This is a genomic window from Anaerovibrio lipolyticus DSM 3074 (assembly GCF_900141865.1).
In the GTDB taxonomy this organism is placed as follows: Bacteria; Bacillota; Negativicutes; order Selenomonadales; family Selenomonadaceae; genus Anaerovibrio; species Anaerovibrio lipolyticus.
Genome location: NZ_FQYW01000009.1, coordinates 1 through 57,671, shown reverse-complemented (window position 1 = coordinate 57,671; position 57,671 = coordinate 1). Strand labels below are relative to the sequence as shown.

At 43.1% G+C, this 57,671-nt stretch carries 24 protein-coding genes and 2 pseudogenes (1 of these 26 running past the window's edge); all 26 read left to right on the top strand.

What is annotated here, in order from left to right:
• A protein-coding gene (dapF, locus tag B6K08_RS05945; protein ID WP_039206979.1) for a diaminopimelate epimerase crosses the window boundary here: on the top strand, positions 1-799 show its 3' portion. Its footprint begins 41 nt before the window's first position; the window shows 799 of its 840 coding nt (coding positions 42-840); its start codon lies off the left edge, out of view; its stop codon occupies positions 797-799.
• A gap of 38 nt (positions 800-837) precedes the next feature.
• The gene (locus B6K08_RS05940) at positions 838-1,716 is read left to right on the top strand and encodes a YicC/YloC family endoribonuclease (RefSeq protein WP_039206981.1); all 879 of its coding nucleotides are present in this window, start codon (positions 838-840) and stop codon (positions 1,714-1,716) included.
• A gap of 14 nt (positions 1,717-1,730) precedes the next feature.
• Positions 1,731-1,982, top strand: coding sequence for an extracellular matrix/biofilm regulator RemA (gene remA / locus B6K08_RS05935; RefSeq protein WP_027397171.1), 252 nt, complete (start codon positions 1,731-1,733; stop codon positions 1,980-1,982).
• Positions 1,982-2,599: a guanylate kinase gene (gene gmk / locus B6K08_RS05930; protein WP_039206984.1), complete on the top strand. Its 618-nt coding sequence runs from the start codon at positions 1,982-1,984 to the stop codon at positions 2,597-2,599. The genes remA and gmk overlap by 1 nt, the downstream gene beginning before the upstream one ends.
• Positions 2,599-2,814, top strand: a complete 216-nt coding sequence (gene rpoZ, locus B6K08_RS05925; RefSeq protein ID WP_039206986.1) for a DNA-directed RNA polymerase subunit omega — start codon at positions 2,599-2,601, stop codon at positions 2,812-2,814. The genes gmk and rpoZ overlap by 1 nt, the downstream gene beginning before the upstream one ends.
• A gap of 44 nt (positions 2,815-2,858) precedes the next feature.
• Positions 2,859-4,055: a bifunctional phosphopantothenoylcysteine decarboxylase/phosphopantothenate--cysteine ligase CoaBC gene (gene coaBC / locus B6K08_RS05920; RefSeq protein ID WP_039206988.1), complete on the top strand. Its 1,197-nt coding sequence runs from the start codon at positions 2,859-2,861 to the stop codon at positions 4,053-4,055.
• A gap of 118 nt (positions 4,056-4,173) precedes the next feature.
• Positions 4,174-4,476 (top strand): STAS domain-containing protein, encoded by a 303-nt coding sequence (locus tag B6K08_RS05915; RefSeq protein WP_080325684.1) that lies wholly within the window; start codon positions 4,174-4,176, stop codon positions 4,474-4,476.
• A gap of 33 nt (positions 4,477-4,509) precedes the next feature.
• Positions 4,510-10,626 (top strand): non-ribosomal peptide synthetase, encoded by a 6,117-nt coding sequence (locus tag B6K08_RS05910; protein ID WP_080325683.1) that lies wholly within the window; start codon positions 4,510-4,512, stop codon positions 10,624-10,626.
• Positions 10,623-11,951, top strand: a complete 1,329-nt coding sequence (locus B6K08_RS05905) for an MATE family efflux transporter (protein ID WP_080325682.1) — start codon at positions 10,623-10,625, stop codon at positions 11,949-11,951. Before B6K08_RS05910 ends, B6K08_RS05905 begins: the two co-directional genes overlap by 4 nt.
• Positions 11,952-11,984: 33 nt before the next feature.
• On the top strand, positions 11,985-13,796 hold the full coding sequence (locus B6K08_RS05900) for a SpoIIE family protein phosphatase (protein ID WP_052211969.1): 1,812 nt from the start codon (positions 11,985-11,987) through the stop codon (positions 13,794-13,796).
• 84 nt (positions 13,797-13,880) lie between these two features.
• Positions 13,881-15,563, top strand: a complete 1,683-nt coding sequence (locus B6K08_RS05895; RefSeq protein WP_039206997.1) for a phospho-sugar mutase — start codon at positions 13,881-13,883, stop codon at positions 15,561-15,563.
• Between the two features lie 76 nt (positions 15,564-15,639).
• Complete coding sequence (locus B6K08_RS05890; RefSeq protein ID WP_051555449.1) at positions 15,640-16,230, top strand: gamma carbonic anhydrase family protein; 591 nt, start codon at positions 15,640-15,642, stop codon at positions 16,228-16,230.
• Positions 16,231-16,260: 30 nt separating this feature from the next.
• Positions 16,261-17,172, top strand: coding sequence for a serine O-acetyltransferase (locus tag B6K08_RS05885; RefSeq protein WP_143254849.1), 912 nt, complete (start codon positions 16,261-16,263; stop codon positions 17,170-17,172).
• A 210-nt stretch (positions 17,173-17,382) separates the two neighbouring features.
• Positions 17,383-18,549 carry an efflux RND transporter periplasmic adaptor subunit gene (locus B6K08_RS05880; protein ID WP_039206999.1) on the top strand — a complete coding sequence of 389 codons (1,167 nt, stop codon included), beginning with the start codon at positions 17,383-17,385 and terminating at the stop codon, positions 18,547-18,549.
• 1 nt (position 18,550) lies between these two features.
• Entirely contained in the window at positions 18,551-19,528 is a 978-nt protein-coding gene (locus tag B6K08_RS05875) for an HlyD family efflux transporter periplasmic adaptor subunit (RefSeq protein WP_080325681.1), read from the top strand.
• Positions 19,529-19,538: 10 nt separating this feature from the next.
• Positions 19,539-21,767: an NHLP family bacteriocin export ABC transporter peptidase/permease/ATPase subunit gene (locus B6K08_RS05870; RefSeq protein WP_200810393.1), complete on the top strand. Its 2,229-nt coding sequence runs from the start codon at positions 19,539-19,541 to the stop codon at positions 21,765-21,767.
• Positions 21,768-21,780: 13 nt separating this feature from the next.
• Positions 21,781-24,549, top strand: a complete 2,769-nt coding sequence (locus tag B6K08_RS05865; protein ID WP_052211741.1) for an NHLP bacteriocin export ABC transporter permease/ATPase subunit — start codon at positions 21,781-21,783, stop codon at positions 24,547-24,549.
• A gap of 22 nt (positions 24,550-24,571) precedes the next feature.
• On the top strand, positions 24,572-25,954 hold the full coding sequence (locus B6K08_RS05860; RefSeq protein ID WP_039205997.1) for a TolC family protein: 1,383 nt from the start codon (positions 24,572-24,574) through the stop codon (positions 25,952-25,954).
• Between the two features lie 230 nt (positions 25,955-26,184).
• Positions 26,185-26,472: pseudogene (locus B6K08_RS05855) on the top strand (STAS domain-containing protein); the annotation flags it as partial.
• A 45-nt stretch (positions 26,473-26,517) separates the two neighbouring features.
• A complete protein-coding gene (locus B6K08_RS05850) occupies positions 26,518-28,665 on the top strand; it encodes a SpoIIE family protein phosphatase (protein WP_052211737.1) in 2,148 nt (715 codons plus the stop codon).
• Complete coding sequence (locus B6K08_RS05845; RefSeq protein WP_080325677.1) at positions 28,665-31,205, top strand: SpoIIE family protein phosphatase; 2,541 nt, start codon at positions 28,665-28,667, stop codon at positions 31,203-31,205. Before B6K08_RS05850 ends, B6K08_RS05845 begins: the two co-directional genes overlap by 1 nt.
• Positions 31,202-31,771: an RNA polymerase sigma factor gene (locus tag B6K08_RS05840; protein ID WP_143254848.1), complete on the top strand. Its 570-nt coding sequence runs from the start codon at positions 31,202-31,204 to the stop codon at positions 31,769-31,771. The genes B6K08_RS05845 and B6K08_RS05840 overlap by 4 nt, the downstream gene beginning before the upstream one ends.
• A gap of 274 nt (positions 31,772-32,045) precedes the next feature.
• Positions 32,046-35,750, top strand: a complete 3,705-nt coding sequence (locus tag B6K08_RS05835; protein WP_143254847.1) for an autotransporter domain-containing protein — start codon at positions 32,046-32,048, stop codon at positions 35,748-35,750.
• Between the two features lie 112 nt (positions 35,751-35,862).
• A complete protein-coding gene (locus tag B6K08_RS05830; RefSeq protein WP_080325675.1) occupies positions 35,863-56,763 on the top strand; it encodes a hypothetical protein in 20,901 nt (6,966 codons plus the stop codon).
• A gap of 105 nt (positions 56,764-56,868) precedes the next feature.
• Positions 56,869-57,300, top strand: a complete 432-nt coding sequence (locus B6K08_RS05825) for a hypothetical protein (RefSeq protein WP_080325674.1) — start codon at positions 56,869-56,871, stop codon at positions 57,298-57,300.
• Between the two features lie 156 nt (positions 57,301-57,456).
• Positions 57,457-57,671 (top strand): annotated as a pseudogene (locus B6K08_RS05820) (hypothetical protein); the annotation flags it as partial.

The following is a 57,671-nucleotide window of genomic DNA, read 5'->3' as shown; positions in this document are numbered from 1 at the left end:
TTTTGTTTTAATTGATTGTTTAAAGGAACCAAAGCTGGATTATATCGGTGCTGCCAAGGCACTGTGTGACCGCCATTATGGCATTGGCGCCGATGGTATTTTGCTTGTGCTTCCTTCTGATAAGGCCGATATCTGCATGCGTATTATTAACGCAGATGGCAGTGAGGCTGAGATGTGCGGCAATGGTATCCGTTGCTTTGCCCGTTATGTTTATGAAAAGGGCATTGTGGCCAAAGAGGAATTCACCGTGGAAACCGGTGCTGGAATTTTGGTTCCGAAGATGATTCTGGAAAATGGCCGTGTAAGCCAGGTCCAGGTGGACATGGGTGAACCAATTCTTGAGGGGGATACTATCCCGGTTAAGGGCTTTGGCATGAACCGTGTTATTAGTGAGTCCATTACTGTAAAGGACAGGGAATTTAAGATGACCTGTGTATCCATGGGCAATCCTCATTGTGTGGTATTCGTTGAGGATGCAGAGGGCTTCCCAATTTATGAATATGGTCCCCTTTTTGAGTGCCATGAGAAGTTCCCAAGAAAGACCAACACTGAATTCGTAGAGGTAAAGGATGAGTCCCACCTTCGTATGAGGGTTTGGGAGCGTGGCGCTGCTGTAACTTTGGCCTGTGGTACTGGTTCCTGTGCAACCCTTACGGCTGCTGTTTTAAACGGTCTTGCTGACCGTAAGGCAGAAATTCAGCTGGATGGTGGCAAACTCCAGGTGGAGTGGGCTGACAATAATCATCTTTATATGACTGGCCCTGCAGAAGAGGTCTTTACCGGGGTTGCAGATATTTAAGGCTGGGTTAAAACCATTTTAAAATTTAGGAGTATACAATGATAAAGAGTATGACTGGCTTTGGTGCCGGCGATTTTGAAAATGATTCCTTCAAGGCTCATGTTGAAATAAAAACCGTTAATCAGCGGTATCTGGAAATAAATTTCCACATGCATCACACCTTGGCCCGTTTCGAGGGCGATATTACAAAGAAAATTAAGGAATATGCCTCCCGTGGTAAGCTGGATATCAATGTCAGCTTCCATGATTTGCGGGAAAGAGCAGTTTCTATTACTGTGGACAAAGGTCTTGTTTATGCGTACAGTGAAGCGTTGACCGCCATAAATAAGCAAATTGGTACTGACAGACCATATTCTGCCATGGATATTGCCCGTTTTCCTGATGTACTGAAGGTGGATGACGATGCCAATGAATTGGAGGAAGCTGGTCCTGCTATTCTTTCTGCTGTTGAGGAGGCAATGAAAAATCTTGTTGCCATGCGTGAGCATGAGGGTGAGAATATCCAGGCTGATTTGTTGACCCGTATCGATACTTTGGAGGACTATGTTTCTCAGCTGGAGAAGCTGGCTCCTGAGATTGTGGCTGCATATCGTCAAAAGCTGGAGACCCTTTTGGAGCAGTATCTGGCAAAAGAGGATATTGACGAAAACCGCATTATTCAGGAAACTGCACTATATACAGACAAGGTGAATTACACCGAGGAGGTTGTGCGCCTTCACAGTCATTTTGACCAGTTCAGAACCATCATTAAGTCCAATGAGCCAGTGGGCCGTAAGCTGGATTTCTTGATACAGGAGATGAACCGGGAAATCAACACGGTGGCTTCAAAGGCCAATTCTACTGGTGCTGCCCAGATAGCTGTTGATGTAAAATGCGAAATCGAGAAGATTCGTGAACAGATTCAGAACATTGAGTAAGGTTGTGGCTTTTTATGAATATAAAGCTTATAAATATTGGATTTGGTAATATCGTATCTGCCAATAGGGTGATAGCCATGGTAAGTCCCGAATCTGCGCCTATTAAGCGGGTTATGCAGGAAGCCAGGGACAGGGGGCAGCTTGTGGACGCCACTTATGGCCGCAGAACCAGAGCTGTTATTATTATGGACAGCGGTCATGTGATATTGTCTGCTGTACAGCCGGATACCATGTCACACCGATTTGACGAGGAGGATAAAAGCTAATGCGTAAAGGTCTGCTGATTGTTATTTCAGGACCATCCGGAACAGGCAAGGGCACAGTGTGCGAGGTAGTTCGCAGGAAGAATCCCGATATCGCCTATTCCGTATCAGCCACCACCAGAGCTGCCCGCCCCGGGGAGCAGGATGGTGTAAATTATTACTTCCACACCAAGGAAGAATTCGTTGCCATGATAAACAACGGGGAGCTTCTGGAATGGGCCAATGTGTATGGCAATTATTACGGAACTCCGCTGAAGCATATAGAGGAACAGAGATCCAAGGGCATTGATATTATTTTGGAAATAGATACCCAGGGGGCTATGAATGTTAAGGAGAAATGTCCAGACGGGCTGTTTATTTTCCTTGTGCCTCCATCTCTGGATGAACTGAAAAAACGCCTTTGCGGTCGAGGGACCGAAGACGATGAAAGCTTGAAACGACGCCTTGGTTCAGCTATTGCTGAAATTGAGATTGGTCGTCAATACAGATATGTGGTAGTTAATAAAACAGTGGATATTGCTGCTGAGGAAATCACTAATATAATCGAGGCAGAAAGACATCGCACTGATTTAAATATTGAAATTTTGGATAAGTTAAAGAACCGGAAGGAGATTTTATAATGGATATTGTAACCCCATCTTTAGATCAGGTATTACCAAAGGTTGACAGTCGTTACACACTTGTTTCCCTGGCTGCAAAGCGCGCCCGCGATATTATGGATGGTTCCCACGCGGTGACTGCTGAGCGTACCTCCATCAGAGATGTAACCAATGCTTTGGAGGAAATTTACGAGGGCAAAATTACCTACAAGCGTCTGCGCAATACTACTAAGTAATATTTAACAAGTACGTCATTTTGTGTTGTCATAAGGAATAGACTATGCTAAAAGACAAGAATGTTATACTGGGAGTTACTGGTGGTATAGCAGCTTATAAATCTGTGGATCTTGCCAGCAGGCTCCGTAAAGCTGGTGCCAATGTTCATGTTATTATGACCAAGGGTGCCCAGAATTTTGTTACTCCTCTGACGTTCAGGGAGATTACGGGGAATCCTGTAACCACAACCATGTGGGGCGAAGTAACCAATCATAATGTGGAGCATATTGCTTTGGCAAATTTGGCAGATTTGGTAATTGTGGCTCCTGCCACTGCTAATTTTATTGCCAAATGTGCAATAGGGATGGCTGACGATATGTTGACCACCACCCTGCTGGCCACCAAGGCACCTATATTCTTTGCTCCCGCCATGAACAGCAATATGTATGAAAACCAGCTTACTCAAAAAAACATTGATGTTTTGATTGAAAGTGGCTGGAATTTCATTCCCCCTGAGTCCGGGCACCTGGCCTGTGGTACAGACGGTGTGGGGCGTATGCCCGAACCAGCTGATATTGTGGATTTTGTTCGCTTTACCATGGCCTTTGCAGCAGATATGCTGGGCATAAAGGTTTTGGTTACTGCTGCAGGTACTTATGAGCCGATTGACCCTGTACGTTATATTGGCAACCGTTCCAGCGGTAAGATGGGCTATGCTATTGCCGAGGCCGCCAAAAAAAGGGGAGCCGAGGTTATTTTGGTATCTGGTCCGTCTGCACTTACACCGCCGGATGGCGTGGAGTTTATTGGCGTGGAATCGGCAGCTGAGATGCGTGATGCTGTAATGGAGCATTTCTCTGAAGCAGATATGGTCATAAAGGCTGCAGCTGTGGCGGATTATCGCGTTCGCAATGTGTCCGACCAAAAGATAAAGAAGAATGATGAGGAGCTAAACCTTGTCCTTGAAAAGAATCCTGATATTTTAAAGGAGCTGGGGGAGAAAAAGCGAGCTGGCCAGATTTTGGTGGGCTTTGCTGCTGAAACCCAGAATCTTTTGGAATATGCCAAGGCCAAGCTGGAAAAGAAAAATCTTGATATGATTGTGGCCAATGATGTGTCCCGTAAGGATGCAGGATTTAATACCGATACAAATGTGGTTAAGCTGCTGTATAGGAATGGCGCCATTGAAGAGCTTCCAATCATGACTAAGCACAAGCTGGCAGATGAGTTACTTAACCGAGTATTAAAAATAAAATATTAATTTATTAATAAGCAATATACGAATTTAGGTTTGTATATTGCTTTTTCTTTTGCAGGAATAAAGGAAAAGGTGACGAAATATTAAATAGAATACTTATTTTGAAAGGATGGAATGCATTATGGAGATAAAAAAAGAAAAAAATGGGTCCGCCCTTACTTTGACTCTTATAGGAAAGCTGTCGGTACTGGAAGCTAAGGAATTGAGTAAGGTCGTTGATGAGGAGTTGTCAGATGTCAATGATTTAACCCTGGACCTTAAAGAGTTGACCTATGTGTCCTCTGCCGGACTTAGAGTGTTGCTAACAGCTCAGAACATAATGGATGATGCCGGCGGCACTATGAAACTGTTAAATGTTTCACCGTTTATTATGGATGTACTTAAGCTGACTGGATTTAATAAGTTTATGAATATAGAGAATTGATAAACATTTGGTGTCAATCAGGGAGAAAAGCAAATGAAATTGTTAGTTAATGAATTCTTAGCTCAAGCAACAGCCCATCCGAACAAGCCAGCGGTGATGGATTGCTATGGTTCCGATACTTACGGCCGTCTCAACCGTCGTTCCGCTATTTTGGCCAGCCATGTGCTGGATAATTGTGGTGCAAAATCTGATGATTCCAAGGAACAGAGCGGAATGCGTGTTGGTGTGTTGCTGCCTCGTACCCGGGTTTACTTAACGGCCGTATTGGGCATACTTCGGGCCGGAGGTGCAGTAGTACCTTTAGAGGAGGATTATCCAGCAGAGAGGGTACATTCGGTGTTGGAGGATGCAGGCTGCGTGTCCTGTGTTTCAACAAAACACTTATCTGAGAAGGTCACTAATATTCCTGTTTTGACAATTGAGGATATATTTGCTGAGGAAAGTTCCCTTGAGGTAGATGAGACAATAAATTTATCTGCTGCCGACAAGGAAGGATTAGTTCTCTTTACTTCCGGTTCTACTGGTAAGCCAAAAGGTGTTGTACATCGGCAGACCTTTTTTTCCATGTGGTTCCATACTGTGGAGGGGTACCATGTTTTTTCTGACAAAGATGTGACCTGTTGTATGGCAGGAATGACCTTTATTGCCTCCTTTGTAGATCTTTATCCTCCGCTCATGGTAGGAGGCTGCGTGTACATTGCCAGCTCAACGGAGCGGATGAATGCGGAAATGCTGTATAAAATTATTCAAAAGCGCCATATTACCGGTATGTTTTTGCCACCTCAGATGTTCTATGTAATGAGGGAGCTGTATGGTCGTTTGCCACTAGATTACGTTGTCTTGGGAGGAGAAAAGGCTAAGGCGAAGTATACCATGGATGGCAATATACTTGAGGTATATGGCTCCAGTGAATGTGCAGCCATTCTTCTTCATAGAATATCTCAGGAGGATTCCCGTATGCTGGGAAAACCTGGCAATGGTGTCAAGGCATATCTGTTATCTGATGATGGTGAGCTGATTCAGAAGCCGGGGGTTCTGGGAGAGCTTTGTGTGGAAAGTCCTTGGATGGCACTGGGATATAACAATATGCCACAGGAAACGGCTGCCAAGTTTACGGATAATCCATTTGGTGCTGGTCGCCTGTTTCACACAGGGGATTACATGGCCTATGATGAGTCGGGAAACCTTTTGTTCCATGGGAGAAAGGATCACATGGTAAAGCTGAGGGGGTACCGTGTAGAGCTTGGTGAAGTTGAATTAACAGTACAAAGGGCCAATGGAGTCAAGGAGGCCGCTTGCATTACCCTGCGGGTTCATGGTGGCGACAAATTGGCATGCTATTATATGGGCAACAAGGTGGAAAGCAATGAGCTACGGAATCATGTCAAGGCCATTTTGCCAGAATATATGGTACCGGATTATTTTGTACACCTGGATGAGCTTCCACGCAATGAACGTAATAAGGTGGATTATTTGGCCCTGAAAAAAATGGAGCCACCAGTGGAGGAGGAGGTATATGAGCCTCCACAGAATGAGCTGGAGGAAAGAATTGGTACCGCCTTTGCCGAGGTTTTGGAGTTACCACGTGTCAGTGTGCTTGCAGATTTCTTTAATATGGGTGGAACCTCTCTTTCTGTGGCCATGTTGGTAGCTAAGCTGGATGATGCCAGCTTGTCCTTCAACGATGTGGCCTCTTATCCAACCCCACGGGCTCTTGCTGCTTACATACAGGAAAATTCTGATAATAATAATCTGGAAAAGCCACAAATGGACCGGGATTTTTATCCTTTGACCAAAACCCAGATGGGTATTTATCTGGAAGGCTTAACAGGTGGTAATAATTCCACTTACACCTTATCCTATTTGATGGTGGCAGATGCCAGGGTGACGGCTGAGCAGCTGGTAACGGCCGTAAACGACGTTGTGGCGGCCCATCCTTCTATGAAATACATAATTCGGGCGGGGAAGGATGGTATTCCCCACATGTATATGGTCCCTGAGGCCTTAGTTAAGGTTCCTGTAATAGACGGTAGTGAGGATAAACGCCTTGAGTTTATTCAGGAATTTATGCCAGTGGTACCTATGACAGATGAACTGCTATTTTATTTTGCTGTTTATCGTACTCCCGAAAGATGTTATTTGGCCTTAAAGAGTCATCTTATTTTCTTTGATGCCACCTCCCTAAGTCTGCTTATTAGTGAATTGAATCGTGCCCTTGCTTCCTCCAGTGATATAGAATTTTTACAGGAGGATTACACTATACAGCAGGTGGGGATGTACGAGGAAGCCCTTATGCAGGGCGGTGCTCATGAAAAGGCTGAGGCTTATTATCAAAATCTGTTTGCTAAAATGGATGAAGTGCCATCGTTGGCGGGAGATCGGGAGGGTACCCTTACCCCGGGAGTAAGCGAGAATATTCGTTATATACCGGAAACAATTACAACAGAACGAGTTAAGGACTTTTGTAATCGTTACCAGCTTTCCGAAGGCAGCTTCTTCATGGGGGCCATGGCATTACTTTTGTCCAAATACCTTACGTGTAAACAGGTTTCTTTTTCCAGTGTATATAATGGCCGGGCCCGGGCTGGAATGGATACAACTATTGGTACTCTCATAAAACGAATTCCTGTTTATGGTGATTTTACAGAAAATATTTCCGTAGTTGATTATTTAAAAAATATTGGACGGCAAATCGTCACCAGTATGGGTAACGATATTTATTCCTTTGATGAGGTGCTGAAGCATTGTCCTGTAAATGAGGATGTGGAGTTCATTTATCAAGGGGATTTGTTTACTGATAACATGGGCGGTGGACAGGGTAACAGTGATGCTGATGGTGGTAATCTCATTTGCGGTGATTCCTACTTCCTGGAGCATTACCATACCGGAATGGTAACTGGGTGCTTTTCTATTCAGTTCTTCTCTACCGATGGTCGTTATAACATGACCATTGAATATCGTAATGAGCGGTTTTCACCAGCCTTTGTGAAGCGGTTTGCCCAGGATTTATTCACTGTGGCTGAGGGGCTTTTAAAAGAGGAATTTATTGGTGATATTTCCCTTCTTACAGATGAGGACGAGAAAAAATTAGCAGTCTTTAATGATAAAGATGTGGCTATGGATTTTGTTCCTGTGCAGGAGCAGATTCGTCGTCAGGCCCAAAAAACGCCGGATAAAGTAGCGGTTATTGCTGCTGGGAAGACCTTGACCTATAAAGAATTGGATGAGCTTTCGGACAAGGTGGCCTATTCCCTTTTACAGGAAGGGGTGGCTATGGAAACTCTGGTAGGTGTTCTCTTTGATCGTGAGGTTTGGACCTATGTGGCTGAAATCGGTATATTAAAAGCTGGAGGGGCATTTGTGCCATTTATTCCAGAGTATCCAGACGAACGAATTGAGTTTTGTCTGGAAGATGGCAGTATTCCTATTTTGCTTACATCAAAGGAGCTGCTGGCTGAGCGGTCTGCCCTGCAGGAGCATTGTAAGGTTTTGTCCTTGGAGAGACTCATTAATCAAGAGAGGACAGAAAACACTCTGCCAGAGGTTAGCGCTGATAATTTGGCATATTGTATTTATACATCTGGTACCACTGGCAAGCCAAAGGGCGTAATGATTGAACATAAAAATATTGCAAACTACGTTCATTGCAATGAAAAATCTCCGGAAATAATGCATTATACAAAGCCGGGACGTATTGCCTTAGCTTTGGCTTCCTTCTCCTTCGATGTGTCCATTGTGGAGGAGTTCGTTCCATTGTGTAATGGCTGTTCTGTAGTTATTGCCACCGAGGAGGAAATTCATACCCCAAGCCTGTTGGCACAGCTGATTTCGGATAATAGGGTAAATGGTATTACCTGTACACCAACCTATTTGTTGGGACTTTTGGCAATACCGGAAACAATGGAAGCATTGAAGCAGATAACCTTTTATGATGTTGGTGCTGAAGCCTTCCCAGCTGGGCTTTACCAGAAATTACGTGATTTACGGCAGGACAGCGTGATTTTAAACGTATATGGACCTACAGAGGCCACCATGGGCTGTGCCGCCGAGGAAATGGTGGAAAGCAAGGTGGTTACTGTTGGTACGCCTATAGCCAATACCCAGTTCTATATAGCTGATTCCTTTGGCAATCCATTGCCAGTTGGCATACGTGGCGAGCTGATGATTTGCGGTCAGCAGGTTGGCCGCGGCTATATTAATTTGCCTGACAAGACGGCGGCGTCCTTCTTTACACATGATGGGGTACGGGCATATCGTAGCGGTGATTTGGCGGCATGGACCGATGAAGGAAAAATCCGGGTCTTTGGCCGTATTGATAATCAGATAAAGTTGCGTGGCTTCCGAATTGAACTGGATGAAATAGAAAAGGTATTGATGGAATATCCTGCCATTAATTCAGGGGCTGTTTCTGTCCTGAAAAAGGGAACGGGTGAATATCTGGTGGGCTATTATACTGCGGTTAAGGACGTGGATGATAATGACCTTAAGAACCATCTTGCTGCTAAACTCCCTGAATACATGGTACCTAATCTGTTTGTCCATTTGGAGGCTATGCCGTTGACACCAAATGGAAAGGTGAACAGGAGAGCACTGCCAGAGCCGGATTTATCAGCCTTCAGGGCCCAATATGAGCCACCTGCCACAGATGTGGAACAGGCTCTTTGCCATGCCTTTGCTTTGGCTCTTAAATTGCCGGAGGACAAGGTAGGTGCTTTGGATGATTTCTTTGATTTGGGTGGCGATTCCCTTAGTGCCATGGTGGCTTTGGCCAACGCGGATATTTCAGGACTGATTGCTGCAGATATTTTCCAGAAGCGAACTCCTAGACAAATTGCTGCTATTGCCATGGAACGCATGAAAATGGGCAGTATTGAGGATCGGGAAATGGAGGCAAGGAAACGGCCATTGGCATTAACACCGTTGCAAACCCAGATTTTGGATGTACAGCTTTTCCGTCCGGATGCCACCATGTGGAGCAATATGCATTTTCTTGTTCAATTTGAGCCGGATGAGGTTGATATTCATCGATTATGTAAAGCAGTTAATCGGGCAATTAACAATCATCCTGCCCTTTCCTCGGTATTCCGTTTTGACGAGAACCGGGAGCTGGTGCAGCAGTACGTGCCAGGTCTTTTGGAGGAGATTGAGGTTCAGAACATTAACGAAGAAACTGTACCAATGCTGCCGGATGTATTGGTGATGCCATTTGATAAAATATTAGATGCCTGTCTGTGTCGCGTGAAGGTATTCCGTTCGCCGTCCCATGGATATCTGTTTATGGATATTCACCACATGTTGATGGACGGTGATTCCCTTGGTGTGCTACTGGCGGATATTGTAAATGCATACTTTGATCGTGAGCTGCCTCCTGATTATTACTTTGCCCTTCGCAGTGAAGAAATACATCGGATGAAGCAGGGGAGTTTTGAAGAGGATAGGGCTTGGTTTGAGTCCCGATATGGAGATGAGGTTTGGTGTAATATGCCTGATGAATCGGTGGAGGCCCAGATGCTGGTAGATCGTGACCATATCGATCAGGCTGATATGGATAAAAGACTTGAGTTTGCAGCAGATGATGTGAAAAAAGCTGAGAGCTTCTGGGGTGTAAGCCACTCAGTTATGGCCATTGGAGCGGCTCTTTTGACCCTGTCCCGCTTTACGGGCAAACAGCATGTTATGGTAAACTGGATTTTCAATAATCGTTTGGCTGTGGAGGCCCAAAATGCCGTGGGTATGATGATAAAGAATTTACCGGCGGCTGCCCGGATGGAAGAATATACATCCATGTCTGACTTCCTTCTTTCAGTAAAGGAGCAGGTGGCGGAAGGAATTGCCCATAGCTCCTATGATTTTATGGCTGGGAACTATGAAGCATTTGTCAATGATTGTATTGAGGTAAATCTTCAGCTGGGAATCAATGGTGATGAACTGGATGTGTTAAAGCCAACCCTGATTGAACTTAATAATGATTTTTCCGCTGCCGGTGCCCGTTTGGAGCTGGAGCTTTTGGAAAATGAGCATGGGGATGGAAGCTTTGATTCTGAAATGGAATATGCAAAGGGGCTGTTTGACCCGACGCAAATGGAAGACTTCCACAATCTCTACGTTAAAATACTGGAAGAGATTGTTCGTTGTGAGGATAATTTATGAATATAAAACTGTCAGATCATTTTACATGTGGCAAACTTGTTTTGTTTGCGTTGCCCACCATTGGTATGATTCTGGTTTCTACAACCTATGATCTTATTGATGGCTATTTCGTGTCCAATTATATTGGTAAGACAGCTTTTGCTGCCATAAATATTATTTATCCATATTTGCTGGCGATTATGGCCGTGGGGATGATGTTTGGCGTTGGTGGCAGCGCCCTTATTGCCGCCGAGTTGGGCAAGGGGGATAGAGATCGGGCCAACCGCTACTTTACCATGATTATCAAGGCAGCCTTTGGTGCTGGAATTTTTCTTGGAGCTGTTGGCTTGTTTGCATTACCTACAGTGTCTGGTTTGCTAGGGGCTACAGAGGATATGATGGCCTATGGATTGCCTTACGGTCGTGTCTTGTTAGTATTTATGCCGATAGCAATTCTTAGCTATGCCTTTCAAAGCCTATTAATTACTGCTGAAAAGCCCCAGTTTGGCTTGTATTTTCCCCTGATAAATATGTTTTCAAATATATTTTTCGACTGGCTGTTTATCGTGATTTTCGGCTGGGGCATGACTGGAGCAGCACTGGCTACAGCCATAGGTATGTGCCTTAACGGTATTTTGCCTCTTATCTATTTTATGCGGGAAAATACCAGTCCGTTGCGGCTGGTTAAGAGTGGCTGGGAGATTGGACCATTGCTGGGGGCCATGGGGAATGGTTCCTCAGAAATGGTGACCAACGTTTCCACTGCATTAATTTTTATCTTTTACAATATGCAGCTTATGCGATTTATTGGTGAAGATGGTGTTGCTGCCTACGGAACGGTTCTTTTTGTTGAGGGTATTTTTGCCGCTATCTTCTATGGACTGGCCATGGAGGCCGCCTCTGTAGTGGGCTATCATGCAGGTGCACAAAATTATGAGGAGCTACAGAGCCTGTTGAAAAATGGCATTAAGCTTAATTTGGGCTGTGGTATAGTGATGTTTGGTGCAGCTCAATGCTTTGCCCCCCTTGTGGCAGAAATATATTTGGGCTATGATGCTGAGCTATGTGCTTTGGGGATATATGCCCTTAGGATGTTTGCTTTTGCCTTTATATTACAAGGCTTCAATGAATATGCGTCGGCATACTTTACAGGCCTTGGTAATGGCAAGGTTTCAGCAGCCATAGCTTTTATGCGTACATTTGTGTTGCAATCCGTTGCCATTTTTGGGCTGCCACTTCTTTTCGGTGTTGATGGACTGTGGTTTTCCCAGACATTTGCTGAGGTGGTTTCTACAGTGGTGGCCATCGTTTTCTTAATCAAATTTCGTCATGAATACATGGGGTAAAATGATAAATTATTTAGATGGAGTATCATCGATATGAAAGATATTTTTAGCTATTTGTCAGGTGGAAAAGAGAATAGTATTTTGCATAAGCTAATACGCATTCTCCTTGGCAGTAATCTGATTATTATTTTTGTTCTGGGTATCATAGCATTTTACGGCCTTGTTTCTGCTTTGCATCAGGCTGAGGAAATGGGCCAGAGCATTGGAAATACCTCTTATCAGGACAGCTCTCAACTCCTGGTAAGGCAACGGGGGGAGGAGCTTTTATATATTGCCCGTTATAATGCCAAAATTATCCAACTTATCATTGATGGTGAAGGTCATGGTTCCATTAATAATTCTATGGAAAAGCTCCGGGATGTAATTGACGACATTCACCTATCAAATTCAGGCTTTTGTTTTGCGCTGAATAAACAGGGAAAGGTTGTTTTGTCATCTCAAGCCAGGGCCTATGAAGCAGGGGATGCACTGGAGCTTGCGGTGGATATGAAGGATGATATCCGTGAATCTGATAGTGCAAGTCTTGCCCATATCGCCCAAGAAATGTGCCTGGGACATAGTGGCGTTCAGTTGGTCTTTATCGATAAAAAGGATTATTATGTTGCTTATACGCCAATTGAAAATACAGGATGGAGCGTTGCCACTGTTTTCGAAAAGAATCAAGTCATAGCTCCCATAGAGGAAAATAGGGATAATATTTATGCCCTTACCAAGGATAAATTGGCCGACATGAAGGGACATATAATTTTGATCAGCATTTTTATGGTGGCCGTCCTTCTTATGCTTCTTTTCTTTGTAATATATGAGGGAAAAAAATTGTCAAAAAGATTTGTGGCATCCATCCTAAAGCTGGCTGACAGTGTCCGAGAAATATCTAAAAAGGCTGTAATTGGTTCATTATCGGCTTCAGGGGAATTGCCTGAAGGAGATAAAAAATTATTTGATGGCAGTTTTTCCAATCGGGTGGATATTCGTACGGGAGATGAAATTGAGGAGCTGGCCAACTGCTTTAATATTATGACCGATGAGTTGGAAGGCTATATGGATAACCTTACGGCTGCAACAGCTGAAAAGGAGCGCATCTCCACGGAGCTGAATTTGGCACAGGATATTCAGAACGGTGTATTGCCACATAAATTCCCGCCATTCCCTGAACATAAGGAATTTCTACTTCATGCTTCCATGCATTCCGCAAAGGAAGTGGGGGGCGATTTCTACGATTTCTATATGGTGGATGACAACCATCTTGCTGTTACCATTGCTGATGTTTCCGGCAAGGGAGTGGGCGCTGCCATATTTATGGCCATATCCAAAACCATGCTGAAAAATCTCATTCTTGGTGGACAAAACAGGCCACTGGAGGACATTATTTCCCAGGCTAATAACCAGCTAAAGGAGGATAATACTGCCAGAATGTTCGTAACTGCTTTCATTGGTATTTTGGATATAAGGACAGGTCTTTTTGAATTCGTTAATGGTGGGCATAATCCATCGTTGATTTACGAAAAGGAAAAGGGAGCTTTCCGTTATCTTGATGTTGAATCAAATTTTGTTCTGGCAGGCAGAAAGAATATTTCCTATGTAAGTCAGTCCACTATCCTAAAGCCAGGTGATAGTTTGTTCCTGTATACAGATGGCGTTACTGAGGCCATGAATAATAAAGATGAGCTATATGGTGAGGAAAGACTGCTGTCTCAGCTTAATTGCTCTAAAAATGCTGATGAACCTCAATCACTTTTGGAGGAAATTAGCAAGTCTGTGGCAGCCTTTGTGGGAGATGCAGAACAGTCTGATGATATTACTATGCTGGCACTGACTTATTTCGGCCCAGTTTGGGAAAAATAACTTTTTTCCAGATAAATAAAGGATTTTGAAGGTTTATTATCGAAGTGTAAAGGGTAATAAAATTTGAAACGGAGGGGCTTTGTTATGTATCAGAATGAATATAAGCGTTGGATGTCCTTTGACCTTGAAGATTGCGATTTGTACCCTGAATTGGCAAAGGTTGAGGGGAATGATGAGGAAATCAAGGATCGCTTCGCTGTATCCCTTAAATTTGGTACAGCGGGACTTCGTGGTGTACTGGGTGCCGGTACCAACCGCATGAACATTTATGTGGTAAGACAGGCTACTCAGGGCCTTGCCAACTGGGTGAAGAAGCAGGGGGGCAGCCAGACAGTAGCCATCAGCTTTGATACCCGCCTTAAGAGTGATGTTTTTTCCAAGACCGCTGCAGGAGTATTGGCAGCCAATGGTATTAAGGTTCGCATTTATGATGCTGCTATGCCGGTGCCTGCATTATCCTTTGCCACCAGATACTACAAGTGCAATGCGGGAATTATGGTGACAGCATCCCACAACCCATCCAAATATAACGGCTATAAGGCTTATGGTCCTGACGGCTGTCAGATGACTGATGATGCAGCTGCTATTGTATACGATGAAATTCAGAAGACTGATGTCCTCACAGGGGCCAAGACCATGTCCTTTGCCCAAGGAGTGGAGGATGGCCTTATCCGCTTTGTGGATGATAGCTGCAAAAAGGCCTTTTATGATGCCATTGAGTCCAGACAGGTTCGTACGGGCTTGGCCAAGACAAGTGGCTTAAAGCTGGTTTACAGTCCATTAAATGGTTCTGGCCTGGTTCCGGTTACTCAGGTGCTGAAGGATATCGGCATCAATGATATTACCATCGTTCCAGAGCAGGAATATCCAAATGGATACTTTACCACCTGCAGTTATCCAAACCCGGAGATTTATGATGCGTTGGAGGCTGGCTTGAAGCTGGCAGAAAAGTGTGATGCAGATCTTATGCTGGCCACCGACCCGGATGCAGACCGTGTTGGTATTGCCATGAAGTGCCCGGATGGTTCCTATGAGCTGGTATCTGGAAATGAGATGGGTGTATTACTCCTTGACTATATTTGTGCCGGGCGTATTGAAAAGGGGACCATGCCAAAGGATCCAGTGGCAGTAATGTCCTTGGTGTCCACACCGTTGGCAGATGCTGTTGCGAAGAATTATGGTGTAGAGCTTAGAAAGGTACTCACTGGCTTTAAGTGGATCGGTGATCAGATTCTCCATTTGGAGGAAGCAGGTCAGGAGGAGCGCTTTATCTTTGGCTTTGAGGAAAGCTATGGCTATCTGTCCGGTTCCTATGTCCGTGACAAGGATGCAGTTGTGGCTTCCATGCTTATCTGTGAAATGGCTGCATACTACAGAAGTATCGGCTCCAGCATAAAGGCACGTCTTGAGGAAATTTATGCCAAGTATGGCCGTTATTACAATAAGATTGACAGCTTTGAGTTCCCAGGACTCAGCGGAATGGATAAGATGGCTGGCATTATGCAGGGCCTTCGCGACAATCCACCGGCTGAATTTGCAGGGCTGAAGGTAACCAAGGCTGTTGATTACAAAAAGACAGAGGAAACAGGACTTCCATCTGCTAACGTTCTTATCTATACCTTGGAGGACGGAGCAACCATCGTGGTAAGACCTTCAGGTACTGAGCCTAAGATTAAGGCATACTTTACAACATTAGGTAAGAATTTGGCAGAGGCACAGGCTAAGAAGGATAAGCTGTCTGCGGCTTGTAAACCTTTGTTTGAATAATTATTGATAAAAACCTACAAAAGCAGTATACTAATAAGGAATTTGTGTTTCGTTTTATGAATGAGGTGTAAGAGAAATGGAGTACATTAAGATTCGTGAGCAGGATGCCAAGCATTATATTTATGAGTTTGAGGGAAGATACCCTGTAATTGACAAAAAGGCTTATTCCTTCAGTACCGCCACATTGGTGGGGGATGTGGAATTAAAGGAATACGCCAGTGTTTGGCCAAATGCTACCCTTCGTGGCGATGTAAACAAGGTGGTTGTGGGCCGCTACAGCAATATCCAGGATAATTCCTGCCTTCACGTGGCTGACGACTATGCGTGTATCGTGGGGGATTATGTAACCGTAGGACACAGCGTTACCCTTCATGCCTGCACCATTGAGGATTATTGTCTTATTGGTATGGGTGCCACCATTCTTGACGGTGCTGTAATAGGCCGTGGCTCCATTGTTGGTGCCGGTGCATTGGTTACCAAGGGGACTATTATTCCACCAAATTCTTTGGTAGTAGGTTGTCCGGCTAAGGTAAAAAAGACCTTGGATGAGAATGGTTTTAAGGCTATTCATGCCCAGGCAGTAAAATATAAGTCAGAGTGGGCGGAAAAGTATGGTCTGGGACCAGATGTAGGCGGCGAGGTATACGACGGTTCCAAGATTGTTTAAAAATTAGTGTAGTGTTTGGAGAGGTTTTTCATGTCAATGGCAATAATGGAGGAAAAGATACAGGGTGTTACAAATGATATATTTGCTGATGTGGTTGAATCCCATTCTGCCAGTAAGCTATTTGAGCATTTGCAGCTGGACAGGGATGCCATTATCGGTATTTTGGATAATCTTGTGGCTATTCTTTTCCCAGCACATTTTGCAAATGAGAAAACTCCCGGCACCTATTCATTAAAATATGAAATGGGTACCAGACTTTCCAATGTTGTTAATTGTCTAACAGATCAGGTTATGGTATCCCTTCAGCAGCATCCGGATTACTGTAATAAAAACGATGAGATGAGAAGGGATCACGCTGAGGCCATAGTGGGAATTTTTGTGGATTCACTTCCCGAAATCCGTCAGCTTTTAAAGAAGGATATTCAGGCGGGATATGACGGGGACCCGGCGGCTACCAGCTTTGACGAGATTATTTTTTCCTATCCTGGCTTTTATGCCATTATGGTAAACCGTATAGCTCATGTGCTGTACAAGCTGGAGGTTCCCATGATTCCACGAATAATGACGGAGCATGCCCACAGTCGTACAGGGGTAGATATCCATCCAGGCGCCCAGATAGGGGAGTATTTCTTCATCGACCATGGAACAGGTGTGGTAATAGGTGAGACCACCATCATTGGTGACAGAGTAAAGCTCTATCAGGGGGTTACTCTTGGTGGCCTGTCTACCAGAGGTGGTCAGAGCCTTCGTGGCCGACGACGCCATCCGACTATTGGCAATGATGTAACCATATACTCCAATGCCTCCATCCTTGGAGGGGAAACGATTATCGGGGATGGGTGTATTATTAGCGGTAACTGCTTTATAACCAGCTCCGTCGCTCCTGGTATGAGAGTCAGCAACGGCAAGGGAGAGCTACAGATTATACCGGATAAAAAATAAAATACTATGTGTTCATAATGCCAGTCAGCAAAAATAAACTTTTGCTGGCTGTTTTTTTATTTAAAGGAAATACATACTTTTTGTAGAAAACAAAATAAGATAGTATAATATAAAATCATAGGTTAATTTTGATGAAAGATATATCCCTTTATTTCATATATGTATTGTGGAATTATGAGATAGTGCTAATAAGAGAAAGGACACGAGAATATGAAAAGATATTTTTATATAGGTATAGCCGTTATATTGGTTTTGGCCCTTGGTTTGGTGGGCTATGGTGCTTGGCTGAATTACAGCGATGAACACCAGATAGCCAGACGAATGGATAACCGTGTTATACAGCTGTCTACTGCCAAGGCTGAGTACAGGGATATACATCCAACAGTTTCTCTCCCGGCAGTACGTTTTAGCTCTGATAATATGGCTGATGCCATAGCACTTACGGATGGCCGTCTTACTAACTGGCTGGTGGAAAAAAATGCTCCTGTACATAAGGGTGATATTCTGGTGTCATTGATAAATGAACAAATTCCTCTGAAAATCCAGCAGTCTTCCAGCACAGTTAGCCGTGCGGAGGCACAGCTGGCTCAGGCCTATAGTGTATACCAGCGTCAAGGGCGTCTTATGAAGAAAGAAGCTACTTCACAGGAAAAATATGAAGCATCTGAAGCCCAATATCTTGCTGCCAGGGAGGCCTTGCAGGAGGCTGAAGCTCAAAGAAATCAGCTGTATGTTCAGCAGGGTTGGCTGAATGTAAAAGCTCCTGTTGATGGAGATGTACTTCTTGTGTATCAGCAGACAGGTTCTTATGTACAGGCCGGAACCCCTGTGGCATTGGTAGGTAATTTTGATTATCTTAACTTTTCTGTAAATCTTGCTGACAGTGAAATATATCATTTTAACGTTGGAGATAGGGCTTATTTAAGATTCCCTGATCATTGGTCCATGGGAAAGGCCTATGACACTGATTTTGGTGCAGGCAATTTAGGTGGCAATACGGAAATAATTGGCGTTCTGAAGGAAATAGTACCTCCATTGTCGGAGCCGGCAGCCATCAGACGTACAGTTTGGGAAGTAGATAACCGTGTCAGAATACTTGAGCCTATGACATATACAGGCGTAACTATGTATACATATAAGGATTATCATTGCCTTACTGTGCCATTGGATGCCATGGTGGACAAATCCAATGACAAGGTATATGTGGTGGATGCAGACGGCATCGTTCATTTGCGTTCTATTAAAAGCGGTTGTGATGATGGAGTATACATTGAGGTATTATCAGGCCTTTCAGAAGGCGATGCTGTGGTAGTAGGAAGTGTTGATGGCCTTAGTGATGGAATGAAGGTAAATATCAAACCGGAGGGAGGGGAATAATATGGCTGAAAAACAATGGGGTAGCGAAAAGAATGGTATTTTTAGCAAGGAAGCATTGGATAAGCTGCGTTCCCCGGAACAGCTGGATACTGTGTTGCCTATAACAAGTCCTATAGGCTGGATGGGCCTTGTGGCAGTGGCCGTCATGATGGTGGCTGTTGTGATATGGTCAATATTTGGTTCCTTCACCGTCAAGGCAGAGGGGGTAGGCATGATTATGGATTCCTCTGGTGTTTCAAAGGTGTCTTCTGTGGCTGGCGGCAAGATAGATAAGGTTTATGTACACCCTGGAGAAAAAATAAAAAAGGGAGCCATGATAGCCCATATAGAGCTGCCTCAGGAAACGGCGGCAACCCGTATGGCCCAGTACAATCCTGAATTGGCTTCCAGTAATCGTGATGCAAAAAACAAGGTACATGAATTCGATTCACGTCGTTATCAGAAGGAAACAACAGAATATGTTTATTCCACACGCAGTGGTACAGTAGATGAAATAATGGTGCAGGAGGGTGCTGTTATTGGTACCGGATCTCCAATTATTACAGTGCGGAATGATGATGGACGCAATGAATTGAGCGGTATCATGTACGTATCTGTAAATAAGGGTAAAAGTGTAAAGCCAGGTCAGACTATTCAGATTGCTCCTGGTGGTGTAGATATTTCCCAAAGCGGAAGCCTATTGGGAACGGTTCGTTCTGTTTCCCAGTATCCTGTGTCTGCCCAAACCATGCAGTCCACATTAAATAATGAACAGCTGGTTCAAGCTATTCTTCAGGCACAGCAGGGTGCCGTAATGGAAGTGATATTCGATTTGGTAAAGGATCCTGGCTCTGAATCAGGGTATTTGTGGACTTCTTCTGTGGGAGAACACAAACCGATTACTGCTGGAAGCTTTTGTACTGGCACGATTATTATTGAGCGTCGTCCTCCTATCGAAAAAGTTTTTTATCGTTTAAGCCAGTGGCTGAGAAACAGGTGATGATATGTTAGTGGAAAAAATAAAAGATTTCTTTTCCAGCAGTCACCAACGGGTTAAGGTACCTACTATACTTCAGATGGAGGCTACAGAATGTGGTGCTGCATCTTTGGCCATGATTCTCGCCCATTATGGCTTATGGATACCCCTGGAGAAGCTGAGAGCAGAATGCGGTGTAAATCGCGATGGTTCCAAGGCAAGCTGCGTTATAAGGGCAGCAAGAAACCGTAACTGTGAGGCCAATGGTTATCGTTGGACCACCAATGATATTTTAAAATTGGAATCAGAAAAAATATTTCCCTTGATAATACATTGGGAATTTAATCATTTTGTGGTTTTGGAAGGAATAAAGAATGGCAAGGCCTATCTCAATGATCCTGCCATGGGACGGAGAACAGTTCCCCTTGAGGAGTTTCGTACTTCCTATACGGGGGTGTCTCTCCACATTACCCCAAATGAGAATTTCCAGAAGGAGGGTCGCCGGTACAACGTATACAAGGATATGTTCCATAAGCTAATGGAAGACCGTTGGGCCATGACCTTTATTCTGATTTTGGAGCTGTGCGCAATTATTCCGGGATTGGCCAGCCCGGTTATGTCCCAGATTTTCCTTGATGATATTTTGACAAGAAAACATCCGGAATGGATGACTAATTTCTGTATTGCCATGACCCTGTCCTTCATAGTATCTGGTATTATAACTTGGCTGAGGGCTGTTGTATTGACCTTGTGGCAGCGAAAGCTCACGTTATCGGATTCATCCAGATATTTTTGGCATCTGTTGAAGCTGCCAATGCAATTTTTCCATCAAAGGTATGCAGCTGAGGTAGCAGGCCGCGTGGCCTTTAATGAGTCTATTGCCGGTGTATTGTCCGGACCGGCGGCTACCGCAGCATTGGATTTGTTTGTAGCATTTTTCTATCTGTTACTGTTGCTGCAATATAATGTTACCTTGACAATTATCGGTGTGTGCTTTATGTCTGTGGAAATCATACTGTTTTTGGCTATGCGTCGTCATCTTACCGATTTAAACATGCGTATTCAGCAGGATGCGGGCAAGGCCTATGGTGTGGCCATGAATGGTCTTAGAATGATTGAAACTATTAAGGCCAACGGTGATGAATCAGATTTCTTTACAAAATGGGCTGGGTATCAGACCAAGGTTTTGACTGCCTCTCAGGAAACAGCTCTTTGGTCATTGTCAGTAACCATCTTGCCAACATTATTATCAGGTGTTAATGGGGCATTGATTATGACCATAGGTGGTTTCTCCATAATGGAGGGTGCTATGACTGCCGGTATGTTCATGGCGTTTCAGCATCTGATGGGCTCCTTTACAGCACCAGTAAACGCCCTGGTAGGTTTGGGCTCCACTCTGCAGACTACAGAAATGCAGATGCAGCGTCTAAATGATGTGCGTTGTTATGAAGTTGACAGATTGAATTTCCCTACAGAGGAAGAAGAAGCTCAGCAGTCCTATCCTCGTGATAGGCTTTCAGGTGACCTCCGAATGGAAGATATCAGCTTTGGTTATAGTCCATTGGAAAAGCCTCTGATTTCAGACTTTAACCTTCATGCCCGCCCAGGTGAATGGATAGCGATAGTAGGAGCTTCTGGCAGTGGTAAATCCACAATTGCCAAGGTTATTACAGGACTTTATGAGGAATGGGGTGGTATCCTGTCCTTTGACGGAGTGTCACGCAGAAAGCTGCCCCGTAAGGTTATACTTAGCTCACTGGCTGCAGTAGATCAGGATATTTTCCTTATAAGTGGTACAGTGGCGGAAAACATTTCACTCTTTGACAATACGGTGCGAAGAAGTGAGATTGTTCAAGCTGCAAAGGATGCCTGCATACATGATGATATAATGAAGCTAAGTGGTGGTTATGAGGCTCTGGTATCAGAGGGGGGACTCAATTTCTCCGGAGGTCAGCGGCAGCGTCTTGAAATCGCCCGGGCTTTGGCTCTGAATCCTTCCATTTTGATATTGGATGAAGCCACCAGTGCCCTTGATCCTATTACAGAGAAAATTGTATTGGAAAATATTCGTCATCGTGGTTGTACCTGTATTATTGTGGCTCACCGTCTTTCCACTATCAGAGACTGTGATGAAATCATTGTACTTTCAAATGGCAAGATTGTGGAAAGAGGCGTTCATCGCGAAATGATGAAGCACGATGGACCATATAGACATCTTATTGAAGAACGTGAGCAGGAAGATATGGAAATTGTAGAGCAGTAAGGAGGCAAAGCCAATGATAAAAACACATAAGCTATTATCTGGCCAACGCTTCCAGTTATATGACAATAAAAAATTAATAAAGGTCATGTCCGGTATTGTGGAGGTTTATGCTACCACCAAAGACGGAGATGATGAGCTTTCCTTTAGACAAAATTATCTCATCAATGCTCAGGAGGGAGAGTGCATATTTCCTTCCATTGATGAATTCGATGAGATAAATATTCAGTTGTATGCTTTGGAAGATGCTGAGTTATCAGAAATTGCCTTTGATGAGCTTGAAGCCAATGAGTTGGCTAGGGTAGCTCAGCACTGGTTTGGTCGCCTTATGGAAATCTCCTGGCTGCGTCTTATGGCAGATAAGGGAGATGATATGCTCCAGTCCTGGCTTAAAGGTAATGTTTTTAAAGAGATGGACAGCCAGGAGCAAGTAATTGCAGAGCTTAAGGACCATGAAGAGGTCCTGTCTATGTTTTTGGGAATGAGGTTTGGTGCTGAAGATACCAGATTATCAAGACGAATCAGTATGCGGGAAAAGGCCCGTAAAATATTGGTAGAAAATGGTATTCGCAGCTTAATCGGTGAAGAGCATATTTTTGCCGGTGAAGCAGAAGTTTCTTCATCCCAGCAAACAACTATGGATACAACCTTTGTGGTGCAACAGGTTGGCAAGGCATTAAAAATGCCAATTGAATCCATAGGCATATCAGAAGAAAATGCCAAAAAATTGGATAATATTGGTCTGATACGCCGTCTGATGCAAAAAGGAAATATGCAGATGCGCCTCATAACCCTTCCTAAGGGTTGGTATAAGCAGGATACAGGGGTTATGATAGGCTATTACACCTCCCCAGACACAGGGGAAAAAGAATTGGCTGCACTTATACCAGAACAGCCGGAGGTTTATCGTGCCATATTGCGGCACAAGCCTGAGGGCATATTAGTAACTGAAGAAGTAGCAAAAAATATCGAAAAGGATGCTTTTGCCTGCTACGCTGGTTTTCCTTCCCGCAAGCTGAAGCTTTGGGATTTAATTAAATTCATTTTCCATCAATGCTGGATAGCTGATTATCGAACCATAATAATTTGCAGTTTATTTGGTGGCTGTATTCCATTAGCTACTCCAATAATTACTGAAACCATATTCCAGGATATTATACCTATTTTAGATAGGCAGGGACTGGCCACAGTAACCCAGGCCCTGATGGTAACCAGCTTTACCACAGCTGCCTTGGGAATAGTCCGCTCTATAGCAGTAATGCGTATTTCAACCCGTATTGAGATTTCGGCAGAGGCTGCCATGTGGGGACGTCTTATGCAGCTGCCTACCAAATTTTTCCGTCGTTTTACTGTGGGGGAATTGGCCAGCCGTATGGGAGGAATTGGCGTTGCCAAGAGCTTGGCGTCCGGCGAATTCGTTGGCTCTATTTTGAGCTTTATATTCTCATTTTGGAGTATTTTCCTCATGTGCTACTACAGCATAAAACTCACAGCTGCAGCAGTTGTAGTTTGGCTGATCTATTCCCTGTTTGTCATGGCTGTAATGCGCCGAACACTGTATTTCCAGCGCAAAATCATTGATGCAGGCAATAAGTCTGCTGGTATGGTACAACAAATTTTTGCAGGACTTGCAAAATTCCGTGTGCAGGGTGGCGAGGAGCAAGCATATAATCTTTGGGCATCAACCTTTGGTGAGCATTGGAAATGGGAATATAAGCTGCGGTGGCAGAATAACTATACCTCCATTATTTCCAGCATTCAGCCGTTTGTTCTTACAATGATTCTTTATTGGATAGCAATGTATGGTATGAATGAATTGGGTCCGGATGGTAAGACTGTTAAGAGCGGTATTACTTATGCTCAATTTATCGCCTTTAATTCAGCTTATAGCAGCTTTAATGGTGTAATAGGCGGAGTCCTTGGCCTTATTGGCAAATATTTCGCCATTCAGCCTCAGATTGAAAATCTCAAGCCGATTTTAAATGAGGTTCCGGAAAGCAACGAGGAAAAGCAGGATGCTGGGCAGCTCTCCGGGGCCCTTGAGGTGGGAAATCTGTCCTTTGCATATACGTTGGTAGTACCAGATGGCAATGGAGGAACCATAGAAGTTAAGGGCGATGACGTTATTCATAACGTTAGCTTTTCTATTGCTGCTGGCGAAAATGTTGCCATTGTTGGTAAATCCGGCAGTGGGAAAAGCACCTTGGTTCGTTTGCTATTGGGCTTTGAACAACCACAAAAGGGCAGTATTTCCTACGATGGACAGAATCTGGCAGACTTGTCCCTTCCTTCGGTTCGTTCACAGTTAGGTGTTGTATTGCAAAATGGCCAGCTTATGACCGGGGATATCTATACAAACATCGTAGGTACAAGAAATCTGACCCAGGACGACGCCTGGGATGCCGCTGAGGCAGCAGGCGTGGCTGAGGATATTGCGGAAATGCCAATGGGTATGCAGACAGTAATCAGTGAGGGCAGCTCTAATATTTCCGGTGGCCAGCGTCAGCGTATTCTTATAGCCCGGGCTCTGGCCGGAAAACCTTCTTTGCTTATTTTTGATGAAGCCACCAGTGCATTGGATAATCGTTCCCAGGCAATTGTTACCCGCAGCTTGGATAAGCTAAAAGCCACCCGTATAATTGTAGCCCACCGCTTGTCCACCATAAGGAACTGCGATCGCATCATTGTCATGGATGATGGTCGTTTAGCGGAAATGGGTACCTTTGATGAGCTTGTGGAAAAAGGTGGTATATTTGCTGACCTTGTAAAAAGGCAAATAGCATAGATTGTAGAAGGTGAATCCATTTATGAAGAAATCATTTATTTTAGCTTTAATGCTGGTAGCCTGTAATATAGGGCAGGTTGCAGCCGAATCACAGCCTGTCATTGAAAATACGGAAGAAAATTTGAGCCTTTCCCTGGCTGAAAGCATTGATATTGCTTTGAGTAATAATGATCAGATTCATGCAGCAGAAAAGGGAAGGGAAGCCAGCAAATGGGGACTGTCATCTGCCCGGCGGTCCGATGGTCCAACTGTAGGTTGGGAATCTAATTTCAGTCGTAACAGATCTCGTAGAACTGGAAGGTATTTTTATAATACTTCATATTCCAACAGCTGGAGTCTTACGATTCCTGTTTATACTGGTGGAGAACTGGAAGGAAAGATTGATAAGAACCGCTATTTGTTAAATCAGGCGGATTTGAATCTGGAAAATGTAAAGCAGACTGTGAGGTACAAAACAGCTAATGCCTACGCAAATCTTCTGCATCAAAAGGATGTGGCCAGAATTGCAAAGGAGGCAGTGGAAATGTCCAATAGCCAATTAAGGCTGATTAATGAACAATTCAGTGAAGGTGCTGTAGCCAAGGCGGATGTGCTGATGATGGAGGTACGCTTGGCCAATAACCGTCAAAGTCTGGTGTCAGCCTTGGGCAATATGGAAATTGCAAAATATGATTTAATTAATGCAATGGGCCTTTCCAACAATGTTAATGTGGAGCCTACAGATGTATTTTCCTATGAACCATATCCAAAAGAGCTTTGGGAATGCGAGGAATATGCTCTTGAGCATCGTCCTGATGGAATCGCTGCAGATTATGGTATAAAAATAGCTGATGCCAATAAAGATATAGCTAAGGCCGGCTATCGGCCAAAGGTTTCCGGCAGTATCGGAAGAGGGATTGCAGGAGGGCAACCCTTTGGCATGGAAAGTACTGATAGTCTATCCGCAGTTATAAATTTTAAATGGAATATTTTTGATAACGGTGTAACTGCCGCCAATGTATCCCAAGCTGATGCCTTGGTACAGCAATCACAATATAATGCTGAATATACAAAAAAGAATATTAGCCTGGAAACACGTTCCGCATACGAGAGAATGAAAATTGCGGAAAAAAACATCAAAGAAGCTACAGCGGCGGTGAAGCAAGCTGAGGAAAGCTATACTATAGCCCAAGTCCGTTATGAGGAAGGCGTAGATATATTGCTAAATTTGCTGGATGCCCAGGAAAAGCTGACTCAGGCCAGATCAAATTATTCCAATGCCCTTTACCAATATAATCTTTATCGTGTGACTTTGGAAAAGGCCATGGGTGTACCTGTGGATATGGATGTTCCACTTTATGTTGAGGCAGAAAAAGGTGGATTATCAGCAGATAAGGCACTGAAGGTTGCGGAAATTAATGGATAATTAGAATGCAATAAATGCTTCAAAGCAGGAAATTACAATTGAATAACGAATAGTAATAGTTAAGAAAAGATTAATATAACTAGAGTCCCTTGCCTAAATGAACTTAGACAAGGGGCTAAGTTATATATACTCCCTTGATTACTTTTGGGGATTATGTTTTGTACTGAGATATTTTAAGGAGGAAGAAACGTGGAAGATATTAATATTTCTATAGAGGAAAAAAAGGATGGTCAGTTTTATTTCTACAGGGAAGACTGGACAGAGTTAATGCCGAGGATGTTGGCTCAAAGGCTGAGGAAACTATGGCTGCCGCTGCAAAAATGGCGGCGGATTTATCAGGACTGGAATATATTTCCTCTGCTGGTATCCGTGTTCTCTTACGACTTGCCAAAAAATCCAAGGCAGATGGAAAAGAATTTGTCATTTGCGGTGCAGATGGATTTGTAAAGGAGATTCTTGAAGACTCCAATATGGATATGCTTGTAACCATGATAGATTCAGTCGAACAGCTGCCTTAATGGTGATAATTATTAGTCTGTAGTATTTATGGGGAGGAAATGTCTGTGAAGTTGGATATTAGACGTAAAATATTGCTTCTCATGGGCATTTCCGGGTTAATTACCGCTGTGCTTTTGGGGGCTATATTGACCTTGGGGCTGAATACAGCCTATGATACCTTGGACAAACAGGCCTTTACCATGGCTCAGGGGGTAAGCGATGAAGCTGTAAACTATTCTCAGAAGCTGGCCCGCAAACGACTGGAAAATATTATTCGCTTAAAGGCTTATCACATTAATGAGATCATTGGCGAAATGGAGGGTAATTTAATAATATTATCCGATAAAATTAGCCAGATATCAGATTCATCAATCAAAAATAAAAGTATTATACCTAAGGATCCACGCACTGAGACGGTGTACAGCGGTGAATGGTATTATCTACCGGGAGCAGATGATTATTCACCTCAATATGCTGTTGAGGTTGCCAACGATTTGAATGCTACTCTGCATAATTTAAGTAAGGGGGAAAAGGCCCGACCTTTGTTTTTTTACATTGGTTCCAAGAATGGCTGGAGCCTTCGCATGGATATCTTGCCGAATGATAATGACAAGGTTAATTTGCCCCAAGCGGCTCTGACCAGAGACTATGATGCCAGGGATAGAAGCTGGTATAAATATGTAATGCAGGCTGAAATAAAAGATGCACCATTATATGTTCCGTTATATTCTTCAGCAGGTGGCAGAGCAATGTTATCTGTTGCCATGCCATATAAGGATAAGGATGGAATAGCCGGTGTATTGGGTGTTTCAATTCCGTCATCAACCTTGTCTGCGGCTATGGAAGACAATACAAGAGATAAGAGTGATATCAGCTTTTTACTGGATTCCAAAGGCCATGTGATTTATTCCTCTTTATCCGTGGAGGATTTGGCTACAGACCGTTCCGACTTTGATTTGCGCAATTCCGGTATTGAATCATTGGCCCAAGCTGCTCAAAGTATGACTGCAGGAGAAACAGGCTCCACAGTAGTTGATATTTACGAAGACTCTTATTTTTTGGTATATGCACCTGTGGGTTCACAGGGCTGGAGTTTAGGAGAGCTTATTTCCTACAATGAGGTTCAGGAACCAGCAGACTATATTGGATATTTGGTGAAATCAGAATTTAAGGAAATACAAAATGAATTACAGCTTGTGTTTTCCGGTGTTCGAACAATTAGTCTAATTGCATTTATTCTGTTATTAATTTCAATCATTTTGGTAAGCCGTCCTATGGCGGGGCATTTTTCAAAATCTATCAGAAAATTATCAGAAGGTGTAAAACATATTTCTGAGGGAAACTTCTCGGATGAGCTTTCAATTAACTCCGGCGATGAAATTGAGCTTTTGGCTGACAGATTCAATGCCATGACCAAGGATCTCAATAAATATATGGATGATCTGACCAGAGTAACCCAGGAACAGGCTGAAGTTACAGCTGGTCTTGACGTAGCCACAAAAATCCAGAAGGGAATGCTTCCTGAGGGAGGAATCACATCATCAATTTTTTCTCTCGATGCTGATATGCAGCCTGCCATAGAGGTCGGTGGAGATTTCTATGACTACTACTATTTGGATGATACCCATTTGGCCTTCACCATAGCAGATGTATCTGATAAGGGGATTCCTTCCGCTATTTTCATGGTAGTTTCAAGGATTATACTCAAAAATTGTATTAATTTGTATTATCAGGATGGATTGGCTAATGCAGTTACATTGGCTAATGATCAGTGTTCACAGCTCAGTAATGATGGTATGTTTGTTACTGTATGGACTGGTGTCCTGAATACAGTAACTGGTGAACTGATTTACGTAAATGCTGGCCACAACGCACCTGTTCTTCTCCATGATAAGGAGCTTTTGTATCTGCCAAAGGGAAAGTGTCCTATGATGGGATTTATGGAAGGCATTGAATATAAACAGCAAAGCATTATGCTGAAGCCTGATTCCCTGTTGCTCCTTTATACAGATGGCGTTACTGAAGCCATGAATGAAGATAAGGAAATGTATTCCAAGGAGCGTATGGAGGAGATATTGAAAGACTTGGGAGATAGTTCTCCTAAGGAAACTATAAACAGCGTAAGGCAGGATGTTGCTAAATTTGTTGGTAAAGCAAAGCAATCTGATGATATAACCATGGTGGCCGTAAAATATAATGGCGTTAAAGGGTGATGGAAGCAATGAAGCTGGACATAAAAAAGAGATTGTTTATGCTGATGCTGCTGGGCAGCTTATTGAGCTTCCTGTTTTTGGGGTCTTCCCTTTTTTATGGGTTATACGGGGTATGGGATTCTTTTAATGCCAATAAGGAAGAAGCAACCGTCGTTGTAGCTGATTATAACAGGGATTTTGCCAAGGAACAGACCCAGGAAACTATGGACAGGTCTGTGGAATTAAAGTCCGAAACAGTATCCTTTGAAGTAAACGCCATAAAAGAGGATGTAAAATACCTTTCCAATGAAGTTTCTGAGATATTAAAATCACCACAAAACTACGAGCTTAAGAAGCTTCCTAATGCTGCCGATGGAAATCTTCCTGGCGGAATACCCTATGTTCATTTTAGTCCTGAGCTTAAGTCCCAGGGGATAACTCCTGAATTGGAAAAGGAAATTCAGCTGGTATCAAATATAGGGGAGCAAATGCAATCCTTGGGATTGTATTATGTAAATGTTTTTGTTGCTTCCAAAAATGGCTATACCATTTATTATGATACTTCCGATGAAAAGGGGTATGTTGCCATACTCAGCCGTGAGGAATGGCGTGATACTTATGACGCCCGTAAGCGTGGCTGGTATACAGAGGGAATGAATAGCCAGGAACCTGTATTTAGTGATGTATATACCTCAATAACGGGAGTAAAAATTATTTCCTGTGTTATGCCGTACTTTGATCAAAATGGTATAGCTGGTGTTTTAGGAGTGGACTGTTCCCCAAAGAACTTATTTATTCAGGAAGAAGAGGGAAAGGTTCATGAGAGCTTTATTATAAATAAAAAGGGCGTAATTCTTTTGAGTACCGTCCAAAAGTCATTTTTTCCTCCTAACAAGGTCTTAAAGCGGATGCGTCAGCGCTTTACAGGATATGAAAAGGTGTTTGTAGACAACGAAGAATATTTCCTATCCTACGCTCCTATTGACAATACTGACTGGTGTATGGGGACCCTCGTATCAAAGGAAGAAGTAATGAAGGATGCTGTAACTGCCCAACATCGGATGGTAGAGCAGATGAATATTTTCTACACATCATTTGCACGTATTATTTTATTGATGGGCGGTTTAACTATCGTCATATCATTGGTGTTGTTTTCCCTTATTTTATATTGCAGTGCCAAAATTGCCACACGGGTTTCCAAGCCTGTATATGCCCTTATGGCTGGGGCGGATGAAATAGCCAAGGGAAATTTCCAATACAAAATTCAGATACATACTGGTGATGAACTGGAGCAGCTGGCAGAAAACTTTAATAAAATGACCGATGCCCTTAACCACTATACCCAGGAAATTGCCTATAGAGCCAAGGAAAAATCCCGTGTTGAGGCGGAGCTTTCTGCTGCTACCAACATTCAAATATCCCTGTTGCCTTCTCCATTACCACCAAGAGATGAATTTTCATTGGCTGCCGCTATGTATACAGCTAAAGAGGTGGGGGGAGATTTCTACGATTATTACTTAATTGATGAAAAGTATTTGGCAGTAACCATAGGCGATGTTTCCGATAAGGGAGTTCCAGCAGCTTTGTTTATGGCTGGAGTAAAGACAGTAATTAAAAATAATATTTTAAGCGCAATGAAGAAGGGGGTTACCCTGGAAGCTGCTTTATATTATGCCAATAATCAGATTATTGACGCCAATAAAGAAAACTATTTTGTTTCTGTCTTTGCCGGAATATTAAATATTGAAACAGGAGAGTTTACTTATGTAAATTGTGGCCATAATCCACCTGCTTTGATGGATGGAGAAGCAATATCATATTTACCTTCCTTCAAAACAAATGCAGTTTTAGGTGTAAAAGCTAACTGGAAGAATACTGAAAATAAAATACATCTAAAGCAAAATAGCTTTTTATTCCTCTACACAAATGGTGTAACAGGTGCCTTAAATGGAAATCAGGATTTTTTTGCCAAGGAAAGAATGGAGCATGTACTTAGGGAAATGGGTACAGAAACAGCTCCGAAGGAAATCATTAAGGGCATGAATGAGGCTGTTATAAGTCACATAAAGGGAACGGGAGAAAATGTGGAGCAGTCTGATGATATTACCATGTTGGTTCTATATTATAAGGGATGTGATGATATGGACTCGGAAAAAGAAATAGTTATTCCAGCAAAAGTTGAGGAATTGCCTAAAATTGTATCCTTTATTACAGAAATATCACGTGCCATCGATTGTTCAGAGCGTTCAATAAATCAGCTGATGCTGGTGGTGGAGGAGATATTTGTCAATATTGCAGAATATGCATATAAGGACAAGGAAGCAGTGGCAATTATAAAAGGTAAGCTTTATGGTAAACCGTCGGAAATTGAGCTTAAATTTATCGATGAAGGGGTTCCGTATAATCCATTGGAAAAGGATGACCCAGACATTGATGCTGCCCTGAAGGACAGGGAAATAGGCGGGCTTGGCATATATTTGGTAAAGAAAAAAGTGGATAATATATCCTATGAACGCCAGGGAAAGAAAAATATACTCACTATCAGAAAGAAAATGATTTGATTAAGGGAGCAGTAGCTATGGTTTCCAGCACGTTGTATTGGAGTCAGCGGGCCAGGCAGGCCATCACTGATGAAGAAGCATTTACAGAGTTATATGATTATTATTTTCCTCGGGTATATCAGTATCTATTGGGAAAAACAAAGGACAGCTCTTTAGCTGACGAATTTGTCAGTAAAACATTTCTTAATATGTATGAGCATCTGGGAGATTATGATCCGGAACGGGGAGCCTTTTCCACCTGGCTCTTTCGCATTGCCCAAAATGTGGTAAACAAACACTACGGGAGTAAGGCTTATACTGCCCATACCTCCTGGGATGAGGGCTTTGACCCGGCGGATCAGCAGGCTACACCAGAGCAGCAGTATGTTGACAAGGAGCAGGACGATGAGCTAAAGGCTGCAATTATGCAGCTGCCTGAGCGTGAGCAGAAGATTTTGGAAATGACCTATTGGATGAACATGAAATCCAATGAAATCGGAGAAGCCCTAGGCATGGCTCCCAGCTCTGTACGTGTAGCCTTAAAGCAGGCCCGTGAACGGTTGAAAACAATTTTAGAAAAAACATAAGAAAGTAATAACAGTATTACCTCAAAAATCTATTTAAGGAGGGCATATCAGCAGATGTGCTCTCTTTTTGTATATCCATTTACTGATGTTGCTGTCAGTCGGTGATAAGATAAGTTCAATTCTCAAGTTAGTTTTTTGTAAGATAATAGAATATCAATCGTATATAAGTATAGGGAAGTAGTAAATTATAATTCTTATTATTTCGATAATAATTATAAAAGTATGTTTTTTAACTAAAAATATAGCAATCTTTGATATATATGGAGGGAGCATTATGAAACGAGTTAAGGGTAGGAAAATAACCAACAGTAAGAAAGCAATGCTGGTAACAGCTATTCTAACCAGTCTTATTAGTGCGCCTTCCTGGACAGAGGCGGCTGAAGAGGCTGACACCTGGACTGTTAGCTATGGTGGCATACCGGTAGCAGAGCTTAATATATTGCATCAAGATGAGGGCTTAGGCTATGAAGGGGATTACTTTATTACACCAGCCGAATATGAGCTGGATGAATCACTGGTAAAAGGTAGCCTTAAAGCACTTTATTATTGGACGGATATGCTTAGCCTCAGGGGAAAAAATTCTACTCCGTGGCAAATTTATGTTACTACCCAAGAAGATCTTCAAAATGCCTCGGCCCTTTCTAATTTTTTCACTGCCAATGGAACTACAGATAAAATGGTATATCCAAATACAAACTATATTACAGAGTCATTTCAGGGAATACGTAATCTGACGCCCATTACCTTTGATTTAGCTGCCTCAGAAGATCCGTTTCCAGCTGGTGATTATGCTTATAGTAGAATAATTATTGGTAAATATATGGGGGCTCATCGTGAAGGTGCCATTGATGGATGGTGGGTAGACGGGGATACGGTGTTACCTACAAACGAACATGCGGCTGACTATATAGCAATTTTCCGTCACGAATTGGGTCATGCCTTAGGAATTGCTATAAATGATGTTACAACTGATGAAAATGGTGAAGAATTAAGTGGTGGGAACATTCCAGTTAATGATAAAAATGAGTATTACAAACGATTTGATGATAGCTTAAATAACTGGTCCAGTCATTTGGTGGACCAAAATCTGAATCCTGCCAAGCCTGGTATGCAAATTATGACCAGTGATTTCTTCAATGATTTAAAGAAAGACCATCCTGAGGTAAAGGAATCTGATTATTTTATCGTGGATAATGGAGAAGGTGACAATGGTGATAATCTGACTGGCAGACAAGGCTATGCCTTCTTTATTGGCAGTGATGTGACAGCTGCTCTTGATGGTGGCACCTTTTATGGGGTAAACGGTTTACCAGTCAAAGGCTGGGAAAAGGAGGATGGGATTTTCACTTTTGAGGGCTCCCACATCGAAACCGCTGGTATAATGAGCCATCGATCCTACCGGAATTATACTACCTTTTTAGAAGCGGAATTGGCTGTAATGAATGATATTGGATACGATATTGACCGCAAGGCATATTATGGTCGTTCCATTTACAATAATGGCAGAACATTAATCAATACCCAGGGCTACTTTGCCCGTAATGCTGACGGTACAGCCTATTTAAATAACACCTTCAGCAAGGTTCCTCTAGGTATCGGCCTACATATTTATGGTTACGATAATAATATAACCCAGGCGGCCAATATTCTGACTGTAGGCGATGGTGGTACTGGTGTCCGGGTGGATGGTGTAAACAATACTCTCATTATTCCGGAGAATACGGAAATTCACGCCGATGGCTATAGAGGAAATGGTATTCTGGTGGCCTATGGCCGCAATCATACTGTTAATCAGGCTGGTACAGTTACAGCTAATGGTGAAGGTGGTACCGGTATACGGTTTGACTTTGGCTCAAATTTATTAGGGGCCCCTGATAGTGAGTATCGCGGTTCCTATATTCGCTACTCTCGTGATATAGATGATGATGGCAATATAACTGAAGCTGAAAATCTAAAACTGACTAAAATGGATTCCGATGAGTTCAATTCTGTTGCCGATGAATTGAATGGGCCTATGGTGGATAACTATAATCTTTCCGGAACCCTTTCTGGTGATGAAAATGCCATTTACATCGGTAAAAATGCCTTCGTTAAAAATATAAATATTAATGATGGGGCCAAAATTTACGGCAATATTACATCGGATTGGAAGCAATTTGGTGATGCTGCCTATGAAGGAGCCTATGACGAAGACGAAGACAACGATAATCGTGATGTTTTGCGACTTCAGTATAAAGGAAACTTTGGAAAAAATGGATATTGGTATTCGGATTATATTCCTGATTTAGTTACCAATCTAAATTTTAATACTAATCTAACCTACAATGGCGATATTACCGGTGAGGATAATATGAAGGTCAATGTAAACAATGGAACATTGACCTATAATGGTACAGCTAATGTGGTTAGTGTTAATGTAGCGGAGGATGCAGCGTTGTATGGCGGAAATTTCATCGTAAATGAAATTTCTGATGATGACTTTGCTTCAGATTTTACAGACGATACTACAGGTAATTTCTATAATTACGGCTCCATAGGTGCCAATAGCGAAAACAGCAATATGAACATCGAGGGTAATCTGGTATCCAATGGCGAGCTTAGAGGCTTTGCCGGCGGTGATAATGGCCAGATTATTGTGGACGGAAAGGCATCTATAAATGGCTCCATGTTGTCGGTGACCAATGCCTTGCCAAATGAACAAATGGAAGTTTTACAGGCAGATGAAATAGAAGGTACTTTAGGCAATACTACAAAGCCATACGCAGCTACGGGTATGCTGAATACAATCGGCATCATTGATGGTACCACATTGAAGGTAACGACTTCTGCGTCTAATAATCTTGGCCCAATAGACAGCACCCAACAGCAGGCCTACGATGCCATGACGGATATGCAGTTGCATCTGTCAGCCAATGGAGATGGTCGTGTCAATGAAATGCGTGATTTATACAGTATGGATTCTGGTGAGGCCAAGGCAGCCCTTACGGCCATTGCATCAAGCCCAGCTCCAAACAACATGGTAATGACCCAAAGCAATACCATGACCAGTCATTTACTTTCCGCCCGTCTGTCAGAAGCCTTTGCTTCAAAAGAAGTTAAGGTGGCTATTCCAACCTCCAAGCTGGATGATGGTAAAGACGACAAGGCTTTGACCATGGATATGAAGCTGGCTCAGCCTGTGGACAATGATTTCTGGTTCAAGGTGGCCAGAAACTGGGGCGAAGGCAGTGGCAGCAGCTACTATCAGGGAACTACCATGGCTGGTGGCTGGGACCGTGCCTATGGAAAGCATTGGCGGGCCGGTGCCTTTGTTAGCTATGGTCAATTCTCCTTTGCGGACAATTTATCCCATAATGGGGTAAAGGATACCCGTGTAGGCCTGTATGGCGGTTATAGCAATGGGCCTCATAATGGCTATGTGTACTTGGATTATGGTTGGATAAACAATGATTTGACTCGTCGTCTTACCGGTCTGGATTTACAGGCAAAAGCAGATTATAACAGCCGCATCTTGGAGCTTGGCGGTGAATATAAATACGATTTAAATGCCAAGAATATGAAGATTTGGCATATCAGCCCTTATGCCAATGTACAGCTTTCCCAGCTGTGGCAGGATGGCTATACCGAACGTGGGGCCGGCATTTTCGGTCATCGTGTGGACAGCCAGTCCAATACCTATTTCGCCGGGGGCCTTGGCTTGGAATTTAAACGATATCTGAGCAAGGGCAGCTATGCCTTGCGTCTTGGCGTAAAGCATGCCTTCACTGGTGCTGATCCAAAGTTTACCTACGGCTATGTTGGTAATGATACCAAGCGTTATGAGCTGCGGGGACAGCAGGACAAGACCCATTTCATAATGTCTATTGGCGGCGAGGCTGAGTTTGCCCCTGGCTGGACTCTGGCTGGTGATTTGGCTTTCCAAAAGGGCAGCCACGACAAAGACATTATGGCATCAGTTACTTTTAGAAGAATGTGGTAAAAACAATTCTTGGGAATGATTGCAGGAATTTAACGTTACTTTGTAGAATATTTATTGGAGGATAATTATTTTCTATTCTCAAGGATAGAACTATAGGCAAGGAGGGATTATCATGTCGCAGTCAGGAAAATATCGCAAAATGATAAGAAAGCACGCTGCTGAACATGACCAGAAACAGGATAGATACGCATACAATATTTTGGCCAGTAAAATTGTGCTTGGCCTTGCTTTAGGGTGTCTTTCTGTCTTTCCGTCCGGAATTGCCTATGCTGATGAGGTCCCTGCAGAAACGGAAATTAAAACTAAAATTACTGCCATAAGTGGACAGGAATCTACTATTGTTAAAGAGGATGACTTATATAAGATTTATGCCCAGTTTGTCAGTGATGATGGTCTGGGGGTTAACCGTTTTAAGGAGTTTTCCCTTGGAAATGGTGACCGGGCCGATATGTACTTCAATATGAAGGACAGCAGTAATTATGCCAATACCTTGGTAAATATGGTTAATAACGAGGTTAATATTAATGGCGTATTAAATGCTGTCAAAGATGGTAAAATCGATGGCAATTTGTATTTCCTCAGCCCTGACGGAATTGTTGTGGGCTCTCAGGGGGTTATTAATGCTGGCAGTTTTACCGGTATGGTGGTACAGAAGGATGCCTTCAAGGAGCTATACAATGGTAAAGATAATTTAAACAAGAGTGGCGAAGAATTTGGGCTAGATGAAATTACTGCGCTGATGGCCAGTGATGAGGATAGCAAGCCAGCTACTACAGGTAATATTGAAGTATCCGGCCATATTAACACCCATAGTGGTATTGTTTTGGGAGCCGGGGTTATTGACATTAATGATGGTGCCCAGCTAAAAAGCATTAGCAATATTCAGTTTGAGAATGTTGTTAACAGCGAAATTGCCCAGCAGATTCCTCAAGGCTTAACTGCCTCTCAAAGAACAGATGGCAGTGGAGATATTGTCTTAAAGGCTGCCAGCTTCAAAAACGTAGATGACAGTGAATTGCCTGCATTAAAGGCCACTAAGGTAAAGGATAAGGACGAATACGAATTAAAGAACTGGGATAAGTGGGAAGAAGGATGGCTCAAGGAATTATTTGCCGCTGATAATGCGTCTTCTGTTACCAACAAGGGAAAAATAACTACTGATGGTGCGGTAAAAATATCTGCGGATGCCAATACTTCCTACAAGGAAGGTCAGATATTTGAATATCTTCAGGACCAGCGGACCAAGGATTTGGTTCAAAAGAAGATCCGTGAGTCAATAATTAAGGATGCTGCTTTAAGGTATGGCATGTACCTTTACCTAAAAAAGACTTCTGGCAAAGACTCGGCGGATTTGCTGAAGCCGGACTCCTCTCAATGGACCAAATGGATAGACCTGTTCCTGTTGGGCATTATGGAAGGCACTGGCAATCGGTCCAATGAAGCCAGCGTTTCACTGGGTGGCACGATTGAAGCTGAATCCTTGGATGCCAAAGCCTCAGCCAATCTGACCATGGATGTGAATTCCAGCGTTATGGCCAGAGCCTATACCAATGTAACGGGAAAGAATACCTCTGAGGTTACGGTAAATAAAGGTCTGGAGCTTAAGCAGGGCGAGGAAAAAATTGATGGTGTTAATTTGGCGGCGGACACCAATACCACTATTTTGGCAACTGCCAAAGGTTTGAATGTTCAGCGGAAGGAAGGCGATACTACCACGAAGCTTCCGTCTGTTTATGGTGCCGTGACTATTGTCAACTCCGAAAGCAGTGCAAATGTCAAGGTCAACGAAGAAATTCATACTGCCGGGGAATTTAAAGCCACAGCTAGTATGCAGGAGGATATGGAGGTTACAGCTTCCTCGGCCATGAATGAGGAAAGCGGTGTATTATCCGCCGGTGTGGCCTATGTAAATGACAAGACCAGTGCAAATGTTACCATCAACAAAGATATTTCCGCCTCATCCATTGATGTCAGTGCCAATAATACTGTCGCTAAGGATCTGATGACGGTAAATAATACCTTGGGTGTAATGTCGGGGCAGATATTTGATGGGGATACCCAGCCTGTGGAATTAAAGCCACTGGATAGCAGCCAGAAAAGCTCCCTGAATAAGTTTTTTGATAAATTGGTGGACTATGGGGATGAATTGGTAGGCAAGCTGAAAAAATACGGCGATGCCGGGGCCACAGTGGGTATTTTTAATCAGGAAAACAGCAGCAGTGTAGAGATTAACGCTGCTCTGGAGGCCATTAATGGTAATGATGAAAATGGTGATAATAAAGGCAATATTAATATAAATGCGGAAACCATGATTGGCGGCACAGATGATGACGGCAACCAAATCGGTGGTTTCCACATGAATGTAGTTAACTCCATGACCCACGCCAAGAGTTCGGATGGCAGTGCTGCCACCACCGGAGCTCTTATTAATGCTGCCGTACTGGTGGACAATGTAAAAAATAATGCCACTGTCAAAATAGCAAATGCTAAAGAGTCTAACGAAAATGATGACGATGCAAATGATGAAATTGATGAAATCGGTGAAAATCCTGTAGCTTCCTTGTATGCTTCCGGCAGTATAAACATTAACGCCCAAGCTCACATGGACTATAACCCGGCAGCTGAAGGATTGTATAACGTAAAGGAAGCCTGGAAACAGGTGAAAGAATCCTACGAGGCAATAACTAATCTTCCACAGGATATAAAGGATGCCTATAAAGCTGCTTTGGAAAATTGGGATGAAAATGTTAAAGCCATCGATTGGAGCGACCCTACTAAAATTCCTTCTACACTATCCAATTGGGAAAAGCTTAAGGAAGCCATTGATAAGGTTAAGGAAGATGGCGAATTGGGTCTGGATATTAAGGCGCGCCTCATCAGCACAGCCGAAAATGCCCTTAATCTTACCCATCCTTCCACTTATACCCATTACCATGTTCGCACTGAGTCCAAGAACCAGTCTGAGGATGGCTCCGGCAATTTTACTGCCACTGGCTCTGTGCAAGTAAACGAATTACAGAATAATGCTGCCGTTTTAATTGGCGAAGAAACAACCATTAAAGCTGATGGCAATACCGGTATAAAAGCGGAATCTGGTACCTATACAGTTACCCTTACCGGTAAGGGGGGCGAATATGGTACTCTGGATCAGTCTGGCAAAGTGGGCATGGGGGCTAGTGTAGCTCATCAGGAGATAAACGGAACCGGCTTGGTTATGGTGGGCAAAAATACCATAATTGAAGGCAATGCAATAGATATTAATGGCGTCAACAATATGAAGCAGGTGGATATTGTCTATTCCTCCGGCAAGGCTGATACGCTTAATATCGGCGGTATGGTGAATATTGTAAAGGGCACAGGCAACAGCATTGTGTCTATTGATGATGAGGCAACGCTGACTGCCACCGGAAAACCGGATGGATCGGATGAAGGCAGTAATAATGGTACCATAAACCTCCATACGGAAAATAATACCACCATTAATGCCATTACCGGTGGTCTCACTTTGGGTGGACAGGATGCTGTAGGTGCTGTGGGTATTGGTGTCAACTATGTGGACTATAATACCAATAATATTGTACAGGTGGCAGATAATGGCGAAGGTATAAAGAAAGCTTCAGATAAAGCTGATGACACGGAAGAAAATAAGGCGGAAAACCGCACCACCAACCGTTCAGTACTGGCCCGTGAACTGGCCGAAAAGTTGGGCTCCGTGGATGATGATTTCTTTGGTGCGGCCACAGATTTTGAAGCTCCTATTGATGCAGAGGATGAAATCCTTTGGCAGGCCAATAAATTGGATGTTACTGCTACAACTACCGGTACTATAAACAGTATTGGAGCTGAAATAGCTGGAACCGCAGGCTCCGACAGGACTCTATTTGATAAGGGAAGCGACCTTATTCAAAAACTCGCCAACAAGCGTGATAAATTTGATAACTGGCTTAAAGGCAGCAAGCTTACAGACACTGTCAACGGCTCCAATGAAAGCAATAAGGAGGCTGACGATAAGAACCTTGGCGGTAAAGGAGGCTTCAGACTGTCTGCAGCGGGAAGTGCCGCTATAAATAAGGGAATCAACGATACTGCGGCAACTGTAGATGGAATTATAATTGAGAAAAATGAAGCTGCTAATTCTTCTTTGACCGAAGTGGCAGTCAGTGCTACTGACAACACCTTCCTTGGCTCCTTCGCCGGGGGAGCAGCTTATAATGCCCTGAAGAAAAACGAAAGTCCTTCAGTTGCTGTTGGTGGAGCTGTGGGCTATGTGAATGCTGCCAGAACCGTGGATTCACTCATAATGAACACTCAGATTGAAGGAGCCGACAGTGTTTCCAATACGGCAGAAAAATCTGGTACAGAGGTGGCCAGCGGCCTGGCCCTGGGTGTTAATTCCAGCAGCGGCAGCAATCTCACAGCCAGTGGTTCCGTATCCTACAACAACGTTAATAATAATGTCAGAGCCATGATGCTTGGTACTGACGTAAACAAAAACTTCGAGGGTACGACAAAGACTAATATTACAAACACTGCCACAGCTAGCAACTGGCAGCTTGCTGGTGGCTTGGCGGCCAACTGGACAGGCAGTGATGGTACCTCTGTCAATTTGGGTGGCTCTGTATCCATCAGCGATCTGTCCAATAATCTGGTCAGCATGATAAGTGGCGGAGAATACAAAAAAATAGATGCCTTTTATGTGGAAGCTGCCAAGTCTATAAATCATCTTAACGTGGCAGTTGCCGGTAGCAAGGGTGGCGGCAAGTCAGCCATTGGTCTTGACGGCGCTGTGGCCTACAATGAAATTAATAATAACGTTCAGGCAGCTGTTCGCAATGGCACCCAAATAGACGCCAGCGGGGATGTGTCTTTGATTGCCCATGACAAGGAGATAGAAAAGCCTAAAACCGATGCCAAAAAGGAAGAGCTGAAGGCCAACGGCATTGATGTTAATAACATTACTGACAAGTACGTTGCAACTGCAGCCAAGAAAACCATCAACAACGAAGCAGTTGTGGATGAAAACAACAACAAGGAAATAAAAGAAAATACCGATAACAATGCCAATACTACCATTCCAGGAAGCAGTCTGGTGCTGAACGTGGCTGCGGGCATCAATTTAAGTGGAAATGGTGCCGGCGTAGGTGTAGGTATTGACGATATCAAGAATAATCTGTCAGTGGATATCACTGGAGCAACCTTAAAGGGAGCTTCTATTTATACCACCACCACCAATCAGACGAAGATTGTGGGAACAGCGGCAGGTGCTTCCATTGGTTCCAACTACTTTGGCGGTGCAGGTGGCATAAGCTGGCACAACGTTACCAATAACAACAAGGTGAACATTACGGATAGCAGCTTGTCTGCAAATGCTGTCAGTGCCTTAGCGGATAATAAATCCAGCATTGTTAGCGTGGCCGGTCAGTTTAACGCGTCCACCAATGTTGGTGTTGGTATGACCTTTGCCAATAATGATATGAATAATACCACCGGTGTATACGTAAAGGGTGGGGAAATTAAATTTGGGGCCAACGAATCTGATGGTACCCTTGATTTGAATGCAAAAAATAATACTTATGTCCTTGCAATAGGTGCCGGGGTTGGTGCCTCGAAGTTTAACTTAAATGGTGCAGTTGCAGTAAACGAAGGAAGCAACAGCAGTGAGGCGATTATAAGCAAGGGACAGAAGGGTACTGAAATTGTCAATGTAAAGGGACTGAAGGTTAATGCTGAAAATACAACCTCCAAGACTACAATTGCCGGTGGCCTTAACATCTCTGTAGGTGGTGTAGCCGGTATCGGCGGTGGTGTGGCCTATGCTAATATCGGTAAAAAGAACCAGCGGGAAACTACTCAGGCCCTGATTAAGGACGCCGTTATTAATGCTCCAAAGGATGATACTGCCCAAATGGATGTATTAGCCAACGATAAATCCAGAGCCACAACTGTAGGTGTTGGTGTTGGTATTGAGGGCAGTGTAAATCTTCAGGGCGGTGTAGCCCGTACCAATGTTTATAAAGATGTAAATGCCGGTATGGAAAACACTTCCGTAAATGAAAAGAAGGCTGCTAATCAGGAAGTTAATTCTAGTGCAATTTTGAATATTAAGGCTACCTCTGATATCAACAATAAGACTGCTGGGGCAGCTTTGGCTACCGCCTTTTCAGGAGTTTTGGCCGGTGGTGTAGGTCTTTCCTTTAACGATGTGGACCAGAACACTAAGGCATTTTATAACTATCTGAACACTCCTGCGGCACAAGCCAGCAATTTGTATAATCTGGATATTAATTCTACCTCCAATACAAAGCTGTTGGGTATTGGCATTGGTTTGGCTGGGGCAAATACCTTTGCTATTGGTGGTTCATACAGCTATAACAATATCCGTGGCAATACTACTGCGGAAATGAATAAGACAAATATAATCAGTAGCAATAATATTGGCGTTGTAGCCCAAAGTGACGATGCTATTTCCTCCATTGCCGGTGTTATTGCAGGAGGTGCCGGCGGCGGGTTTGGTGTTTCTGTGGCCAACAATCAGATCACCGGGGATACCCTGGCAGCTGTCAAGGACAGCAAATTAGTCACCTGGACCAGTGATTCCGAAAATGCTGCTGAATTCGAAAAATATAAGATTTCTGTAAATAATGGCATGAAGTCTGCTGATAAGAATAAATCTGATGGTATTATCAGCGGTTCCGTAAGCCGTGCCACCTTTGATCCTAGTCTCCTTAAGTCTGCCCGTACAAATTCCAAGCTTAGTGGTTTGGTGGTGGACAGCAGCTCTACCCATGCTATAGCAGCTGATGTCCTTACAGGTGCCGGGGGAGCCATAGCTGGTGTAGCTGGAACATTTAACGAAAATTATATTTCCGGCGATACCAAGACTAGCTTAAATGATACCTCTGTAAATGAAGGCGCTGATATCGATCAATATAAAAATGTATCTGTAAAAGCATCAGACTACAATAATATTGGTTCCTTTGAAATGGGTGCTGCCGGTGGCGGTAATATAGGCTTTGGTGCTAACCAGAACAGCAATATTTTGGGCCGCGTTGTGCTTGCAGAAAGCGATTCCAAAAAAACCACCAATGTAAAGGCCTATAATTTTGACCTACAGGCCATTTCCAAGCAAGGAATTTCCAATTTGGCCGTAGCCGGTGGTTTGGCTGTAGAGGGTGCTGCCCTTAATGCAAACCTGATTCATGATGATCTTTATATGAATGTTTCGGCTAAGGTTAATAATCTTAATTTGAGTTATGAAAACAAGGCTAATGTCTGGGCCGAAAACGAAAGCCGTATCTATATGGATACATACGGAGTCTCTTTATCTGGTGTGGGAGTCTCTGCAGGCTTTGGTCTAAATCTTTTGGAACAGAAAACTGTTGTTGCGGCCAGTGTTTCCAACAGTACCTTATCTGATACTGATGGTTCACAAAAGGATGATGCAGCGGCAGAGGTTAAGGCACGTAACAATACTATCCAGAGTGCTGCTTTGCTTTCCGGTGGCGTTGCGGGATTGGGCGGCAGCTTGAATGGAACAGTAAATTATAACAAGCATACCGCTGACGTGTCCGTATCTATCAATAAATCTAAAATTGAATCGGGAGCAATAAGTGTAAGCTCCCATGACACCATAAAAGCTGATTATTCCAATGATGCTGCCCAGGTCGGTCTTTTGGGTGGTGCAGGGGTTAACAGCGCGATTACAACAATTGCAGATAAATCCAATATCAATATTAGTAATAAAAGTGAACTTTCTGCCAGGAAGGGCGTTAGTGTAGATGTGGGTATTGACCGTGATATTGATACAAGCATGCTTAACCTTTCCCTTGGTGGTGTGGCAGCCGGCGTTAACCATATAAACACTTCTATTAATACAAGTATAACGGCGGATAAGGAATTACAGGACAAAATCAGCACCGCCAATGCCCAGGACAAGAATAATACCGGCAGCTTCGTTGGAATGAGCGCCAGCGAGCGTCAAAAATCAAGAGAACGTACAGCCTTTAAAATTGATACCAATTTGAAGGGGACCGCATCAGGAGCTAATCTTTCTGTTACTGGCTCCAGTATTAATGCTGCTGGTGGCATGTTGCACATTGACGCCACTGAGAAAAACAGGCTTAATCTGAATGCCAAGGGGGCCAGTGTGGGCCTTGGAGCCTTTGTGGTAACCCATGCTACTGCCAATGTGAAAAATACTGCCAATGTTAATTTTGACAGTGCCACTTTGTATGGCCAAAATGTAGAGATTTTAGCCAATACCGTGGATAAACAGCGGGACAACAATGATAAGAAGCCTGGTATTTATACTCAGGGTGCTGTAGGTACTTTGGGGACTAAAATAGCTGCCAACGCTATTAACAGTACAGTGGAAACCAGCGGTACTACCGGGATTAATGTTAAGAATACCCATATTACTACTGAAAGTGATATGAAGATTAATGCCAATAACGCCATTACCGCCAATACTAATGTATATGGTGTGGCAGCTGGCACAGCTTCGGTAAATGCAATTAATACTGGTATTACCAATACCAGCGCCGTGGCCGTTAATATTGAAAATACTGATGCAAGCAAAACCTATAGCATCAATACCACGAAGTCAGATGGCAAAATCAATATTAATGCCATCAAGACAGGTAATTTTACTGCCAACAGCACAGGAATTGCTGCGGGGCTTGCTTCTGCGGGCTGGAACAGTACCTATGTGAAGGATAGCAGCACTTCTCAGATAAACATAAAGGGGAAAAATTATTTATTCGAGGCAGATGCCCTGTCCTTCCAGACAGCCAATGCTCCGAAGCTGAAAACAGATATTGATAATCATGCCGCTGCTGTAGTAACCGGAATGGCTTCCAAGGCTACAGTAGAGGCTAATAGCAGTGCCCTGATTAATGTGGCAGACGACAACTTCTTTAGTGCCGGGTCTGTATTCTTTGGGGCTCAGGTGGGTAAAAAGGACGAAATTACGGCTACCTCCAAGCTGCGCAGCGTAGCTGTGGCTGGTATGGCTGTGCCAGGGTACAGTGGTGATGAGTCTAATATTACTACTAAAACCAATGCAGCCATCAATATTGGCAAGGAAGATTATTCCTATACAATTAATAATAATGCCAATAACAATAATGAGAATAATTCGGAAAATGAAGATAATACCAGATATGCCACTTTGACCATTGATGCCACCAATATGACCTCACGTCAAAATGATATCAGTAATGTTACTGTAAGCGGACTTAAGTTTGCTGCTGGTGGAATAAAAGGCACCACCAGGGCTGAAGATCTGGTAAGTACAACTGCAGGTGGCGGTGATGTCAATAAGCTGGTAATGGGAGCAACGGGCAATTCCTATACGGATTCCTATGTACGTGGCTCCGGCGGCGGTTTGATGGACTATGGTACTAATGCCAAGGCTATCACTTATTTTGATAATTCAGCCACTGCAAATATTTATGGTAAATGGTTTGCTCAGGATAATGTCTACGTTAACGCCAAGCAATTCGATTCCATGGATACCCAGACCTTCTCGGCCAGTGGCGGAGTTCTTCAGGGCAGCGGCGTATATACTTCACTGAATATTGGCGACAAGGGGCGCATCACCTCAGCCAACATAGCCAATGGGGCAGACATTACTGCCAACAAGGTATATGTTGGTGCAGAAAACAACATCAATACCAATAAAAACAACAAGTATAGCAGCCGTCTCGATATTACGGCAGGTAATGCTTTGGGTATGTCCGTACTGGAAAGTAAGGATGTAATCAAGAAGGGAACCCAGGTGAATATTGGCAACAACGTCAAGGTCACCACCGTTGGTACCCAGGAATATGAGGCGCTTAATAAAGATGCATTGAAGAACTACGCTACAGGCCTAAATGCCGGTATAGCGGAGTCTATTGTGGTGCAGTCAAGAACGGATTACACATCTGCCAATAAGGTTACCTTAGGAACAGGGGCAACTCTGACTTCCAATGGCAGTTATGATGTTGCCGGTGTAACCCTGGCTGCCTCTGACGATATTAACAGCACTGTTCATGCTGAGGGCAAGGTGGCTGGTGGAGCTGGTGCTGGTCCAACGGCAATCACCGAGCATAAGATTAATCGCAGTAATGCAGTGGAAGTTAAGGGAACCATTAAGAGCAATAAGGATATAAACCTTTATGCCGGGGCTGATAATAACGGCAGCAAGTCCAATGTTAAGCAGCTTACCATAGCAGATGCCCACAATGATACTGCTGTTCCATTGGGATGGCGTCGTGATCTGATTGTGGAAAACCGTCGTAATAACAGCGTGCAGGTTGAGAGCGGTGCAATAGGGGAAGCTCTGCGTAATATTAACATTAAGGCTGCCAATGGTACGGAAAATATTCTTAAGCAGGCCAGCTATCATACTATTTATGGTGGCGAAGGCGGCGATGGAAAAGCCATACCTGTTGTAAAGACAGCCAGTGATGGAAATGTAAATGTTGATAGGTTTGTAAATGAATCCACCAATTATGCCAAGGTGGATGGTTCCCTGTTGGCTGGTTTCCAGGACAAGATTAATGTTACTATTACTGGACAGGTGGTACCAAAAGACCTTCTGGGACATAATGATATTGCTGATGTTAACGATGCTACCAAGATTGTGGAAACCCATGATGTAACAGCTAAAGGCAACAATCCATCCTACACCATTTCCATAGTGGATGACGAGGGCAGACACTACACGGAATTGGAAAAAGCAGCGAAGCAGTACACTGGCAGCTATGCCAATGTATTAGCTGAACGCTGGAATGAACTGAACAAGCTGATTTCTGCCTATAATGGTAAAGACGGTAAGGGCGGTGACGACAAAACGGCTATCGCTTATGCCGGATATTTGGCTGAAATGCAGCTTTTGGAGGCCAAACTTAATTCCTTGGGGCTTATGGAGGAAAAGGTTGTTGATGGTAAGACCATTAAGGTGCCTGTTACCGAAGGTTATGATATTCCAATCGTTGCCTTGCCAGGATTGATGGAAGCCAGTGGCGGTACCATAAATGTGGACGCCAACAACTTCTATGGCAAGGGTTCAGTGGTTGCCAAGACCAATCCTGAAGTAAAGGTGGAAAATAAATCCAATGCCTATTTGGTGGTAAATGATATTACCATAAAGGATAAAGGCCAGGGAGTCATCTACCGTGACAATATAATAAAATCTGATGCCAATGGCAAGAATCAGATAAAACAGCTGAACAGCGATAAAAAATACGATGTTTCCTACAGTAAGCTAAAGTCTGGCACCGATGGCAATACGGGGGTAAATATTCTCTCGGAAAATCCTTCTCTCAGCGGAATTACCTTGACCGATAAGGTTACAAAGGACGGCAAGATAACCTATGTTAATAGTGTCTTCAACGGCATGGGCGCCATTGAGATTGCCGGACATGTAAACGCTGGAACTACAGATGTAACCATCACGAATAAAAATAAAACTGGCGGCGATATCATCATCAATGGCTCTGGCACCAAGGCCACCGGTATTGATGGTCATAGCATAAGACTGACAGCCCAGTATGGCAGTGTAAACCAGAGCTATACCAAGGGTGTGGTCAATGTTGGTTCTACGCCGCAGGAAGTGTACAAGAGTGCCAATGATGCTGCTATTAACAACATAAAAAATGATTGGGGCAACGATTATGCTACTAAAAAGCATAAAGAAGTGACAGTTGATAGCCCTGCAGCTCAAACGGATAGTGAAAAAGCAGCAGCAAAATCCGGACGTATTGCCGGAAGCTCCATATTCATTGCGGCAGACGCTATCAATGTAAATGGTATTTTACAAAGTGGTTATGGCCAGTACAAAGCCGTTATAACGGAAGAACAGCTGAACGCTGCCAAGACAGCGGCCAAAAATCAGGACTTTAGTAAATCCAAGCTTTTTGAAGGCCGCCGTATCTATATGGTAAATGAGGGAGGCACAGACTGGGAGGCTGAACGGGCAACTGATGGCTCCCTGGTTTATAATGTCCAGATTTTCTATGACCCTGATAATGATACCCTGTTGGCAGAAGATATTGATGCTCAGGGAGGCAAAGTATACCTCGCTGGTCGTATTATCAGCACCACCGGTGGCAAGATTTTTGCCGTAGATGGCGGTGCTGATATCAGCATTGATAATCAGACGAATGCTTCCATGCAGTTAGGTAAGGTACTCAATAATAATATTAATGGTGAAGTGACATTAACAACCGTATCCTTGGATAACAATGGCAAGGAAGTGGTTACCACCAAGAAATATACCACAGAGGGAGTTACCACCTCCACGGGATTTAATCCTGGAGTGCTGAACACTGACGTACATGGCCGCAACTATACCTTTAAGCCGGAGGCAAACAGCCGGTATAACTGGACGGTTGGTTCTGAATCCACCACTAATACCCATTATTATTATCGTGATACCAGTATTTTACATCTTGATTTTGCCACCTTTGAATCAGAGACTGGCAAGGCCAAGAAGACGGTTACCGTCAATGATGCCAAACCGTTGCCTAATGGAATATTTGTATCCACAGGGACGGGACCGGATTACAAGATTGTAGCAGACAATGTTGTACTTAAGAATCAACGATTAAATTATAACGTTACCTCCAAAAATAAAGTTCTTTGGAAGAATTATTATTACAACTGGGATGTTAAGACTGGTTCCAGTCAGACCTATGTATCCAGTATAAAAGCAGATAAAGATATTGAGATTAAATTTATAGGTCAGGATAAAGGAACGATTAATTTGAAGAGCGGAGGCGATATAACCCTTAATGGAAATATTCGCAATAACAATGTAGAAGGTACTATTGATATTACTTCCAACAAGGGTGCCCTTAAAGCCAATAATGGTGTATCTATTTTAGGAAATAAAATTTCACTTAACACCCAAAAGGATATTGCAAACATCAATATTGAAACCCTTGACAAGGAAACAGCTGTACAGCTGGGTGCTATTACCCGTGATGGAAATATAGGCATTAATGTTACCGGTAATACGGAAATATCCACTATTGAAGCCAAGGGTACTGGTGATCCTATGGCTGGCAACAATAATGTTAAATTGGAGGTCAGCGGCAATATTGAGCAGATTGCCGGTGAAGGTATTATTGGTCAACGTATAGATATTACCAGCCAGTCAGGTGGCATCGGTAATCTTGACCAGGCTTTGAAGGTGCATGCTGGTCAGCAGGCACTTAATAATGATCCTCTCAGTGCCAGCGTTAATGCCACGGCGCAAAAGGATATATTCCTGGCACAGAATACTACAGGCAACGATAAAGATAATGATATGCGTATAGGGGTCATTCGTTCTTTGGCTGGTGATGTTACCCTAAAAAATGAGGGTGGCAGCTTTGAGGATGCCCTGCCATATACCGGCGAAGAAGCCAGTGATGAAACCACAGCCCGTATCCAGCGGTGGATTGATTCCGGCCTTATTGCGGGACCAGATCGGAATAACGCCTATATCCGTAAGCTGGAAAAGAATGTTTCCGATTATGAGCATGATGTTAAGGAAAGCTTTGCTGATTATGAGCAAATGAAAGCCTTGCATGATGACCTGGTGGCTAAATATCCGGATAATTACAATGAGAAGTGGGTGGAGAATTATTCAGAGGAGTATCGCCTTGCCTATGAATCTCTGCGCAGTGAATACGAACACTATACTGATAGTGACGATTATCTTGATCATTTGGCCGCAGATACCAATAGTGACTATGCCAAGCTGAAGGCTGCGGCAGAAAATCCAACCTATAAGTGGACTCAGGATGAGCTGCTCTACGCTCTGCGCAGTGAAATGATTAATAAGGAAGTGGGCTCCACTGACAGCCGGGATAAAATTGCCAATATATCTGGCAAAAATGTCACTTTATCTGGTAAAAATATTGGCAGTAATGAGACTCCGCAAAGCATTACTTTTGACCAGCTTAAAAACGGCTATAGTGCTGATGGCAAGACTAATGTGGACTATCTGAAGATTTTGGCCAATTCTGATGCTTCAGATGTAATCCGCCTAAAGGACGAGAACGGAAAGGATTATTTCCGCGTGACTGGTACAGCCCCAGTTGGTATTAATGCAACTGGAACGGTAACTGCCACTGCAACTGCAGAGGATATTTCAATGTCTGGCCGGAAGGCCACGGATGATGGAGCTGCTTCTGTGCTGAAGCTTGGCGAAGTACAGGCAGATAAGGGCTTTGTTCGTATTTTGGGCAAAGAGGGAATTGAAAATGCTTTGACAGACCAGGCCTACACTAATGTAATTGCCGGCAAGGATATCCTGCTGGAGGGTGGCGAAGGTGCAATAGGCTCCGAAAACAAACCTATCACCGTACAGGCAATTGGTGAAACAACCGGTGATCTTAGTGCCCGTTCCAATAAGAATCTCTATATTAAAAACAATGGATTAAATCCTCTATCTGTGGGAAGCATATATACCCCTGATAGCGTAACTCTTTATGCTGGCAACGGTCTTGTTGGTAGTAAGACATCCATAGATGGAGTAGTTCCATACATTAATGCCCAAAATCTCTACTTGAATGGTATTAATGGTGACAGCCGCAGTGATCTTGGAACTGCAGAACGTCCATTGTATGTACTGGGCAACAGTGTCAATATTCAGGCTACAGGCAACAGCGCACATTTGAAGGGCGTTAAGTATGACCCTGATAATATCGTGCTGGGCGCCATTGACATGAAGGAGGATTTTGTACTGAATACAGCTGGTACCATCACAGTAAGCAATAAGGCTGCTGCCAAAAAGATCACCTTAAGTGGTGATAAGGGCATTGTGATGTCGGAAGCTGAAAAAGAAGATACAGCAGAAAGCTATATTAATGGAGCTGAAGAAGTCAATCTTAAGGCTTCAGAGGGTGATATTGGCTCCAAGGATAATGCATTGAGGCTGCTTAATAATGGGGGTAAGATATCTGTTGCTGGTGCAAACGGTTATCTTATTGGCTTAGAGCGCTCTAATTTAAATACTGTTGACAATATGACTCTGGGTGCTGTTGGCACAGAAAACAGTGCTGGTATTACAGGTGATTTATGGGTTAAGAGCCAAGGTAATCTCACCACAAATGAAGTAATAAATGTTGGCGGCGCACTGACACTTTTGGCAAATAAAAATATTGATACCAAGGGCATTTTGACCTCTGGCGGTGATGTAAAAGTTAAGGCCAGTGATATTAAGCTGGAGAAAAACGTAGATACAAGTGGAAATATTAATGTTGATGGCAAGAATATTACCACAGAAGGTACGTTGACTTCTAATGAGGCAGTAAATTTGACTGCAACTGAGAACGTACAGGCAAATGGGTTAACGGCTGTTACAGATGTAGCCATTAATGCAATTGCTGTTACACTGTCAGGAGAAGTCGAAGCCACTAAAAATATTAGCATAACCGCAACTGGAGATATTACCACCACTAAGGCAATTACCGCTGGTAATAATATAACCGCAACAGGTAATAAAATTACTTCCAGTACCTGGACAGCTACCAATGGCAATATAACTGAAGATGCTGTAAATATTACTGCTAATGGCAAGCTGGAAGCTGGCAAGGCAGTGACTTTGACTGCAAATGAAGCTGTAACAACCAATGAAACTTTAGAAGCTGGTACGGATGTAGCTATCACTGCAACTGGAGATATTGATACGGCTAAAGCTATTACTGCTGGCAATAATATAACATTGACCGGAAAAGATATTAATTCATCTGGCAATTGGACAGCCAATAATGGCAATATTACTGTAGAAGGTAAGAATATTGCTAATAATGATGGTTTGTTATCTGCCACCAAAGCAGTAAATCTGACAGCAACTGAGAATGTAGAGGTAAAGGACGTGTCTGCGGGTGCTGATGTGGCCGTTAAGGCAACTACTATAACTTTGACAGGTGATGTTGGAGCCAGCAATAATATTGGAATAACTGCAACAGGTGATGTTAATACCAAAGCCATTACTGCTGGCAATAATTTAATTGTAAAGGGAGCAGATATTAATGCTTCCGGCAACTGGACAGCCACCAAGGGAAACATTACGGCTGAAGGCAAGAATATTACCACCAATGGTCAGTTAAGTGCTGATAAGGCAGTAACCCTGACTGGAACTGAAAAAGTTAATACTAAGGAAAGTCTGACATCAGGGGCTGATGTTACTGTTAAAGCAGTTACCATTGAGTTGGAAAAAGCCGTTGATGCTGGCGGAAATATAAAGGCCACTGGTAAGGATATTACAACTAGTGATAAGTTAAGTGCTAATAATGCAGTGACATTGGATGCAACTGGGGCAGTAGCTGCCAAGGGCCTGTCTGCAGGCACTGATGTAGTCGTAAATGGCGCAACTGTAAATTTGGAAGATACTGTTAACGCCACAAATAATAATGTAAATATTACTGCAATTGGAGATATTACATCTACTGCAGTTATTACTGCCGGCAATAATTTAACTGTAAAGGGAGCAGATATTAATGCTTCCGGCAACTGGACAGCCACTAACGGAAACATTACGGCTGAAGGCAAGAATATTACCACCAATGGTCAGTTAAGTGCTGATAAGGCAGTAACCCTGACTGGAACTGAAAAAGTTAATACTAAGGAAAGTCTGACATCAGGTGCTGATGTTACTGTTAAAGCAGTTACCATTGAGTTGGAAAAGGCTGTTGATGCTGGTGGAAATATAAAGGCCACTGGTAAGGATATTACAACTAGTGGCCAGTTAAGTGCTGATAAGGCAATAACCTTGGACGCAACCGGGACTGTAACCACCAATAAGACTGTATTAGCTGGCACTGATGTAGCCATCACTGCAACAGGGGATATTACCGCCGCTGAAGCTATTACAGCTGGCAATAATATAACACTGACAGGAACAGAGATTAATGCTTCTGGTAACTGGACAGCCAGCGATGGCAATATTACAGCTAAAGGCAAAAATATCTCCAATAATGATGGTTTGTTGTCTGCTACCAAAGCTGTAAACCTGACTGCAACTGAGAATGTAGAGGTCAAGGACTTGACTGCTGGTACTGATGCGGCCATTAATGGAGCAGCTGTTAAACTGTCAGGAGAAGTAGGCGCCAATAACAATGTTGATATAAGTGCAACTGGGGATATTACTGCCAAGAATATTACGGCCGGCAATGATTTAACTGTAAAAGGTGCAGATATAACCACTTCTGGTGATTGGAAAACTAACAGCGGCAATATTAAAGCAGAAGGCACGAATATCAAAAATGAAGCAGGTCAGCTGATTGCTTCCAAAGCAGTTACCTTGACAGCAACTGAGGCTGTGAATACCAAGGGCAGTGTTGCTGCTGGTACGGATGTAACCATTAAGGCAACTACTATTGAATTAGAAAATACAGTAGATGCTGGCGGAAACATCAATGCCAATGGCAAAAATATCACCACGGAAGGTCAATTGACTGCTCATAAGGCTGTTACCTTAACAGCAACTGAGGCTGTAGATGCCCAAGGTGGTGCTGTGGCTGGTACTGATATTGCCATTAAAGCAACAAATATTAATCTGACAGGTGAAGTAGAAGCCGATAACAATGTTGATATAACAGCAACTGAGGCGATTACTTCTACTAAGGCTATTACTGCTGGTAATGATATAACAATGACAGGAGTTAATATTGATGCTTCTGGTAATTGGCTTGCCACCAATGGCAATATAATTGCTAAAGGTACAGATGTTACTACTGGTGGTCAGTTGGCTGCCGGTAAGTCTGTTACTCTTACCGCAACCAATAATGTAGATGCCCAAGGTGGCGCTGTGGCTGGTACTGATGTTGCCATCAAGGCAACTAATATTAATCTGACAGGTGAAGTAAGCGCCAATAATAATGTTGGTATAACAGCAACTGAGGCTATTACTTCTACTAAGGCTATTACTGCTGGTAATGACATAACAATGACGGGAGTTAGTATTGATGCTTCCGATAATTGGTTTGCCACCAATGGCAATATAATTGCTGAAGGTACAGATGTTACTACTGGTGGTCAGTTGGCTGCCGGTAAGTCTGTTACTCTTACTGCAACCAATAATGTAGATGCCCAAGGTGGCGCTGTGGCTGGTACTGATGTTGCCATCAAAGCAACTAATATTAATCTGACAGGTGAAGTAAGTGCCAATAACAATGTTGGTATAACAGCAACTGAGGCTATTACTTCTACTAAGGCTATTACTGCTGGTAACGATATAACAATGACGGGAGTTAGTATTGATGCTTCCGGTAATTGGATTGCCACCAATGGCAATATTACAGCTGATGCTGATAATATTACTGCCAATGGCAAACTGGAGGCTGGAAAGGCTATTACCCTTACTGCAGATGAAGCTGCAGCTGCCAATGGCGGTATGAAGGCCGGTACCAATGCAATTGTTACTGCAGATACCATTAATCTCAATGGTGCTGTGGAGGCCACCGACAATATTGAACTGGAGGCTACAAGAACTATCACTTCTACTGGCAACTGGACAACCACCAATGGCAATATTACCGCCGATGGCACACAAATAACTGCCCAGGGCAATATTTCATCCGGAAAGGATCTTAAGCTGAATACCTCCGGAGGAGATATTACTATTACCGGAAATATTGGAGCCAAAGAAAATGTCAAGGCCTCCACTGAGAACGGGGCCTTGACAGTAGATGGTACGATACGTGCAGAAAATGGCAGTGTTAACTTGCTTACGGGATTTGATGAATATAATAATACAAATTCAAGTATAGTTGTTACTGGTAGCATTTTAGCCGGCAAGGATGTATATGCTTATTCCAAAAATGCTGATATCATAGTATCTGATTTGGGAAGCAATGTTAACGCTATCGAAGCTGGCAGAGATATTTCCGTAAAGACAAGTGGTGCGGGAAATATCGCACTGTTAGGTTCCTTGAATGCCATTAACAACATTGAAGCCGAGCTGATAAATCATAATGGTGATATTACTGTTGGTAACATAGAAGACAGTGATTTGGAATCCATGACAGCCGGAAATAATATTAATTTGTCCACTAATGTTGGTACCATCTACATTTACGGTCATACTCAGGCTATAAATGGTAATGTGGCCATGAAGGCTGCTAATGAAACCTATGATCCAAATGCTGGAGAAAACAACTTTGTTATTAAAGATCATGGTTCTGTAGAGGCTGGAAAGAATATTTCCCTTGAGGGCCGCAATGGAGATATTTCCATAGAGAACTATCTGAATGCAAAGGGCGGCTTGCAGGCAAAGATTGAGGGACAAGGCAATTTAAGCTTTGGTACGGATATCGAGGTTACCAATGATATTGAGCTTAGTACGGAGAAGGGTAATGTTGAGGTTGGCAAGAAGGTTAAATCCACTGACGGCAATATAAGCATTACTACTGGACAAGGTGCAATACATGTAGGCAGCCAGGGTGCAACAGAGGATGCTATAGCAGCCAAGGGAAATATTAACCTTGAAACCAAGGCTGGCACAGTGACTGTTCAGGGACATACCCGCTCCACCAATGGTGATGTAACTGTTTCTGCTTACGCCTCGGAATATCAGACGGGAGAAAGCAGCGTCATTATTGAGCAAAACGGTAAAGTGATTTCTGATGGTGGCGGTGTTACCATCAATAGTGGTAATGGTGATTTCCATATTACTGATACCGTCAATGCCAATACGACTTTGACTGTAAATACTGTAAATAAGGGTAGTATGTATTTTGACAAGGATATTGAAGTTACTGGTGATATAAATGCCAAGGTGGATGAGGGTGATGTTTATATTGGAAATTCTGTAACATCTACTGGTGGTAGCATCAATGTATCTGTTATCAAAGGTAATATTGATGTTGGTGATAATGATGCTGATGTTGAAACTATAACTGCCAACCAAAATGTTAATATTGAGACTGGTACTGGCAAGATTACCGTTTATGGTAAGACCTCTACCCAGGAGGGAGATATTTCCCTGTCTGCTGGTTCTGAGGCCTATATTCCAGGCGAAGATGGACTGAATATCATTATTGACCACAATGGTCTGGTGGATTCGGCACGGGATGTTAAGCTGACAACCAGAAATGGTGATCTCCATATTACTGAAAATATTATTTCTAAACGAAATACTGATGCTAATGTACCAAGCAAAGGCAGTATTTATTTCGACAAGGATATGGTTTCTGAGGGAGATCTGGTGACCCAAATCGATGAAGGAAGTATCTATACCAGAGATATGAAGGCCAAGGGCGATGTTATAGTATCCATAAAGAAGGGTGACCTTGTTCTCAATTCAGCTGAGGGAAATCATGTAGAAATCCTTTTGGGTGATAATACTGATGCATCCCGAATAAATACCATTCGTGCCAAAGCCAATGGCGATGGCAATACTGACGTGGTACTTTCGGGCAAGTATGTTCAGATTGGTACTGTTGAAAATACAGGGGGCAGTGGCAGTCCGTTGACTATGACAGTGCAAACCCCTGTTGGTCAGAATCTTGTTGAAACCTTTACCATTGATAAGCTTAGCTCCAATACTGGTACTAAGGTGTCCAAGCTGTGGACCAATAATGGTTATGTAAATGTGGATAAGGGGGCTGTGGATATTAGTGATGCTTTGGTAGGCAATAAATTCACCGTGAACAACAGTGCAACCAATATGGCTATTTATGGGCGTACTCCAACCCATGATGGTGAACAGCTTGTTTACTGGAACGATGCAAGTAAACTGTATCCTATGGGAAGAAGATACCAGTTGTTTGAAGATGGCGGCATAATTACCGACAACGCTCATTTAGTGGAAGCACACGACTGGCGTCTGTTACGTAGCAATAAATACACTGAAACCTACAGCGTAGTAGATATGATGCGAAATAATCTGATGCGCAAGGAGCATTATTACAAAGAGGTTCCACTGTCAATGTTTATACCAAAAGCACCTCGTCAATGGGTTGAGGTGAGTGGTGAAATTGTTAATTCCATAATTACAAAAAATGCTTCCAAGCAGGAAATAACAATTGAATAACGAATACTAATCTTAGTAACAGATTAATATAACTTATGTCCCTTATCTGATTTAAATTTTAGATAAGGGACTAAGTTATATTTAAATTAATAAGGAGGATGAATAATGAACAAGAATGCAGAAAATTTCAAAAATTATTTGGAGGAAAAGGACATCAAGATTTTTCAGGTAGAAGAAATAGAGGGCGATGAAAGGGAAACTGTAGTATTTCGTTCCAATATTTCCGTGGAGGGGCAGCAGCTTCCTACAGCTGTTATTATTGACAATAGTGTATTTGCGGCCATTCGCGTCCAGATTTCTCCAAAGGCAGTAACCGAGGAAAACCAGCTTGATTTGCTGAAGCTAATTAATGGTGAAAATTTGCAGTATAAACCATTTAAGTTCTATTTTGATGATAACGGTACTCTTTTGATGGACATCTGCCTTGTGGTTCCTGACGATGATTTGAAGGGTGAAACCGTTTACCTGATGTTTGAGATTATTATAAACTACCTTAATAATTCATATCGCAACCTTATGAAGACAATTTGGAAATAAAATCTGAACTTTACAGGATCATGTAAATAGCTTCCTGTATAATTCAAAGTGTAGACAACAGATAAGTCAAACTTAACAAAAAGAGATACCTCAGCTAAACTGTCATTACTGACCCTGAGAAGTTAGTAATAAACAGAAAAGAGAGGTATCTACAAAATGAAGTCTACACAAAACAAGAAGATCGAGCAAGTAAAAGAAACATCTATGATCGTCGGCATCGATGTCGGCAGTGAAAAACACTACTTCAGGGCTTTCAACTGGAGGGGGATCGAATTCACCAGAAAGCCTATCCCGTTCTCCAATTCTATGGCGGGATTTGACATGTTTCATTCGGCTGTGGCAGAGCTGATGGAAAACAACCATCTGGAGGA

Coding starts and splice junctions, on each gene's coding strand:
- B6K08_RS05825 (WP_080325674.1), top strand. CDS start 56,869: ATGAACAAGAATGCAGAAAATTTCAAAAATTATTTGGAGGAAAAGGAC.
- B6K08_RS05915 (WP_080325684.1), top strand. CDS start 4,174: ATGGAGATAAAAAAAGAAAAAAATGGGTCCGCCCTTACTTTGACTCTT.
- B6K08_RS05885 (WP_143254849.1), top strand. CDS start 16,261: ATGTCAATGGCAATAATGGAGGAAAAGATACAGGGTGTTACAAATGAT.
- B6K08_RS05880 (WP_039206999.1), top strand. CDS start 17,383: ATGAAAAGATATTTTTATATAGGTATAGCCGTTATATTGGTTTTGGCC.
- remA (WP_027397171.1), top strand. CDS start 1,731: ATGAATATAAAGCTTATAAATATTGGATTTGGTAATATCGTATCTGCC.
- B6K08_RS05845 (WP_080325677.1), top strand. CDS start 28,665: ATGGAAGCAATGAAGCTGGACATAAAAAAGAGATTGTTTATGCTGATG.
- gmk (WP_039206984.1), top strand. CDS start 1,982: ATGCGTAAAGGTCTGCTGATTGTTATTTCAGGACCATCCGGAACAGGC.
- B6K08_RS05875 (WP_080325681.1), top strand. CDS start 18,551: ATGGCTGAAAAACAATGGGGTAGCGAAAAGAATGGTATTTTTAGCAAG.
- B6K08_RS05940 (WP_039206981.1), top strand. CDS start 838: ATGATAAAGAGTATGACTGGCTTTGGTGCCGGCGATTTTGAAAATGAT.
- B6K08_RS05830 (WP_080325675.1), top strand. CDS start 35,863: ATGTCGCAGTCAGGAAAATATCGCAAAATGATAAGAAAGCACGCTGCT.
- B6K08_RS05860 (WP_039205997.1), top strand. CDS start 24,572: ATGAAGAAATCATTTATTTTAGCTTTAATGCTGGTAGCCTGTAATATA.
- B6K08_RS05905 (WP_080325682.1), top strand. CDS start 10,623: ATGAATATAAAACTGTCAGATCATTTTACATGTGGCAAACTTGTTTTG.
- B6K08_RS05865 (WP_052211741.1), top strand. CDS start 21,781: ATGATAAAAACACATAAGCTATTATCTGGCCAACGCTTCCAGTTATAT.
- coaBC (WP_039206988.1), top strand. CDS start 2,859: ATGCTAAAAGACAAGAATGTTATACTGGGAGTTACTGGTGGTATAGCA.
- B6K08_RS05895 (WP_039206997.1), top strand. CDS start 13,881: ATGTATCAGAATGAATATAAGCGTTGGATGTCCTTTGACCTTGAAGAT.
- rpoZ (WP_039206986.1), top strand. CDS start 2,599: ATGGATATTGTAACCCCATCTTTAGATCAGGTATTACCAAAGGTTGAC.
- B6K08_RS05835 (WP_143254847.1), top strand. CDS start 32,046: ATGAAACGAGTTAAGGGTAGGAAAATAACCAACAGTAAGAAAGCAATG.
- B6K08_RS05900 (WP_052211969.1), top strand. CDS start 11,985: ATGAAAGATATTTTTAGCTATTTGTCAGGTGGAAAAGAGAATAGTATT.
- B6K08_RS05910 (WP_080325683.1), top strand. CDS start 4,510: ATGAAATTGTTAGTTAATGAATTCTTAGCTCAAGCAACAGCCCATCCG.
- B6K08_RS05890 (WP_051555449.1), top strand. CDS start 15,640: ATGGAGTACATTAAGATTCGTGAGCAGGATGCCAAGCATTATATTTAT.